Annotated in this window: 54 protein-coding genes and 2 pseudogenes; 34 read left to right on the forward strand and 22 right to left on the reverse strand. The window is 69.3% G+C overall.

Annotation, left to right across the window (positions count from 1 at the left end):
* The coding region (locus tag AD72_RS21610; protein WP_031468366.1) for a lipase family alpha/beta hydrolase at nt 1–646 on the forward strand (646 nt) is incomplete at its 5' end.
* Between the two features lie 7 nt (nt 647–653).
* On the opposite strand, the gene AD72_RS21615 is transcribed toward AD72_RS21610, so the two are convergent.
* The gene (locus AD72_RS21615) at nt 654–1,241 is read right to left on the reverse strand and encodes a TetR/AcrR family transcriptional regulator (RefSeq protein WP_037346856.1); all 588 of its coding nucleotides are present in this window, start codon (nt 1,239–1,241) and stop codon (nt 654–656) included.
* Nucleotides 1,242–1,296: 55 nt separating this feature from the next.
* Here AD72_RS21615 and AD72_RS21620 point away from each other — a divergent pair, with 55 nt between their 5' ends.
* Both AD72_RS21620 and AD72_RS21625 read left to right on the forward strand, forming a co-directional pair.
* Nucleotides 1,297–2,583 carry a glycosyltransferase gene (locus tag AD72_RS21620; RefSeq protein ID WP_037346858.1) on the forward strand — a complete coding sequence of 429 codons (1,287 nt, stop codon included), beginning with the start codon at nt 1,297–1,299 and terminating at the stop codon, nt 2,581–2,583.
* 21 nt (nt 2,584–2,604) lie between these two features.
* Nucleotides 2,605–3,564 carry an LLM class flavin-dependent oxidoreductase gene (locus AD72_RS21625; RefSeq protein ID WP_031468369.1) on the forward strand — a complete coding sequence of 320 codons (960 nt, stop codon included), beginning with the start codon at nt 2,605–2,607 and terminating at the stop codon, nt 3,562–3,564.
* A 39-nt stretch (nt 3,565–3,603) separates the two neighbouring features.
* On the opposite strand, the gene AD72_RS21630 is transcribed toward AD72_RS21625, so the two are convergent.
* The gene (locus AD72_RS21630; protein WP_037346860.1) at nt 3,604–4,311 is read right to left on the reverse strand and encodes a metallophosphoesterase; all 708 of its coding nucleotides are present in this window, start codon (nt 4,309–4,311) and stop codon (nt 3,604–3,606) included.
* Nucleotides 4,312–4,524: 213 nt separating this feature from the next.
* On the opposite strand from AD72_RS21630, the gene AD72_RS21635 reads away from it, so the two are divergent.
* From AD72_RS21635 to AD72_RS21645, 3 genes are read left to right on the forward strand one after another with little or no spacing between them, the layout of a single operon-like run.
* The gene (locus AD72_RS21635; protein WP_031468371.1) at nt 4,525–5,739 is read left to right on the forward strand and encodes a phthiocerol/phthiodiolone dimycocerosyl transferase family protein; all 1,215 of its coding nucleotides are present in this window, start codon (nt 4,525–4,527) and stop codon (nt 5,737–5,739) included.
* A gap of 3 nt (nt 5,740–5,742) precedes the next feature.
* Entirely contained in the window at nt 5,743–7,197 is a 1,455-nt protein-coding gene (locus AD72_RS21640) for an MDR family MFS transporter (protein ID WP_037346862.1), read from the forward strand.
* Nucleotides 7,182–8,078, forward strand: coding sequence for an HpcH/HpaI aldolase/citrate lyase family protein (locus tag AD72_RS21645; protein WP_031468373.1), 897 nt, complete (start codon nt 7,182–7,184; stop codon nt 8,076–8,078). The genes AD72_RS21640 and AD72_RS21645 overlap by 16 nt, the downstream gene beginning before the upstream one ends.
* Here the strand turns inward: AD72_RS21645 and AD72_RS21650 are convergent.
* From AD72_RS21650 to AD72_RS21665, 4 genes are read right to left on the reverse strand one after another with little or no spacing between them, the layout of a single operon-like run.
* Complete coding sequence (locus AD72_RS21650) at nt 8,069–10,018, reverse strand: CocE/NonD family hydrolase (protein WP_051898863.1); 1,950 nt, start codon at nt 10,016–10,018, stop codon at nt 8,069–8,071. The genes AD72_RS21645 and AD72_RS21650 overlap by 10 nt on opposite strands.
* Entirely contained in the window at nt 10,015–10,842 is an 828-nt protein-coding gene (locus AD72_RS21655; protein ID WP_031468375.1) for a cyclase family protein, read from the reverse strand. Before AD72_RS21655 ends, AD72_RS21650 begins: the two co-directional genes overlap by 4 nt.
* Complete coding sequence (locus AD72_RS21660) at nt 10,839–11,717, reverse strand: HpcH/HpaI aldolase/citrate lyase family protein (protein ID WP_051898864.1); 879 nt, start codon at nt 11,715–11,717, stop codon at nt 10,839–10,841. Before AD72_RS21660 ends, AD72_RS21655 begins: the two co-directional genes overlap by 4 nt.
* Complete coding sequence (locus tag AD72_RS21665; RefSeq protein ID WP_031468377.1) at nt 11,714–12,898, reverse strand: CaiB/BaiF CoA transferase family protein; 1,185 nt, start codon at nt 12,896–12,898, stop codon at nt 11,714–11,716. Before AD72_RS21665 ends, AD72_RS21660 begins: the two co-directional genes overlap by 4 nt.
* A 136-nt stretch (nt 12,899–13,034) precedes the next feature.
* On the opposite strand from AD72_RS21665, the gene AD72_RS21670 reads away from it, so the two are divergent.
* From AD72_RS21670 to AD72_RS21685, 4 genes are all read left to right on the forward strand, one after another.
* The gene (locus AD72_RS21670) at nt 13,035–13,757 is read left to right on the forward strand and encodes a GntR family transcriptional regulator (RefSeq protein WP_197285039.1); all 723 of its coding nucleotides are present in this window, start codon (nt 13,035–13,037) and stop codon (nt 13,755–13,757) included.
* Between the two features lie 852 nt (nt 13,758–14,609).
* Nucleotides 14,610–15,878, forward strand: coding sequence for a molybdopterin-dependent oxidoreductase (locus tag AD72_RS21675; protein WP_051898866.1), 1,269 nt, complete (start codon nt 14,610–14,612; stop codon nt 15,876–15,878).
* Between the two features lies 1 nt (nt 15,879).
* Nucleotides 15,880–16,326: a hypothetical protein gene (locus AD72_RS21680; RefSeq protein ID WP_031468380.1), complete on the forward strand. Its 447-nt coding sequence runs from the start codon at nt 15,880–15,882 to the stop codon at nt 16,324–16,326.
* Nucleotides 16,327–16,331: 5 nt separating this feature from the next.
* Complete coding sequence (locus tag AD72_RS21685) at nt 16,332–16,913, forward strand: TIGR03086 family metal-binding protein (RefSeq protein ID WP_037346875.1); 582 nt, start codon at nt 16,332–16,334, stop codon at nt 16,911–16,913.
* Nucleotides 16,914–16,918: 5 nt separating this feature from the next.
* Here the strand turns inward: AD72_RS21685 and AD72_RS21690 are convergent, their stop codons facing one another.
* Nucleotides 16,919–17,725 carry an SAM-dependent methyltransferase gene (locus AD72_RS21690; protein ID WP_082469088.1) on the reverse strand — a complete coding sequence of 269 codons (807 nt, stop codon included), beginning with the start codon at nt 17,723–17,725 and terminating at the stop codon, nt 16,919–16,921.
* Between the two features lie 195 nt (nt 17,726–17,920).
* Here AD72_RS21690 and AD72_RS21695 point away from each other — a divergent pair, with 195 nt between their 5' ends.
* From AD72_RS21695 to AD72_RS21715, 5 genes are all read left to right on the forward strand, one after another.
* Nucleotides 17,921–18,340 (forward strand): SRPBCC domain-containing protein, encoded by a 420-nt coding sequence (locus tag AD72_RS21695; protein ID WP_031468383.1) that lies wholly within the window; start codon nt 17,921–17,923, stop codon nt 18,338–18,340.
* Nucleotides 18,330–18,677 (forward strand): ArsR/SmtB family transcription factor, encoded by a 348-nt coding sequence (locus tag AD72_RS21700; RefSeq protein ID WP_031468384.1) that lies wholly within the window; start codon nt 18,330–18,332, stop codon nt 18,675–18,677. The genes AD72_RS21695 and AD72_RS21700 overlap by 11 nt, the downstream gene beginning before the upstream one ends.
* Complete coding sequence (locus AD72_RS21705) at nt 18,667–19,365, forward strand: DUF899 family protein (protein WP_031468385.1); 699 nt, start codon at nt 18,667–18,669, stop codon at nt 19,363–19,365. Before AD72_RS21700 ends, AD72_RS21705 begins: the two co-directional genes overlap by 11 nt.
* A gap of 61 nt (nt 19,366–19,426) precedes the next feature.
* Nucleotides 19,427–20,263: a class I SAM-dependent methyltransferase gene (locus AD72_RS21710; RefSeq protein ID WP_031468386.1), complete on the forward strand. Its 837-nt coding sequence runs from the start codon at nt 19,427–19,429 to the stop codon at nt 20,261–20,263.
* 139 nt (nt 20,264–20,402) lie between these two features.
* A complete protein-coding gene (locus tag AD72_RS21715) occupies nt 20,403–20,846 on the forward strand; it encodes a hypothetical protein (protein ID WP_031468387.1) in 444 nt (147 codons plus the stop codon).
* Nucleotides 20,847–20,902: 56 nt separating this feature from the next.
* On the opposite strand, the gene AD72_RS21720 is transcribed toward AD72_RS21715, so the two are convergent.
* Entirely contained in the window at nt 20,903–21,973 is a 1,071-nt protein-coding gene (locus tag AD72_RS21720; protein WP_031468388.1) for an oxygenase MpaB family protein, read from the reverse strand.
* 140 nt (nt 21,974–22,113) lie between these two features.
* Here AD72_RS21720 and AD72_RS21725 point away from each other — a divergent pair.
* Nucleotides 22,114–22,923 (forward strand): annotated as a pseudogene (locus AD72_RS21725) (DMT family transporter); the annotation flags it as partial.
* Here AD72_RS21725 and AD72_RS35870 read toward each other — a convergent pair.
* Nucleotides 22,885–23,808 carry a slipin family protein gene (locus AD72_RS35870; RefSeq protein ID WP_082469089.1) on the reverse strand — a complete coding sequence of 308 codons (924 nt, stop codon included), beginning with the start codon at nt 23,806–23,808 and terminating at the stop codon, nt 22,885–22,887. The pseudogene AD72_RS21725 and the gene AD72_RS35870 overlap by 39 nt on opposite strands.
* A gap of 157 nt (nt 23,809–23,965) precedes the next feature.
* Between AD72_RS35870 and AD72_RS21735 the strand changes: the two genes are divergently transcribed.
* Nucleotides 23,966–25,012, forward strand: coding sequence for an NAD-dependent epimerase/dehydratase family protein (locus AD72_RS21735; RefSeq protein ID WP_031468391.1), 1,047 nt, complete (start codon nt 23,966–23,968; stop codon nt 25,010–25,012).
* 36 nt (nt 25,013–25,048) lie between these two features.
* On the opposite strand, the gene AD72_RS21740 is transcribed toward AD72_RS21735, so the two are convergent.
* A complete protein-coding gene (locus AD72_RS21740; RefSeq protein WP_031468392.1) occupies nt 25,049–26,134 on the reverse strand; it encodes an FAD-dependent oxidoreductase in 1,086 nt (361 codons plus the stop codon).
* 82 nt (nt 26,135–26,216) lie between these two features.
* On the opposite strand from AD72_RS21740, the gene AD72_RS21745 reads away from it, so the two are divergent.
* Nucleotides 26,217–26,798: a TetR/AcrR family transcriptional regulator gene (locus tag AD72_RS21745; RefSeq protein WP_031468393.1), complete on the forward strand. Its 582-nt coding sequence runs from the start codon at nt 26,217–26,219 to the stop codon at nt 26,796–26,798.
* Between the two features lie 87 nt (nt 26,799–26,885).
* Here AD72_RS21745 and AD72_RS21750 read toward each other — a convergent pair whose 3' ends face one another.
* The 3 genes from AD72_RS21750 to AD72_RS21760 are packed head-to-tail and all read right to left on the reverse strand — an operon-like array spanning nt 26,886 to nt 29,935.
* A complete protein-coding gene (locus tag AD72_RS21750; protein WP_031468394.1) occupies nt 26,886–27,923 on the reverse strand; it encodes a sensor histidine kinase in 1,038 nt (345 codons plus the stop codon).
* Nucleotides 27,920–28,612, reverse strand: coding sequence for a response regulator transcription factor (locus tag AD72_RS21755; protein WP_031468395.1), 693 nt, complete (start codon nt 28,610–28,612; stop codon nt 27,920–27,922). Before AD72_RS21755 ends, AD72_RS21750 begins: the two co-directional genes overlap by 4 nt.
* Nucleotides 28,613–28,624: 12 nt before the next feature.
* Complete coding sequence (locus tag AD72_RS21760; RefSeq protein ID WP_031468396.1) at nt 28,625–29,935, reverse strand: hypothetical protein; 1,311 nt, start codon at nt 29,933–29,935, stop codon at nt 28,625–28,627.
* 143 nt (nt 29,936–30,078) lie between these two features.
* On the opposite strand from AD72_RS21760, the gene AD72_RS21765 reads away from it, so the two are divergent.
* From AD72_RS21765 to AD72_RS21810, 10 genes are all read left to right on the forward strand, one after another.
* Entirely contained in the window at nt 30,079–30,729 is a 651-nt protein-coding gene (locus AD72_RS21765; RefSeq protein ID WP_031468397.1) for a glycosyltransferase family 2 protein, read from the forward strand.
* A gap of 76 nt (nt 30,730–30,805) precedes the next feature.
* A complete protein-coding gene (locus AD72_RS21770; protein ID WP_031468398.1) occupies nt 30,806–31,462 on the forward strand; it encodes a TIGR04282 family arsenosugar biosynthesis glycosyltransferase in 657 nt (218 codons plus the stop codon).
* Nucleotides 31,459–32,061, forward strand: coding sequence for a methyltransferase domain-containing protein (locus AD72_RS21775; RefSeq protein ID WP_031468399.1), 603 nt, complete (start codon nt 31,459–31,461; stop codon nt 32,059–32,061). The genes AD72_RS21770 and AD72_RS21775 overlap by 4 nt, the downstream gene beginning before the upstream one ends.
* 96 nt (nt 32,062–32,157) lie before the next feature.
* Nucleotides 32,158–32,448, forward strand: a complete 291-nt coding sequence (locus tag AD72_RS21780) for an acyl carrier protein (protein ID WP_031468400.1) — start codon at nt 32,158–32,160, stop codon at nt 32,446–32,448.
* Nucleotides 32,435–33,112 carry an ABC transporter ATP-binding protein gene (locus AD72_RS21785; protein WP_055731208.1) on the forward strand — a complete coding sequence of 226 codons (678 nt, stop codon included), beginning with the start codon at nt 32,435–32,437 and terminating at the stop codon, nt 33,110–33,112. Before AD72_RS21780 ends, AD72_RS21785 begins: the two co-directional genes overlap by 14 nt.
* Nucleotides 33,069–33,902 carry an ABC transporter permease gene (locus AD72_RS21790; protein ID WP_156365317.1) on the forward strand — a complete coding sequence of 278 codons (834 nt, stop codon included), beginning with the start codon at nt 33,069–33,071 and terminating at the stop codon, nt 33,900–33,902. The genes AD72_RS21785 and AD72_RS21790 overlap by 44 nt, the downstream gene beginning before the upstream one ends.
* 10 nt (nt 33,903–33,912) lie before the next feature.
* Nucleotides 33,913–35,514 (forward strand): AMP-binding protein, encoded by a 1,602-nt coding sequence (locus AD72_RS21795; RefSeq protein ID WP_031468403.1) that lies wholly within the window; start codon nt 33,913–33,915, stop codon nt 35,512–35,514.
* Nucleotides 35,502–36,521 (forward strand): serine hydrolase domain-containing protein, encoded by a 1,020-nt coding sequence (locus tag AD72_RS21800; protein ID WP_031468404.1) that lies wholly within the window; start codon nt 35,502–35,504, stop codon nt 36,519–36,521. The genes AD72_RS21795 and AD72_RS21800 overlap by 13 nt, the downstream gene beginning before the upstream one ends.
* 57 nt (nt 36,522–36,578) lie before the next feature.
* A complete protein-coding gene (locus AD72_RS21805) occupies nt 36,579–37,193 on the forward strand; it encodes a TetR/AcrR family transcriptional regulator (RefSeq protein WP_031468405.1) in 615 nt (204 codons plus the stop codon).
* Between the two features lie 2 nt (nt 37,194–37,195).
* Nucleotides 37,196–37,858 carry an enoyl-CoA hydratase/isomerase family protein gene (locus AD72_RS21810; RefSeq protein WP_031468406.1) on the forward strand — a complete coding sequence of 221 codons (663 nt, stop codon included), beginning with the start codon at nt 37,196–37,198 and terminating at the stop codon, nt 37,856–37,858.
* Here the strand turns inward: AD72_RS21810 and AD72_RS21815 are convergent.
* The 4 genes from AD72_RS21815 to AD72_RS21830 form a co-directional block, all read right to left on the reverse strand.
* Nucleotides 37,855–41,595, reverse strand: a complete 3,741-nt coding sequence (locus AD72_RS21815) for an amino acid adenylation domain-containing protein (protein WP_156365318.1) — start codon at nt 41,593–41,595, stop codon at nt 37,855–37,857. The two genes, AD72_RS21810 and AD72_RS21815, sit on opposite strands and share 4 nt — an antisense overlap.
* Before the next feature lie 111 nt (nt 41,596–41,706).
* On the reverse strand, nt 41,707–42,393 hold the full coding sequence (locus AD72_RS21820; protein ID WP_051898869.1) for a VC0807 family protein: 687 nt from the start codon (nt 42,391–42,393) through the stop codon (nt 41,707–41,709).
* Between the two features lie 127 nt (nt 42,394–42,520).
* Complete coding sequence (locus AD72_RS21825) at nt 42,521–43,348, reverse strand: alpha/beta fold hydrolase (protein ID WP_037346865.1); 828 nt, start codon at nt 43,346–43,348, stop codon at nt 42,521–42,523.
* Between the two features lie 13 nt (nt 43,349–43,361).
* The gene (locus AD72_RS21830) at nt 43,362–43,997 is read right to left on the reverse strand and encodes a QsdR family transcriptional regulator (RefSeq protein WP_051898870.1); all 636 of its coding nucleotides are present in this window, start codon (nt 43,995–43,997) and stop codon (nt 43,362–43,364) included.
* A gap of 90 nt (nt 43,998–44,087) precedes the next feature.
* On the opposite strand from AD72_RS21830, the gene AD72_RS21835 reads away from it, so the two are divergent.
* Together AD72_RS21835 and AD72_RS21840 are read left to right on the forward strand one after the other, a co-directional pair.
* Complete coding sequence (locus AD72_RS21835) at nt 44,088–45,590, forward strand: carboxylesterase/lipase family protein (protein ID WP_051898871.1); 1,503 nt, start codon at nt 44,088–44,090, stop codon at nt 45,588–45,590.
* 52 nt (nt 45,591–45,642) lie between these two features.
* A complete protein-coding gene (locus AD72_RS21840; protein ID WP_197285040.1) occupies nt 45,643–46,119 on the forward strand; it encodes a DUF3995 domain-containing protein in 477 nt (158 codons plus the stop codon).
* Here AD72_RS21840 and AD72_RS21845 read toward each other — a convergent pair.
* The 3 genes from AD72_RS21845 to AD72_RS21855 all read right to left on the reverse strand — a co-directional run bounded on the left by AD72_RS21845 (nt 46,101) and on the right by AD72_RS21855 (nt 49,498).
* Nucleotides 46,101–47,045, reverse strand: coding sequence for a TauD/TfdA dioxygenase family protein (locus tag AD72_RS21845; protein ID WP_031468413.1), 945 nt, complete (start codon nt 47,043–47,045; stop codon nt 46,101–46,103). The genes AD72_RS21840 and AD72_RS21845 overlap by 19 nt on opposite strands.
* 84 nt (nt 47,046–47,129) lie before the next feature.
* The gene (locus AD72_RS21850; RefSeq protein WP_031468414.1) at nt 47,130–48,059 is read right to left on the reverse strand and encodes a dihydrodipicolinate synthase family protein; all 930 of its coding nucleotides are present in this window, start codon (nt 48,057–48,059) and stop codon (nt 47,130–47,132) included.
* Complete coding sequence (locus tag AD72_RS21855) at nt 48,056–49,498, reverse strand: MFS transporter (RefSeq protein ID WP_031468415.1); 1,443 nt, start codon at nt 49,496–49,498, stop codon at nt 48,056–48,058. The genes AD72_RS21850 and AD72_RS21855 overlap by 4 nt, the downstream gene beginning before the upstream one ends.
* Before the next feature lie 107 nt (nt 49,499–49,605).
* Between AD72_RS21855 and AD72_RS21860 the strand changes: the two genes are divergently transcribed.
* Nucleotides 49,606–50,262, forward strand: a complete 657-nt coding sequence (locus AD72_RS21860) for a FadR/GntR family transcriptional regulator (RefSeq protein ID WP_031468416.1) — start codon at nt 49,606–49,608, stop codon at nt 50,260–50,262.
* Nucleotides 50,263–50,272: 10 nt separating this feature from the next.
* On the opposite strand, the gene AD72_RS21865 is transcribed toward AD72_RS21860, so the two are convergent.
* Nucleotides 50,273–50,953, reverse strand: coding sequence for a FadR/GntR family transcriptional regulator (locus AD72_RS21865; protein ID WP_031468417.1), 681 nt, complete (start codon nt 50,951–50,953; stop codon nt 50,273–50,275).
* Complete coding sequence (locus AD72_RS21870) at nt 50,950–51,702, reverse strand: SDR family NAD(P)-dependent oxidoreductase (RefSeq protein WP_031468418.1); 753 nt, start codon at nt 51,700–51,702, stop codon at nt 50,950–50,952. Before AD72_RS21870 ends, AD72_RS21865 begins: the two co-directional genes overlap by 4 nt.
* Before the next feature lie 104 nt (nt 51,703–51,806).
* On the opposite strand from AD72_RS21870, the gene AD72_RS21875 reads away from it, so the two are divergent.
* The 3 genes and pseudogenes from AD72_RS21875 to AD72_RS37675 form a co-directional block, all read left to right on the forward strand.
* Nucleotides 51,807–53,723, forward strand: coding sequence for a glycoside hydrolase family 30 protein (locus AD72_RS21875; RefSeq protein WP_051898872.1), 1,917 nt, complete (start codon nt 51,807–51,809; stop codon nt 53,721–53,723).
* Complete coding sequence (locus AD72_RS21880) at nt 53,720–55,051, forward strand: sugar porter family MFS transporter (protein WP_037346870.1); 1,332 nt, start codon at nt 53,720–53,722, stop codon at nt 55,049–55,051. Before AD72_RS21875 ends, AD72_RS21880 begins: the two co-directional genes overlap by 4 nt.
* A gap of 311 nt (nt 55,052–55,362) precedes the next feature.
* A pseudogene (locus tag AD72_RS37675) lies at nt 55,363–55,935 on the forward strand (DUF222 domain-containing protein); the annotation flags it as partial.
* Nucleotides 55,936–55,962 lie beyond the last annotated feature (27 nt).

A 55,962-nucleotide genomic window follows, 5' to 3' on the forward strand; every position in this document is an offset into this window, starting at 1 on the left:
CGGATTCGAATCCGAACTTCCCGGCCCGCTCAGCCAGATCGGCGGAACCTCCAGGATGGAAGTGAGCGCCGCCAGGGATCTGGCGCCCTTCGTGGACAAGGTACGAGCATCGACCGGCGCCCGGAAAGTCGACCTCGTCGGCCATTCCGAAGGAACCGCCATGCCGCGCTATTACCTGAACTACCTCGGCGGCGCGGCCAAGGTGGACAAGTCCGTCAATCTGGCACCCCTGTGGCAGGGCAGCAAGTTCTATGGCGTCGACGTTCTTTATCAGCTGGCCCGAGAAGCCGGGGCGAAACCACTCGTGCGCGGCATCTTCGATCACATCTATCCTGCGGGACCTCAGCTGCTGACCGGGTCCGACTACATCAACAAGGTGAACACCGGCGAGGCATTCCCGCACGAGGTGACCTACACCAGCATCGTCACCAAGTACGACGAAGCCGTCGCGCCCTATACCAACGGTCTGGCACCGGCCCTGCCGAACACCCGCAACATCGTCGTTCAGGACCAGTGTCCCGCTGACCTTTCCGAACACGGCCTCCTCGCCACCGATCCGGTCGCCGCACAGGACATTCTGAATGCCCTCGATCCCCGGCACGCCGAGCCCGTCGACTGCCAAGCAACCCCACGCAACAGCAGCTGAGCCGGTCTCAGCCCAGCTCGGCGCAGATCGCGCGCGCCGCCCAGTTCCGGTACCGGGCCGGGGACCAGCCGCAGTGCGTGACGAAGTGTTCGAACGCGGTGTGCGACACCAGCAGCGCCAGCGCGTCGGCGGTCTGCGCACGGGCGCGGGCACCGAGCAGCGGGCGCAGTCGTTCACCGATCTGGTTGCGCTGGACGGTGCGTAGTTCGGCGACAAGGGCACACACCTGCGGATCGGTGTCGGCCGCGGCGATCAGGGCGCGATACACCCCCACGGAATCGGCGAATCGCCGCACGATCGGGCGCAGTGCCCGTTCGACGCGCGCCGGTTCGAGTGTCTCACCCTCGCCGATGCCGGTCTCCGGAACCGGCGCGAACCGGGATTCGAAAGCGGCGCGCAACAGGGCGGTTTTGGGGCCGTGTCCGTGCACGGTCTCCACGCTGGTGCCTGCTCGTTCGGCGATGGCGCGCATCGTGGTCGGCGCGTAGCCCTGCTCGGAGAACAGCTCGGCCGCCGCATCCACCACGGCCTGCCGGGTCCGCTCGGCGGCCGCCGCACGCACCGGGGAACGGTACTCGCGGGTCTGCTTCGCCACGTGTCCTCCTTTTCGCTACACTTCGACTGTATCGAATATGAGCGGGACGGGGACGATGACTGCCGTACTGATCTGCGCGGGGCCCTTTCGCGGGCACGTCATGCCGCTCCTTCCGCTGGCGGGCCGCCTGGTCGAGCTCGGGCACCGGGTCCGGTTCCTCACCGGGAGCCGATACCGGGATGCGGTGACCGGGACCGGAGCACAGTGGGAACCACTTCCGGCGCGGATCGACTTCGACGAGGACGATACCGACGGAACCTTCCCGCAGCGGCGGGAACTCGGCGAGCTCGCGCAGGGCAAGTTCGATCTCGAACATGTCTTCCTGCGCCCGATTCCCGCGCAGGCGGCACGAATCGAGGAGCTGCTCGACGCGGAACCGGTGGACACGGTCGTGGTCGAGACGATGTTCTTCGGGGCCATCCCCGTGGCACTGCGCTCCTCGGCATCACGGCGAGACCGGCCGCGGATCGTGGCCTGGGGCAGCAATCCGCTCAACCTGCCGGATACGGATCTCGCTCCCGCCGGGCTGGGCCTGCCCCCGGCGAACGGGGCACTCGGACGGCTGCGCAATCGGGCGGTGGGGTTCGCCATGCACGCGGGAATTTTCCGTTCCCTGCAAGGGATCGCCCGAGATTCAGTGCACACAGCGGGCGCCGAGCTGCCGCTGTTCTTCCTCGACTGGCTGACCCTGACCGACGATATCGTGCAACTCACCGTTCCCGGTTTCGAGTATCCGCGCGCGCAGTCCCGCCCGCGCGTGCACTATGCCGGTCCGCTCTCGGTCAGCGATACCGGGGCACACCCGCTCCCCGACTGGTGGGCGGAGCTGGATTCCCGGCTCCCCACCGTGCTGGTGACCCAGGGGTCCGCGGAACCCGACCTGGACCAGCTGGTCCGGCCCACCCTCACCGCGCTCGAAACGAAGGCGGTGAACGTGCTGGTCTCGCTCGGCGGCCGGGAAACCGGAAACGGGCTCGCCCTGCCCGCGAACGCCCGCCTCGCCGGTGCCCTGCCCTACGACGAGGTCTTCCCCGCCCTCTCGGCCTTCGTGACGAACGGGGGCTACGGCGGTGTCGGGTTCGCGATCCGGCACGGTGTTCCCGTTGTCGCGGTCGGGCGTTCGCAGGACAAGGCCGAGGTCGCCGCGCGGGTACGGTGGAGCGGGATCGGCATCGGGGTCCGCAGGCGCGGCATCTCGGCCCGCGCGATCGGGCAGGCGGTCGGCGAAGTCCTGCGGCAGCCGCGCTACCGGGCTCGGGCACGAGAATTCCGCGAACAGGCCGCGCAGTGCTCCGGACTCGATGCGGCGGTCCGCGTCGTCGCGGGATCCGGCACGGATTGAGGCCAGAGAAAGGAACGGCACATGGGAACACCGGCGACCGGGATCATGCTGCCCCGGGATCTGGACTCCGGGCGGATCCTCGAATACGGCCGTCGCGCCGAGGCACTGGGCTTCGACGAACTCTGGGTGGTCGAGGATCTCGGTTTCCGGGGCGGGATCGCCCAGGCGGGCGCACTGCTCGCCGCGACCTCCCGGATCCGGATCGGCGTGGGTGTCCTTCCCGCCGCGGCGCGTAATGCGGCCTTCGCCGCGATGGAGATCGCCACACTCGGCCAGCTGTTCCCCGGCCGGATCGAAGTGGCTATCGGGCACGGCATGCCCGCCTGGATGCGGTCGGTCGGTGAGCACACCCCGCGCCCGCTCGGGCTGCTCGAGGAAACCCTGACCGCCGTGCGTGCCCTGCTGCGCGGCGAGCGGGCCGAATCGGCGGGCCAGGTCGTGCTGGACGGGGTCGCCCTCGAATCCCGCGCGGTGCCCGAGCACATCCCGGAGCTGCTGGCCGGGGTGCGCGGGCCACGATCACTTGCCGCCTCGGGGCGGATCGCGGACGGCACCGTGCTCGCCGAACCCAGCACCCCGGAATACGTGCGGGCCGCGCGCGAACAGATCGCGGCCACCGGAGCGCATCGCATCGTTGCCTACAACATCGCGAGCGTGCACCCGGATCCGGCGGTCGCCGTGGAGCACGCCCGGCCCGGCCTGGAGTGGATCGGCGAACCGGACTGGGCACCGCACCTGAACCCGCTGCCGTTCGCCGGTGAACTGCGGGCACTGCGCGAGCGCTGCGCCACCCGCGAGGAGTTCACCGAGGCCATGCCCGGGGAGTGGGTCGCCCGGCTGGCGCTGGCCGGAACCCCCGAGACGGTACGCGCCCGGCTGGATCAGCTGTACGAGGCCGGGGCAAGCAGCGCGGTGCTCGTCCCGATCGGTCCCGATCCGCTGGCCGCGCTCGAACCACTCGCCGCAGTGCTCAAACGTTGAAGGCTCGGGCCCTGACTCCCTGTTTCGGCGAGCGGTACCTCAGAAACCGGGATGGAAGGTCGTCGTCACATCGCCCTCCTCGGTGATGTGGTGCAGCGCCATTCCCGGCGGGCAGTCGCCGCGCATCTCCGGCGGATCCGGAACCAGGGTGAGCGCGGAGACGACGCCGGGCGCGCCGCGCACCGGAACCCCGGAAAGCGAGGCGGCGAGCGGAGTGTGCACGTGTCCGCTCAGGATCGCGCGCACCCCCGGGATCCGCGCCACCAGCGCGGTGAGCGCCTCGGGATTGCGGAGCATGATCGCGTCGACATAGGCGTGCCCGATCGGGACCGGCGGCTGATGCAGCGCGAGCACCACGTGTCCTGCACCGGCTGCCGCGGCTTCGGCCGAGCGCACGGTTTCCTCGTCCAGGAAACCGTGATCCGCGCCGGGCACCGTGACATCCAGGCCGATCACCCGCACCGGGCCGACATCCAGGACCGGGCACCGCTGCTGGCCGAGCACTTCCCGCAAGGTGTCCGGGTGATCGTGATTGCCGGGAATCGCGATCCACGGCAGCCCGCCGGTCATCGCCGCGCCGAACGCACGGTATTCCTCGGCGCGGCCGTTGTCGGCGACATCCCCGGTCACGATGATCGCATCCGGTCGCCTGCTGGGCGGAAGATCGAGCACCCGCCGAAGCCGGGCGACGGTGTCGGGGTCCTCGCTGATGTGCGGATCGCTCACCTGAAGCAGTGTGGTACTCACCCCGGCGAGGCTAGTGGATCGGTTCGCCGCCACCCGTTCCGGAATACGCTCGGCCCCGCGATGCCTCCGTGGTTTCCGCCCAGCGGCACGAACCACCGTCAGTACGCGCATTCTGCCTGACGGTAAACGACCCAAAGGTGTCGTTGACCAATCCCCTCCCGCATTTCCCGGTTCCTACGCTCGATGCCGTGGATCTCCGAAAGGTGGGCGACAATGGGCTTGCGAAGGTATCTCGACCCGATCGAAGAGCAACACCTCGGCGCGGCACCCACCCATGTCGCCGAATACCGGGGCGCGGTGGAGCACCGGTACCTGCGACAGGCATTCGAGTTGCTGTGCCTTCGGCATCCGGTGCTGCGCGGCCGGGTGGAAACCGGAAGGCACGGCTCGCTGCTCTACGTCGAGCCCGGTCATCAGCCCGAGGACATCCGGACAAGGGGCGACTACGAGGTACTGCTCCGGCACGCGTTCGGCCCGTGGAATCCGGCCCATGCCATGGCAAGGCTGATTCATGTCCGGGAAAACGGCGGTGGATTCGTGGCGCTGCGTATCGATCACGCGATCGTGGACGGCCACAGCCTGCGGGCGATTTTCGATGAGCTGTGGGAAATCTACGCGGAAACCGTCCGCGGAATCGAGACCTCGATCGGGCCGGGCACCTCGCTGCCGCGTTCACCGCAGGACCTGCTCGCCGAACGATGGCGCAGCCTTCCGGACCGCTTTCCCTTGGCACAGCAGGAAGATTGGCATCGGGTCCCGCCGCACCAGGGCTACATCCGATTCGACGAGCGGGACACCGCAGCACTGCTCACCGCGGCCCGTGACCACGGGACGACGGTGCACGCGCTGATCGCCGGGTCGGTCCTCGGCACCCAATGCGCCCACGGCAGCCGGACATCGGCACCGGTTCCGATGATCTGCCTGTCACCGGTGAACCTCCGCTCCCGGGTGATCCCGGCGGTGACGGCCACCGAGACGACGGCGCTTGTCAAGATCCACAAGGCCGAGCTCGCGGTCCGTCCCGATCGGGCACCCTACGCTACGGGGCGCGAACTGAAGGCACAACTGGAATCCGCGATCGCCGGACGGGAACTCCTCTCCCCCGCCGAACTGTCGATGGTGCTCTCGGCGCTTCCGGATTCCCCGCTCGATCCCCGGTTCGCCATCGCCCAGGTCAGCAACAACGGCCACGTGCACGCCCGGCTCGAACGGTTCACCGAGCCGAGGTTCCTCGGTTTCTCCAGCGCCGTGGACCTGATCTCCGACGCGTTCCCCATCTACAGCGTGTTCACCTTCCGCGGCGAACTGAGCATCCGATACCTGTTCCCCTCGAACCGGTTCTCCGCCGAGGAGGTCGCGCAGCTCACCGAATCGCTGTCGGGTCTGCTCCGGAGCAGTTGCGGAGCCGGAACCGGGTTGCGGGGCTGACTCATGGCCTGGACGAACTTTCACCCCACCAGGCGCTCCGGCGACCGTGACCGGCTGGACGCGCGGGTCTGGCTGCTGGCCGGAATCGTCATGCTGGGCAACGGAATGACGTTGCTGAACACCACGACGGTGAACGTCGCCTTCGACACGATCAGCCGGGAGATGCGCGCGCCGATCCCGGTCGCGCAGTGGACGATCACCGCCTACCTGCTGGCACTGGCCACGGTCATTCCGGTGGCCGGCTGGGCGGTCGACAAGTTCGGTGCGAGACACCTGTGGATGTTCGCGATCACGGTTTTCCTGCTCGGCTCGGCACTGTCCGGATTGGCGTGGTCGATGCCCTCGCTGATCAGCTTCCGCGCGCTCCAGGGAGTCGGCGGTGGGCTGATCGTCCCGCTGTCCCAGACGATCCTGGCGAAGGCGGCCGGACCGGCGCGGCTGGGCCGGGTGATGGGGCTGCTCGGCATCGTCACCGTGCTCGGACCGGTGCTCGGACCGGTCATCGGCGGCGCACTGGTGCAGGACCTGAACTGGCGCTGGATCTTCTACGTCAACGTCCCGCTCGGGATCATCGCGCTGCTCACCGCGAGACTGCTACCCGAGGACCGGTCCCCGCGGAACACGCCGTTCGACGTGCCGGGGCTCATCGCCACCTCCGCCGGGCTCGCCGGACTGGTCTTCGGAGTCTCCCGGGCCGGGGCCGACCGCGGTTTCGGTGCGCCGATGACCTATCTGCCGATCCTGCTCGGCTGCCTGTGCCTGGCCTGGTTCGCCCGGCACAGCCTGCGGCGCGGTACGGGTTCGCTGATCGATGTGCGACTGTTCGGGAACCGGAATTTCGCCGCGGCCGCACTGTTCCTGAGCCTGGCCGGGTCGGTCGTGATGGGCGGGCAGCTGCTGCTTCCGCTGTACAACCAGGTGGTGCGGGGAACCGGGGCACTCGAAGCCGGGATCCTGCTTGCGCCGCAAGGCATCGGCGTCGCCGTGGCCACCGCGCTCGCCGGGCGGCTCACGGACCGGTTCGGGCCGCGCGTCGTGGTCCTTCCCGGGCTCGCCCTGCTGTTCCTCGGCACCGCCGCCTACACCCAGTTCACCGCGCACACCCCCGCGATGTGGCTCGGGATCGCGCTCGTGGTCCGCGGTATCGGTATCGGCTGCGTGATCACCCCGGCCAGTGCCGCGGCCTATGTCTCGCTGCGCGCCGAGCACGTCGCCAGGGCGGCGAGCGCGCTCACCAGCATTCAGCAGACCGGTGGCCTGATCGGTTCCGCCGCGATCGCGACCGTCCTCGCCGCCCAGCTCGACCGGTCCGGGGCGCCGACCGCGTTCGCGGACACCTTCTGGATCGCCGCGGCCGTCGCCGTCGTGATCGCGGTTCCCGCGATGCGCCTGTCGAACGCGGCAACCACTACCAGTCATCGGAAAACACGGGAGGAATCGACATGGACGACACGGTGAGTACTTTTTCCGGAGCGCGAACCCTGCTGTACGTGCCCGGCCACCGCCGGGATCAGTTCGCGAAGGCGCGGGACAGCGGGGCCGATGCGATCGTGCTGGACCTGGAGGACGCGGTGGGTCCGGACGCGAAGGCCGTGGCCCGGCGCAATGTGGCGGACTGGCTTGCCGAAGGCGGCTGCGGTGCCGTGCGGATCAACGGCCTCGGTTCCCCGTGGCACGAGGAGGACATCGCGATGCTGTCCGGTTATTCCCGGATCGTCGTCCTCCCGAAGGCCGAATCGGGATCCCGGGTGATCCAGCTGCGGCACCGATTGCCCGCCGTATCCGGAATCGTGCCCATCCTGGAGACCGCGGCGGGCATCCTCGCCGCCTGGGATGTCTGTTCGGCACGCGGGGTGGTCCGGGCGATATTCGGCAGCGCGGACCTGGCCCGGCAGCTCGGGTTCGATCACCGGAACCGGCTCGCGCTCGGCCATGCGCGCTGCCAGGTGGTGCTCGCCTCGGCGGCGAGCGGGCTGGCCCCGCCGCTCGACGGCGCCAGTACGGCGATCAGCGATATGCCCGCGCTGGCCACCGAGGCCGCGCACGCCGCGACGCTGGGATTCTCCGGGAAGTCCTGCATCCATCCCCGCCAGATTCCCGTGGTGCGGGCCGCGTTCGCCCCTTCGGCACAGGAGGTGGCATGGGCACGGAAGGTGCTCGCGGCGACCGGGAACGGATCCGCGACGGCCCTGGACGGTCAGTTCATCGGGAAGCCGGTGGTGGTGCGCGCCCGCCAGGTGCTGCAGCGGCATTTCGAGACGAGCGAATCCGGCACCGGAACGCGGGCCAACGGCACGGCGAGGACCGAGAGCATGGCGGTGCCGCTGGATCAGTCCTGATCGCCGGAAACCGCCTGCACGGGCCGCTGCAGCGGGGACTCCCAGACGTTCGCATAGGTCACGTGTTCGTTCACCGCGATCTCGCCACGGGCCACGAGCTCGGTCTGGGTGCACCGCACGTACGCGGTGACCGTGACCCGTTCCCCGGTGTCCAGGTGCGCGGTCAGGACGTGTTCCCCGGTCGCCACCGTGGCATCGGGGGCACTGCGCCGCACACTCGCCCGTGCCTCGGTCGACTGTTCCAGTTCGTGTCTGCCGTCGGTGGACCGGCCGCGGCCACGGCCGCCGATCACCACCTCGATCCCGTCGTTGACCTCGTCCCGGGTGATGCTCCACCGGTCCTCGACGCCGTCCGCGGTCCGGGGATCCCGCTCGATCAGGGCCAGCTCGGTCGGCTCCCCCTCCTGCTCTGCCGGGACCGGGATCGCGAGGTCGACCGCGGCCAGCCGCAGCAGGCCCGCTTCGGGAAGCGGGGTGAGCCGGGGAAAATCGGAATCGCTGAGCACGATGCGCAGCCGGTTCCCCCGGCGGACCCGGTAGGTCGTGGGCCGCAGGAGGCTGTGTATCTCGCGGCCACCGGGCACCTCGGCTCCACTGTGGACACTCTCGTGCCCGCTGCTGATCAGCAGGGAGCGGCCGTGCGGGTCCACCTCGGTGAGCCGCACGACCAGCCGCGGTGAGGTGTTCGCGTGTGCCAGGAGCCGGACGGTGACCTCGGGGCGGCCGCAGATCAACAGATCCTCGGTCAGCGGCGCGCCGGTGGCCATGACCGCCCGGCAGTCGTCCTCGTGCTGATCCCGGGGCAGGCCGATTCCCCCGGTCTCCCCGCCGAGACCGGAAAGCGCTCCGGTGGTGGGATCGGAGCGGTACTCGGCGATCGCCTCCGCGCTCGGGGACGCGTCCCGGCGTGGCGCGGCAAGCGTGTGGTCGCCGTCCATGCTGAGCGCGAGGCTGGATGTGGGCGGTGGCCAGGATCCGTAGTTCCGCCACTGCGGCTCGTGGCCGAGCACGTAGAGGGTGACGGGCGGATCGTCCATGATTCCGTTCTCGATGCCGCGCAACCAGTAGTCCCACCACCGCAGGGCGATCGGCAGGAAATCCACCGGCACGAACGGGGAATCCTGCGGCAGCGTGTGCACCCACGGGCCGACCAACAGCTTCTTGGGCCCGGGAAGCTGTTCGTAGAACCGCGTCACCGCGTCCGGATAGATGTCCTGCCAGCCGCCGACACACAGCGCGGCAGCGGTGACCGAGCTCGGATCGATCACCCGCTCGCTCCAGCCGGGATCACCAGGCCGATGCCGGGCCATGTCCAGCAGCAGGGGCTCCCTTTCCCGGATCCGCTGCTGCCAGCGGAGTTGTTCGGCGGGATCACCGTTGCGGTGCACCGGAGGGAGCAGCTGTTCGGCGAGCATCTGCGCTCCCCAGCGGGCGTACAGCCCCAGATCGCCCCGTTCCCCGTGATACCGCTCCGGATGCAGCGAGCACGCCAGCGGAATGATCGCACGCAGGGCTGGCGGACGACGGGAGGCGGTACGCATGGTGAGCGCCCCGCCGTAGGAGATCCCCCACATCCCGGCCACACCGGTGCACCACGGCCGTCCCGTGGCCCAGTCGAGCACCGCGAGCCCGTCGTCGCCCTCTCCGGTGTCCAGCCGGGGGCGCTGGGTTCCCCCGGACGAACCGACACCGCGGAGATTCGCCAGCACACCCGCGTAACCGTGTTCGGCGAACCAGCGAAAGGGATGGTCGTATCCCCGCCCGCCGAACATGTCCTTCCGATAGGGAATGAGGCTGACCAGTACCGGAACCTGTTCGGCCCCGGCGGGCAGGTACACATCGGCGGACAGGGTGACGGCCGGATCTGCGGTCGGAATGCGCACATCACGGTGCACCTCCACCCGATACCGGCCCTCGGCAGGGTTCTGACGTGTGGTCACTGGGACTCCTTCTCCTCGCGCTTCGGCGGCAGCACCGCGAGCGGGCGGACGGGTGATCCGGTGGCTCCGGTGATCTTCAGCGGGATCGCCACGAAAAGGAACTCGATCGGCTCCATGGCGGCGAGCTCTTCCAGGTCGAGCACCTCGAGAAGATGGATACCGTGCTCGACGAGGAGCGTGAGGTGCGCGGCCAGCACGGGGCGCGCGACACCGGGCGGAATCCGGTCGGTGGCGATGGTGTCACTGCCCACCGCGCGGACACCGAGCCCGGCGAGATACTCCGCGGCCTCCCCGGTGATCCCCGGAACCCCGGTGTCGCGGCCGAGATAGGCGCCGGGTTCACCGTAGAGCTGCGGCCATCCGGTGCGCACCAGCACGACCTCACCCGGCCCCGCCCGGGTCCCGTCCAGCGCGGCACGCAGGTCCTCCGCGGTGATGCCGTATCCGGGTTCGAGGCGCGGGATCCCGTGCAGCGCCGGGATATCGGCGAGCACGCCACGGCAGAGGAACGGCGCGACGGTCTCGACCCCGTGCACCGCGAAGCGCCCGCCGGGGCTGGCCGCGGTGGCCTCCCAGCCGCCGTGCAGCCGGTTGTCCAGGGACACGTGGCAGAGCGCGTCGATGTGGGTGCCGACGTGTCCGCCGGTCATGATCAGTTCATTGGCACCGGAGCCGCCGAACGAGTCGACATCGTCACCGTGCCGGTGCAGCAGCGCCATCCGGAAACCGGGATGGCTCGGCGAACACGGCATCCCGGTTTCCAGCGGCTGGGCCAGATCGACGATCCGCGCGGCGGCGAGCGTACCGAGACCGCCGGTGATCATCGCCCCTCCTCGGCCTCGTCCTCGCCCGGTTCGGTGTCCTCCTGGACACAGCGGTAGGCGGCGAGCGCGACGGCGCGATCGACGAATCGGCCGTCCGGCAGCCGCACCGCGCCGACCCCGTGTGCTTCGGCGTCCCGCATCGCGGCGAGGATTTCCTCCGCCCGCCGGATCTCGGCCGCGCTCGGCGCGAAGGCGGCGCGGATGACGGGCAGCTGCCGGGGATGGATCGCGGCGCGGCCCCAGAACCCGAATGCCCGCCCGCAGCGGCAGGATTCCGCGAGCCCGGCATCGTCGTCCAGCTCGGTGTACGCCGACATGACCGGTGGCGGCAGACCGGCCGCGGCCGCCGCGATCACCATCCGGCCGCGTGCCCAGGTGAGCGCCTGTTCCTCGGTCAGCCGCAGCTCGGCCATCAGATCGGCCTCACCGAGCGCGATACTGGCCACTCCCCTGGTCGCCGCGATCTCCGCGGCCCGTTCCAGTCCGGCGGCCGATTCGATGAGGCAGTGCATGTCCGGCGCGGTGTCACCGCAGAGGAATTCCTCGGCCATGGCCACATCGTCGGGACCTTCGACCTTGGGCAGCCGCACCCCTTCGACCGCGGGATGCTCGGCGAGCGCGAGCAGGTCCCGCTGCCCGAGATCGGTCCGGACCGGGTTGACCCGCACCTGGATCACCGGATCCGGCGGGCACTCGGCCAGTTCGGCCAGCGAGTCGAGCACCATCCGGCGCGCCGATTCCTTGGCACTCGGCGCGATCGCGTCCTCCAGGTCGAGGATGACCACATCGGCACCCGAGCGCAGGGCTTTGCGCAACTGATCGGGCCTGGTGGCGGGGACGTAGAGCAGGGTGAGCGGGAACGCGTACCCGGTCATGCGATCACCCCCGCCGCGCGCAGCTCCGCGATCCGGTCCCTGCCGTAGCCCAGACCGCCGAGCACCTCGGTGGTGTGCGCGCCGAGCGACTGACCCGCCCAGCGCACCTCGCCCGGTGTCTCGGACAACCGGAACAGCACGTTCTGCAGCGTCACCGAACCGAGGTCGGCGTCTGGGAGGTCCACGAACGTGCCCAGCGCCTGGTACTGCGGGTCGGCGGCGATGTCCGGTACCTCGTAGATGGGGCTGATCGCGGCCTCGGCCTTGGCGAACGCCGCCTGCACATCGGCCGCGGAGCGCGCGGCGATCCAGGCGCCGACCGCCTCGTCCAGTTGCTCCGCGTGCCGGGCTCGCCCGCTTCCGGAAGCGAACCAGTCGCACTCGACCAGATCCGCCCTGCCGACCAGGCGCAGCACCCGCTCGGCGACCGACTGCGCACTGGTGGAAACGGCGAGCCAGCGCCCGTCCGCGGTGCGGTAGATATTGCGTGGCGCGTTGCTCGCGGAACGGTTCCCCATTCGTCGCGGCACCACGCCGAAGGCCCGGTAGGCCGCCATCTGCGCGCCGAGCATGGTCAGTATCGGCTCGATGATGGCCAGATCGACGACCTGACCGCGACCGGTGCGGTCCCTCGCGGCGAGCGCGACCATGATCGCGAAGCTGGTCGCCAGCCCGGCGACCCCGTCGGCGAGGGCGAGCGGTGGCAGGGTCGGTGGCCCGTCCGGTTGCCCGGTGGTCGCGGCGAACCCGCTCATCGCCTCGGCGAGGGTGCCGAATCCGGGTTCGCCGCACCGTGGTCCGATCTGGCCGAAGCCGGTGACCCTGGCGATCACGAGTCCCGGGTTGAGCTCCCACAACCGTTCCGGGGCCAGTCCCCAGCGCTCCAGGGTGCCCGGCCGGAAGTTCTCGATCAGCACATCGGCATCGGCAAGCAGCCCGAGGGCGATCTCCTGTCCTTCCGGGTGCCCGAGGTCGATCGCCGTGGCGCGTTTACCGCGGGACAGCTGCTTCCATTCCAGCCCCGCTCCGCCCGCGAGGCAACCGTGTCCGCGCACCGGGTCGCCGAGGCGCGGGTGCTCGATCTTGATCACATCGGCGCCGAAGTCGGCCAGCATCGTGGCGGCCAGCGGACCGGCGAACAGGGTTGCGGCGTCGATCACCCGGAGGCTGCTGAGCGGCATATCTATAACTTATAACTTACTGCTTGCATGTCAAGGTCCTCGAGCGTTTGATGGAGTCGACGGTCTGATGGAGTGAGACGCCGTTATCGTGACGACACCAAGCAGCGCTCGAGCAGGGACAGGGTGAATCCAGGACGTGGCACGCAGGAAAGCGTCAGTACCGGGGGAACCGAACGGCCCGGTGGCCGCCGCGGTCGGCAGCCGCCCGCCCACCAGCCGGGCCGACTACGTGCACACCGTGCTGCACAAGGAGATCCTCGACGGCACCCTGCAACCGGGAACCCCCGTGCTGCAGGACGAGATCGCCGGACGCCTCGGGGTCTCCATCACCCCGGTCCGCGAGGCACTGCGCCGCCTGGAAAGCACCGGACTCGTCACCTATCAGGCGCATTACGGCGCCACCGTCACCGAACTCAGCCCGGACGCCCTCACCGAGCTCTACCAGCTGCGCGCCGCCATCGAAGGACTCGCCGCCAATCTGGCCGCGAACCACATCACCGGGGACGACCTCACCGAACTCCGCGCCATCCACGCGGAGATGCGGTCCGCGCAGCAGGCCCACGACACCACGGCACTGGCCGAGGGCAGCAGGCGGTTCCACGCCACCATCGCGCACATCGGCGGGCCCGCACTGCTTGCCAGGCACCTGGCCGGGCTCTGGGACAGCTACCCGGTTCCGCACACCGCATCCGTGTGGCAGTTCGAGGATGTGGCCGCCCGGTGCGTCGCCGAGCACGAGAAACTGATCGAGGCGCTGGAGAACGGGGACGGCGCGGCGGCCCAGCAGCTGATGGAGGACCACATCGCCGGTGTTCCGGAGGACCGGGAGACACACGACCTGTCCGGGCCGCCCTGCTGAGCGTGGTTCAGCCGCGCTCGGCGAACACCACCCGGCGCGTGTGGTGCAGGTGTTCGCGCACCAGGTCCTGAGCCATTCCGGTGTCCCGCGCAGCGACCGCCTCGGCGATGCAACAGCTTGACCTCCGCGGCCGGAACGCTTGAGCGACCGTCTGCGTTGCGCAGCTCACGAGCAACCTCAGCGACCAGTTCGCGCATATCCAATACCAGGTTCACCACGCCCTCCGCCGCCACGGTTCAGCCCACCGCCGCCACGGTTCAAGGGGGAAGTTCAATCGACGCCCTGGCGCGGAAATACCTCATCGAAGCCGTGACCGGGCGAGAACGGTGAATGCCCGGTATTCGGGTGGGGTGATTCCCGCCATTCACCAGAAAATCGCCCGAACGTGAACCGCGCTTTCCAGCCATCGGATCGAGGGATGCCAAACGACTGCGAGTAGCTTTACGCAGGGGCGTTTGGCACGCTGATCACGGTCGTCGTGAACTCGTCCCCAGCGACCCGCCACGCACGAAAGACCGTCGGAGACCGTCGCCCAGTTTCACCAGTCGCGAGCTGACCCGATGCCGTGGCTGCGGCATTGGGGATCGGCCACACCGCGTTTCTTCAGCACCGCCAACACGTTCATCCGTACGCCGACAACGCAAAGCCGCAGCCTACACAGCGCGGCTGACACAGACTCAAGGTTCTCGATGAACCGGTTCAGCCACTCCTGACTCGACAACGAGGTTCGAATCGCGAACCGGCCGGGCACATCTTGCGGTTTCCTTACCGTGTGCCCGCGAACACTGCCGCGCAGCCGTGGAATGCCTACAGTTCTCGGTGTCCAAGCGATTCCGGTGATACGGGGAAACGATGTCGGCGAAAACGCGGCGGTGGCTGCCATCCGGGCGCGGGCCCGCGTGGCGCAGCCCGTTGCGCGGGCCGTGGCTGACCTCGTTGTTCGGCGCGGTCCTGCTGGCGACGCTGCCGCTGGTGATCATCACCGGTCTGCTGGACTACATCGCCTATGGGCCGCGGTTCGGGCAGGCGATTCCCGGGGATGTCGGCTGGCTGCATCTGCCGTTCTTCGATTGGCCGACCCGGCCGTCCTGGCTGTTCCGGCTGACCCAGGGACTGCACGTGCTGCTCGGCCTGATCCTGATCCCGGTGGTGCTGGCGAAACTGTGGTCGGTGATCCCGAAACTGTTCCAGTGGCCACCGGCGCGCTCGCTCGTGCAGCTGCTCGAACGGTTGACGCTGCTGTTGCTCGTCGGCGGGATCCTGTTCGAGATCGCCACCGGCGTGCTCAACATTCAGTACGACTATCTCTTCGGGTTCAGTTTCTACACCGCGCACTATTACGGCGCCTGGGTGTTCATCGCGGGTTTCCTCGCGCATGTGGCGCTCAAGCTGCCGAAAATGGTGCGGGCACTGCGATCCCGCTCATTGCGCAGCGAACTGCGCACCTCCCGCACGGACACCGAGGCTGAACCACCCGACCCGGACGGACTCGTGGCACGGGCTCCGCACAAGCCGACGATGAGCAGGCGCGGCGCGCTCGGGCTGGTGTTCGGCGGTTCGGCACTGCTCGGCGTGCTGAGCGCGGGCCAAACCCTCGGCGGGGCCACCCGCTCGGCGGCAATTCTCCTGCCACGCGGGCGAAACTACGGTGCTGGGCCGAACGACTTCCAGGTGAACCGCACGGCGAACGCCGCCGGTATCACGTCCGCCGAAACCGGTGCGGACTGGCGACTGGCCCTCTCCGGCGGCGGCGCGCCGCTGCGGTTCGACCGGTCCGCGCTCCAGGCGATGCCCCAGCACACCGCCGAACTCCCGATCGCCTGCGTCGAAGGCTGGTCGACCACCCAGACCTGGAGTGGCGTACGGCTGCGCGATCTCGCCGCGCTCGCCGGGGTACCCGAACCGGCATCGGCACTCGTCAGTTCCGTGGAACGGGCCGGATTCAACCGCGTGACGCTGCAGTCCAACCAGGTGCTCGATCCCGACTCCCTGCTCGCACTACGGGTCAACGGTGCGGTACTCAGCCCCGACCACGGCTTCCCCGCGCGGATCATCGTGCCCGCGCTGCCCGGGGTGCACTGCACCAAATGGGTCCGCTCGATCGAATTCCGGAAACCGTGACATGCGGGCGAAAACGATCCGCGGCGCACACCTGCTCATCCTGCTCGCCAGCCTCGCACTGGCCGGGTACACCGCATCCTTCGTACTCGGCGACCCGCTCGCCCTGATCATGCTCGTCTGGTTCCTCGGCGCGGTCATCGGGCACGACCTGATCCTGTTCCCGATCTACGCGCTCGCCGACCGGGCCACGAGCCTGCTCGCGAACATCGCGCCGGTTTCCCCGCTGAACTATGTGCGGGTCCCGGTGCTCGGTAGCGCGCTGACCTTCGTGCTGTTCTTCCCCGGCATCATCGAACAGGGCGCGCCGACCTATCAGGCCGCCACCGGACAGACTCAGGAGCCCTATCTCGTGCGCTGGCTCATCCTGGCCGGTGTCCTGTTCGCGACGAGCGGGCTCTGCTACGCGATCCGGTTGTATCGGAGCCGGGTCGGGGGTTCAGTGGGGTGATGGAGATGAACGCGCACGAGGTCCTGGCGGATTACCGGGCCGCGCAAGACTGCTTCGAAACCGTCCTGGCCGAGGTGCCGCCGCGGGACTGGGACGCCCCCTCGGAGTGCGCGGAATGGAGCGTGCGGGACGTGGTCGGCCACACGATCTGGGGCCTGGAACTCGTCCGGCACCTGGCGACCGGGCAGGACTACCTCGATCGCACCGGCAGCCCCGGAAGCGAGCGACCGGGCGAGCTCGCCGGTGCGGATCCCCGCGACACCTGGCGAGGCGCACGTGCCGCGCTCTCGCTCACCGTGACCTCCCTGGGGAATCCCGCGCCGTCTGCCTTCGTCGCGGCGCACCCGGACGCACGGCTGCGGGAATTCCTCGGCGTCGTCACCCTGGATTTCCTCGCGCACAGCTGGGATATCGGGCACGCCATCGGAGTTCCGGTAACCCTGGACACCGGTTTGCTGCGGCGCACGGCACCGGTGGCGCGGGCGATCGTCGTCCGCGCCACCGGCATGTTCGCCCCGCGGGCCCCGTGCCCGGACGGGGCCGATGAGCAGACGCGCTGGCTGGCCTTCCTCGGCAGAAAGGCCTGACCGGATCAGGGTTTGCGGCCGACGCCCGCGTAGACCCCGGACTTCTCCGGTTCGGTGTCGGTCTCGGTTTCGTCCGGCCGCCATTGCGGAGTGAACACCAGGCCCGGTTCGATGAACTCGAAGCCGTCGAAGAACGGTTCGATCGCCGCCTTGCTGCGCAGGGTGACGGGGTTGGCGGTCTTGCGGTAGGAGTCCCCGAAGGCCTGCAGATCCGGCCGGTTGTCGGTGGTTCCGTGCGAGATGGCCAGATAACTGCCCGGGCAGAGCGCATCCCGGTACCGGCCGAGGATGGCCCGCGGATCGTCCTCGTCCGGGATGAAATGCAGGATGGTGCACATGATCAGCGCGATCGGTTCGTCGAAATCCAGCAGTCGCGTGGTGACCGGGTCCTCGAGAATCGCGGCGGGTTTCCGGAAATCGGCGGCGACGATGTCGGCGTTCGGGTTGTCCGCGAGGATCCGCTTGCTGTGCATGACCGCGACGGCCTCGTTGTCCACGTAGACGACGCGTGCCTCCGGATCGGTTTCCTGGGCGATCTCGTGCACATTGCCCACCGTGGGGATCCCGGAACCGAGATCGAGGTACTGGCGCACCCCGAGGGCGGACAGTTCCCGGACCGCGCGCCGCAGGAACCGGCGGTTCAGCGTGGCCACGTACTTCACATCGGGCAGCAGCTGCTCGGCCTGGTGCGCGAACTCCCGGTCCACCGCGAAGTTGTACGCGCCCCCGAGGTAGTAGTCGTAGACCCGCGCCGCGTTCGGCCGATCCAGATCCACATCCAGCTCGGCCCACTCGTCGTCGATGCCACCCACTGGTCTCACAGCCCTTCCATCCTCGGCCCTCACGGCAGCAGCACCCTACCGCACCGCGCGAACCGGGAAACCCTTGTCCTATCAGGGATTCCCAACTACTCCGAAGGAGTGAGGCAACTTGCAACTCATCCTTGACGCAACTGACTGGTTGCCATAGTGTAGCAACCAATCAGTTGCCATACAGTGGAGGTGGCCATGGGATTCCCCGATCGCATCGAACGGACCGTCGAGCTGGCACATCCACCGGAGGTGGTGTGGCGGGCGCTCACCACGGCCGAAGGGCTCGGTACCTGGTTCGGGGACGAGTCGGCGCGGATCGAACTGCGCCCCGGCGGCACGGCGCGGCTGACCTGGAGCCACGGCCATGCGGTGGACATGGTGGTGGAGCGGGTGGCGGAACCGCGGGTGTTCGCGTTCTCCTGGCCCGCCTCCGACGGCGAGAACCCGGTGCACACCCATGTCGAGTTCACCCTCGAACCGACGGGCTCCGGGACCCGGCTGACCATGATCGAGACGGGGTTCGCCCAGCTGCCCGGCCAGGAGGCTTATGAATCACACACCGAGGGATGGACCCGCGAACTCGGCGAACTGGTCGACTATCTGAATGCCGCATGACACCGAGGCGATCGCCGAACAGGTCTTCATCGCCCTCGCCGATCCGAGCCGGCGCGCCATCCTGACCGCGCTCGCCGCGCACGGCCCGGCCACGGCGACCGATCTCGCCGAACGGCTGCCGATCACCAGGCAGGCGATCGCCAAGCACCTGAACCTGCTGACCGAGGCCGGACTGGTCACCGCCGAGCCCGGGGAACGGCGCCGCGTGCGCTATCGGCTGTACTCGGCCCCGATGCGGGTGGCACAGCAGTTCCTCGCGGCGATGGCCCGCGACTGGGACGGCCGCCTGGACGCACTGCGCGAACACCTGAACCGAGGAGAAAGCCATGACGAATGACGCACTGCCCCCGGTGGTCGACCGGGCCACCTGGCAGGCCGAGCGGGATGCCCTGCTGGACCGGGAAAAGGCGCACACCCGCGAGGGCGATGCGATCGCGGCTGCCCGGCGGCGGCTGCCCATGGTGGAGGTGGACCCGGAGCTGTCGCTGACCGGCCCGGACGGCCCGGTGCGCCTGGTGGATGTGTTCGAGGGCCGTACCCGGCTGATCGCCTATTTCCACATGTGGCACACCGGAAAACCGGCCGCCGAACAGTGCGAGGGCTGCACCTTCTACAACAGCCAGATCCGCGAACTGTCCTATCTGCACGCCAGCGACGTCACCTATGCCACCTTCTGCCAGGGTCCGTACGCGGAAAGCGTGCGCTATCGCGATTTCCTCGGCCTGGACATGCCCTGGTACTCGGTGCTCGACAGCGCGGACGAACTGCTCGCCGGGCGCGGGCCGTTCCTGCTGGCGAGCTATCTGCGCACGGGCGAGCGGGTGTTCGAGACCTACGCGACGAGCGGGCGCGGTGTCGAGGTGATGGCGCCGAGCTACGGGCTGCTGGACCTGACCGTGTACGGCCGCCAGGAGAACTGGGAGGACTCCCCCGAAGGGTGGCCGCAACCGTTCGGCGCGGGCGGTCTGGAACGCACCGGCGGCCGCCCCACCGCGCAGTGGTCCCGCCTCGAATCCCGGCGATGACCGGAATCGCCGCCGTAGGATGAGCCGAGGATACGCGGTTCGGCGAAGGGCGGGGAATGTCATGACCGAGGTCCCGGACAGCACCGCGGTCCGCACCGCACTGTGGCGGGCGCGGCACCTCGAATCCGACGCGCCGCCCCCGGTTTTCACCGACGAGATCGGCCTGCGGCTGGCCGATCCCGAGCCGGACTGGCGCGACCGCGCGGACATGGATCCGGTCACCACGAGCGGTTTCCGGGCGGGCATGGTCTCCAGGGCCCGGTTCGTCGAGGATCTGGTCACCGAGCAGGCCGAACGGGGCGTGCCGCAGTACGTGATCCTCGGCGCCGGGCTGGACACCTTCGCGCAGCGGCGCCCGGATCTCACCGCGCGGCTGCGGGTCTTCGAGATCGACCAGCCGGAAACCCAGGACTGGAAACGGCGGCGGCTCACCGAACTGGGCCTGCCACACCCGGAGTTCGTTCCGGTCGATTTCGAAGCCGGGGAATCCTGGCGGGAACGACTGGTGACGGCGGGGTTCGACGCGGAGCGCCCCTCGGTGGTGGCCGCGACCGGGGTCGTCATGTACCTCACCGAGGACGCGATCGAGGCCACACTGCGCGAGATCGCGCGCCTCGCCCAGGGGTCCGTGCTGGCGTTGACCTTCCTGCTGCCCGTGGAGCTCGCCGCGGCATCCGAACGGGCACTCATCGAGCAGGTGGTGCGATCCGCGCGCACCTCCGGTACTCCGTTCCGCAGTTTCTTCCGGCCGACCGAAATGCTCGCCCTTGCCCGCGCCGCCGGGTTCGCCACGGCGCACCACGTGTCCTCGGCCGAACTGACCGAGCGCTACTTCGCGAACCGGGCGGACGGCCTGCGCCCGACGAGTGGCGAGGCGTTCCTGCTCGCGGAAACCTAGCGCGAACGCGGCGATGCCACCCAGAGGAAAGCGCCGTTAGCCCGAACGTGTGTCAAGACCTTACGTGAACCCTGCCTTGTTGGTAAGAATCTCACCGTCAGTTGGCCGGTGTCATTCAACGGAAAGCACGAGGGTGCACATGAACGAAGTGAAGTCGACCAAGCGTGGCCGGGCCGTCGCCGCCGTGGGAACCTCCCTGGTGGTGTCGGCGCTGTCGCTCGGTCTCGGCGCGGCCCCGGCCTCGGCGGCGGGCGCGAGCGCCAAGAGTGTCTGCTCGGGTTCGGCATCCGGCGCCCTGCTCAAGTGGGGACCGGTCTCCAAACAGTGCTCCTACACCAGCCCGGCCAGTGGCTGGAAGGGCAAGCTCAAGGTCTCCTGGAAGGTCCAGGAGAGCACCAACCAGTACGCGTGCGTGCAGGCCAGGATGGGCAAGGCCAAGAACCCGGACAAGTGGCAGTCGGTCGGCTGCGGGCAGTCCGGTTCCGGCTCGGTCAAGTGGCCGGCGAACAGCGCATCGAACCTCGAGGTCCGCGCCCAGGCGCGGCCGAACTCGCCGTTGGTCAACGTCGACTACTCGATCTGAACAGCCGAGGGAGCGCCCCGTGGCGCTCCCTCACTCAACTACCGTTCCCTCGCTCACTACGCGGTGGAGCCGAGAATGGGCTCCGATTCGCGAATCCCCTCATCGCTGCGCCGCTTTCCGGCCAGCGCCCGTTCCGCCTGACGGGCGCGCAGTTCGAGGTGCGCCGTGGCGGGTTCGGTGTAGCCGTAGCGTTCCCGCGCCTGGGCCGGGGTGAGGGTCTCCGGATTGCGGGGCGGCACACCGAGCAGCACCGGCGCGACGACCGAGACGGTGCTCGGGGACAGCACACCCAGCATCCGGAGCTCGGACTTGCGGTTGAGATGGGCGAGGGCGAAGGTGATCCTGGCCAGCGGCCGCACCAGCGCGTCCATGGCGCGGCTCTGCCGGATCCCGCCGAGTTCGCGCATCCACCGCGGCATGGTGGCCACGGTGGCCTTGCGCAGCGCGAACGCGATGCCCTTGGTGACCGGGCGGAACACGGCGGGCAGTTTCGGCAGCATGACATCGGCCTGCAGCAGGTGGTTCATGGTGTCCTTGGCGACCTGGGAACCGACCAGTTGCGGGCGCATTTCCTCGAAGTACTGGCGAACCTCGGCGCGGTTGCGGGGAATGTGCTCCCCCGCGCAGGTCTGCAGTTCGGCGGCGACGGCGCACTCCTGCCAGTAGCGCAGCTCGTCCTGCTCGGAGAGCTTGCCGGGGCCGTAACGCTCGTAGGCGTAGAGGATCGAGTGCCACGCGGTGAGGTGGATCCACAGCTGCGAGCGAGGATCGTTGGCGTCGTACTGCCCACCGGAGAGCGGTTCGATCCCCACCGCCTTGGAATGCACCTTGACCAGCACATCGGCGGCCTTGGAGGTGGCCCTGCTGTCCCCGAAGGCGACCAGGGCGAAGTAGCGCAGGGTGCGGTCGTAGCGGGTGCGCGGCCGGTCCCAGATCGCGTGAGTCTCGTCGACGGAGGCGACCAGCGCGGGATCCAGTTCCTCGACGACCACCGCGCGCTGGAAGCCCACGGTCAGCGAGGTCGGATAGCTCCACACCCGCCAGGTCACCGAATCCGGGCCGAAGAATCCGTAGTCCTCGGCGGGCTCGACGGTCTTCCGGTTCGGGACAGCGACTGACCGTGCCATGAGCATCTCCTCTTCGAGCTACCTACTGACGAGTAGGTAGCGTAGCAGGGTTTCGGCGGATCGGGCATCCCTCGCGCGGAGAAGATTCCCCGTCCGGAACACGCCAGCACCCGGCGGCCGAGATGTAGTTCGCTGCACCGATGCGGACGCGGAACATCGCCGGCCAGTTCGTCCTGCTCGCGCTGGCCTGGGGAACGAGCTTCCTGTTCATCAAGATCGGCCTGCGCGCGCTGAGCCCGGCGCAGGTGGTACTGGCCAGGCTGGTCTTCGGCGCGCTCGCGCTCGGCACGCTGCTACTGGTCACCCGCAGGCCGGTGCCCCGCGAACCACGGGTCTGGGCACATCTGACGGTGGTGGCCCTGCTGTTGTGCGTGCTGCCCTTCCTGTTGTTCTCCGTGGCCGAACAGCGGATCTCCTCCGGGCTGGCGAGTATTCTCAACGCCACCACCCCGCTGCTCGCGCTCGCCTTCGCCGCAGCGTTCGTCCGGGGTGAACGGATCACCAGGGACCGGGGCATCGGGCTCGGCCTCGGGTTCGCGGGCGTGCTCACCATCATCGGGCCGTGGCACGCCTTCGAGGGCGGTGACCTGCTCGCCGAGCTGGCCTGCCTCGGCGCGACGACCTGTTACGGCCTCGCGTTCGCCTATCTGCGCCACTTCTTTGCCGGGCGCAGTGTTGCCGGGCGCGGGATGGACGCCGCCTCGCTCGCCTTCGGTCAGGTGCTCACCGGCGCGGTGCTGATGCTGCTGGTCACCCCGTGGCTGGCGAGCACTCCGATCACCGGGCTCGATCCGGTCGTGGTGCTGAGCATGCTCGCCCTCGGCGCGTTCGGCACCGGCTTCGCCTATGTGTGGAACAACAACATCGTCGCCGCGTGGGGCGCGGCGAACGCCGCCGCGGTCACCTATCTGTCACCCGTGGTCGGCGTGCTGCTCGGCGTGCTCCTCCTCGACGAGCCGTTGAACTGGAACCAGCCGCTCGGCGCCGTCCTCGTGGTCCTCGGCATCCTCGCCGCGCACGGCCGCCTCCGCCTCCTGCGCGGGAGTGGATTCCTGCGCAGTCGCTGAACCGGTCGACTGTTCGAGGAACCGGAGCAGTTCGACCGGGAAGGGCAGCACGAGCGTGGAGTTCTTCTCCGCGGCGACCTCCACGACGGTCTCCAGCAGGCGCAGCTGTAAGGCGGACGGGGTCGAGGCCATGGCTTCGGCGGCCTGGGCCAGTTTCGCCGAGGCCTGCAGTTCGCCCTCCGCGGAGATCACCCGGGACCGGCGCTCCCGCTCCGCCTCGGCCTGCCGGGACATGGACCGTTTCATGGTCTCCGGCAGCGAGACGTCCTTGATCTCCACCCGGTCGATGTGAATACCCCAGCCCAGCGCCGGGCTGTCGATCATCATCTCGAGGCCCTGGTTGAGGTGCTCCCGGTTGGAAAGCAGATCGTCGAGCTCGCTCTTGCCGATGATGGAACGCAGCGAGGTCTGGGCCACCTGGCAGATCGCCGAACGGTAGTCCTCCACGTTCACGATGGCCTGCCAGGGATCGGTGACCTGGAAATAGATGACCGCGTCCACCCGGACGGTCACGTTGTCCCGCGTGATGCCGTCCTGCGCGGGCACCGGCATGGTCACCACCTGCATGTTCACCTTGTGCAGCCGGTCCACCCCGGGGATCAGCACGGCAAGGCCGGGACCGCGCACCCGCTGCAGGGTGCGGCCGAACCGGAACACCAGTCCGCGCTCGTACTGCTTCACCACCCGCAGGCTCGCCCCGAGCGCGCACAGGCCGAGGACGATCAGCGCACCGAGCAGACTGATGATCGTGACAATCACAGCACTCATAGCCACTCACTCCCAACAAACGAGGAATGCGCGTCTCTGACGGTACTCCTGTCGGCGCGGTTCGCACCCCGGAAACGATTCATCGTAATTCTTTCGATTCCCTGACATCCGGTTCGGATGCGCTGTGCGGGCGGGCGTATCCGGTTAGCTTCCGGATATGCGAGTGCTTGTCACGGGCGGGGCGGGATTCATCGGTTCACACATCGCGGATCTGCTCGCCGAATCCGGCCACGAGCCACTGCTGCTCGACTCCTTCGCCGAGCAGGCACACGGCGGCCGGGTGCCCGGGTACTGCGCGCGGCACGAGCTGGTGCGCGGTTCGGTCACCGATGCCGCGCTGCTGCGCGAGCTGCTTTCCGGCGTGGACGCGGTCAGCCACCAGGCCGCCGTGGTCGGGCACGGTGTCTCGGCCGCCGATGCGCCGGATTACGCGCTGCACAACGATTACGGCACCGCGGTACTGCTCGCGGCGATGTACGAGACCGGGGTGCGGAAGCTGGTGCTCGCCTCCTCCATGGTGGTCTACGGCGAGGGCCGCTATCACTGCGCACGGCACGGGATCGTCACCCCGGCCGCGCGCGCCGAGGCCGATCTAGCGGCGGGCAGCTACGATCCGCGCTGTCCGGACTGCGGGGCCGGACTGGAGTCCCGGCTGGTCCCCGAGGACGCCCCGGTGCGCCCGCGAAGTACTTACGCGGCAACGAAACTGGCGCAGGAGAACCTCGCGACGGCCTGGGCCGTGCAGACCGGCGGTAGTGTGTTCGCCCTGCGCTATCACAATGTGTACGGGGCACGAATGCCGCGGGACACCCCGTATTCCGGGGTCGCCGCGCTGTTCCGGTCCGCACTGCGCGAGGGAAAACCACCGCGGGTGTTCGAGGACGGCGGGCAGCGGCGGGATTTCGTGCACGTCACCGATATCGCGCTGGCGAACCGGCTCGCCCTGGAAACCGAGTCAGGGCACGGGGAATCGGTACCGCTGAACGTCTGCTCCGGGGATCCGCACACGATCGCCGAGATGGCAACGGAACTGGCCCGTGCCTGTGGTGGACCGGCACCCGAGATCGTCGGCGGCGCCCGGGCGGCCGATGTGCGCCATGTGGTCGCCGATCCGGAGCGCGCGCGGCGGCTGCTCGGGTTCCGCGCGCGGACCGGATTCGCCGAGGGAATCGCGGATTTCGCGCACGCCCCGTTGCGCGGCTGAGATATCTGCGTGGCTGAGGTATCTGCGTCGCCGAGCTCAGGAGGTCGGCGAGTCCAGCAGGGTGTGCAGGCCTTCGGCGACCTCTCGCGCGGTCTCGGCCGAGCGCGCCAGCATGACTTTCTCGTAGGCGCGCACCCCGTCCGGTGCCCCGTGTTCGGCGATCGCCTCGGCGAGTTCGGCCCCGTCGAGCATGGCCAGGTTCGCCCCGACCCCGAGCGGGGCCATCAGGTGCGCGGCATCGCCGAGCAGGGTGATCCCGGGAACCCCGTCCCAGTGGTGCGGCACCGGAAGTCCGTACAGCGGGCGGTGTTTGAGCTCGCCCTCGGCCTCGGTGATCAGGGCGAGCAGGCGCGGATCCCAGCCCGCGTAGTCCGCGAGCAGCCGGGCGCGCACCGCCTCCGGATCGGCGAAGTCCACGTCCGCGAACCAGTCCGGCGGCACCGATTGCGCGGCATAGCAGCGGATGCTCCCGTCCCCGTTGCGTTGCGGGAACAGTCCCTTGCCCGCGGCCTTGGCCAGCGCGGAGCCGTTGCCGACCAGTTCGGCGATCTCCGGGTGCCGGGTGTCCGCGTCCGGGAGCACGAGTTCGACGAAGGTCACGCCGAGGTATTCGGGAACGGCGTCCGAGAGGGCCGGGCGCACCTTGGACCAGGCCCCGTCCGCCCCGACCACCACGTCGAAGTCCCGGCTGCCGTTCGCGAAGCGCATCCGGGCCCCGCCGTCCGCGATCGGGGTGACCTCGAGCAGGCGCTGCCCCCATTCGACGGTGCCCTCCTCGAGTGAGTCGAGCAGCATCCGGCGCAGTTCGCCGCGGTCGATCTCGGGTGCGAAGGTGTCCCCCTCCTCGGGGACCAGGTGGGTCAGCAGGTTCGCCGCCGTGTCGTAGCGCCGCCACTCCTGCCCCTCCGGACGGGAGATCGCGAGGAACTTCTCGAGCAGCCCCGCCGAGCGCAGCGCGAGCTGGCCGTCGTCGGCGTGCAGGTCGAGCGTGCCGCCCTGGTCCCGGGTTTCGAGGGAATCCTCGCGTTCGAAGACGGTCACGGAGAAGCCGTGCCGCTGCAGGACTCGTGCGCAGGTGAGCCCGCCGGGGCCGGCTCCGGCGATAGCGATTCGGGTGTTCATACCCCCCAGAAAAGCACACTCACTTCAAAAGTGCAATCACTACACTTTTGTAGTGAGACAACCGACGCGCTATGCTGGTCTCGTGACCGAGGAACCACAGGGACACGAACCACAGGGACGTCGCGAGCGCAAGAAGGCCCGCACCCGTCAGGCGCTGGCCGATGCCGCGCTCGAACTCTTCCTCGAACGCGGCTTCGAGGCGGTGAGCGTGAAGGAGATCGCCGATACCGCGGACGTCTCGGTGACCACCCTGTTCAAGCACTTCCCGAGCAAGGAAGCGCTGGTGTTCGACCAGGAACAGGATGTGGAGGCCACCCTGGTCGCCGCGGTGCGCGAGCGCCCGGAGGGCATGTCGATCCCCGAAGCGCTGCACACCTTCGTGCGCCGGGCCACCGAACCCGAGCTCGTCCGGGAACGGGAACGGTTCATGCGACTGGTCGAGGACACCCCGGTGCTGCGGGAGTACTCCAATCGGATGTGGATGCGGCACAAGACCGCGCTGGCCCGCGCGATCGCCGCGGAGAGCGGGGCACCCGAGGACGATCTCCGCTGCGCCGCGCTCGCCCACTTCGCGTTGTCCACCGGCGAACTGATCCGGGACAGCCCCGACCAGCAACGCGCCGCGGACGCCGCGTTCATCCTCCTCGCCGAGGGCTGGGGTTAGCGACCATTTTCAAGCGGCGTGCGCCGCTCAAACCACCCACGCCATGGGCAACGTGGCGGGTTCTCAGGCAAACCGACCGGAGAATTCTCAGCGAGAAAGCGGCAACCGTACCTCGAAGCGACAGCCGGGTCCGTGATTGCGCACCCCGATGTGCCCGTGGTGCGCTTCGACGAGGCCCTTCGCGATCGCGAGCCCGAGCCCTCCCCCGCTGTCCGCGCCCGGGGTTCGTGCGGTGCTGCCCCGGAAGGCGACGTCGAACACCCGCCCGATCTCCTCATCGGGAATGCCGCCGCAGCCGTCGTCCACGGTGAGCACCGCGTCCGCGCGCTCCACGCCGAGTTCCACGGCCACGGTGCCGTCCGGCGGGGTGTGCCGGATCGCGTTGGACACCAGGTTGCGCACGATCCTGGCCAGTTCCGGATCGCTGCCCAGCACCACCGGCGTGGCCCGCGCCTCGGCCCGCACCCGGACCTGTTTGCCCTGCGCGATCGGGGTCTGCGCGGAGAGGGCGTCGCTGACCACATCGTGCAGCGGGACCTCGGCCATGCTCAGCCGCAGCGCGCCCGCGGTGATCCTGGACAGCTCGAACAGGTCGTCGACCATGCCGGAGAGCCGCTGCGCCTCGGTGCTGATCCGCTCGGCGTAGTCGGTGACCTCTCCCGGTTCGGCGACCATCCCGTCGGCGAGTGCTTCGGCCATCGCGCGGATCCCGGCGAGCGGGCTGCGCAGGTCGTGACTGATCCAGGCGACGAGCTCGCGCCGGGCCGATTCCGCGGCGCGTTCCTTGTCCCGCAGTTCCCGTTCCCACACACTGCGCCTGCCGATGACCCGGGCGAGCACGATCGCGACCGGCACGGTGACCAGCGCGACCATCAGGCACACCAGCAGCATCGTGGTGATCGTCGGGGTGAACATGAAGCCGCTGATCCCGAGCACGCCGACCAGGGTCGCCAGCACCGGGATGAGCACCAGCACGGTGAGCGCGGTGCCCATGGACCGGTTGCGCAGCAGGAAAAGCAGCACCGCGCCGAGCGCGATCACCGGCAGCGCGAAGGCGAGCGCGAACGGAAGGATGTGCAGCAGGTGCCCGAGAATATCGGCCATCGGCTCCTTGGGCTCGATCACGATGCCACCTCATCGGGGTCGTAGCGGTAGCCCACACCCCAGACCGTGGCGATGCGCACCGGGCGAGCCGGATCGGGTTCGATCTTCTCCCGCAGCCTGCGCACGTGCACGGTGACGGTGGACTGGTCACCGAAGTCCCAGCCCCACACCTGCTCGAGCAGATCAGCGCGGGAGTACACGGTTCCCTTGTGTGCCAGGAAAAACGCGAGCAGGTCGAATTCCCGGACGGTGAGCGCGAGCTGGGTCTCGCCGAGTACCGCGCGCCGGGAACCCAGTTCGAGCCGCAGCGGTCCGTCGCGCAGCACCTGGTCGGCTTCCCGGACCGGGGCCTGCGCCCGGCGCAGCACCGAGGCCACCCGCAGGGCGAGCTCGCGCGGGCTGAACGGTTTGGTCACGTAATCGTCCGCACCGAGGCTCAGCCCGGCGATCCGGTCCTCCTCCTCGCCGAGCGCGGTCAGCAGGACGACCGGCAGCTGTCCGCGCGCCCGGATCCGTTTGCAGACCTCGAGACCGCTCGTTCCGGGCAGCATCACATCGAGCACGACCAGATCGGGCGCGCCCTGCGCGAGCATGCCGAGCGCGGTCTCCCCGTCCCCGGCGACCTGGACGGAGAACCCGGCCGCCGCGAGATAGCGGCGCACCACATCGCGCACCGTCGCATCATCATCGACCACGAGCACGGTCCGCATGCGTTCTCCTCGTCACCAGTTCGTCAACAGCAGATGGTTCACCAGCAGCGCCGTGCCCGCCTGCGCGAGCAGCCACCACCGCCTGCCGCGCGCGGGCAGCAGTGCCGTCGCCGCGAGCAACCACACGTCGAACGGTAACCAGATCCGCTCCACCTCGGCCTTCGACATGCCCGAGAAGTCGGCGAGCAGCACCGCGAGCAGTGCGGCACCGGCCAGCAGCACCACCGGGCTCCTGCGGTGCGCGAACGCCCGGCGCAGCGCGGGCAGCACGGCGGGACCGACGGCGAGCACGAGCGAGGCGAGATTCGCCCACACCCAGTACCAGTAGGGCCGCACCGCCCCCACGTCATCGTGGTAGTACCGGTGGTGCAGTTGCGCGTATCCGTCGAACCACCAGAACCCGGCCAGGGTGAACGCCGCGACGACCGCGAGCACCCCGAGCAGCGCGAGCACCGCGACCGACCAGGAACGGGTGTAGCTCAGCACGGCCACCGCGAGCAGGCCGATCAGCACCAGCCCGTAGGACAGGTACAGCGTGCAGCCCAGCAGCAGCCCGGCTGCCAGTGCCACCGGAACGCGTACCGGAACCCGGCAGCGGGTAGCGAGCGCCAGCAGCGCGATCGCGCTTGCCGACACCCCGGTGAACACCGCGTCGGCACTGGCCCCGATCCACACCGCCCCTGGGAACAGCACCAGGAAGGGCAGCACCGAACGCGCGGCATCGGGGCGTCCGAGCAGCGCGAGCGTCGCGGGAACGGCGACCGCGGCCAGACAGCCGAACAGCACACAGGCCACCGCGGCCGGCCCACCCCCGGGGAGCCCGATCCGTTCCAGCCACACGAAAAACAGCGTCGCCCCCGGCGGGTGGCCGGAAACGTGGGTCGTCCAGGAACCGGGAACCCCGACCGGAATCCGCGCGCTGAACGTGGCCAGCATCCGCGGGATATCGGTGATGCCGGGGACATCGTGCAGATACTCGGGCCATTGCACGAGCCGGCCCGCGAGGCCGGTGCGCCAGCCGTCGATCATGGCGAGCGAGAACGTCCAGCCGAGCGCGCACAGATAGCCGAGCGGCAACAGGTACCGCAGGCGCACGCGCGCGGCCAGCGCGGGCCCGTAGCAGACCACGAGGACCGCGAGCAGGATCGCGGGCGCGGTGCCCCATCCCGCGTGCGGTTGCCAGATCGCGAAGATCGGCGGGGCCGGTTCGAAGAGCACCACACCCGATCCCGGGCGGTTCAGATACGCACCGAGCGCGGCCGCAGCGGCGACAAGGGCGAGCTGTACCGCCACGGCGACCAGATCGGCCCGTATCCCACGCACTGCCGCACGCTAACGGGTGCACGGCAACGGAATCCAGCTTCAGCCGCGGTTCGTCATCACTCGGTAAGAATTGCCGAGACGTCAGAATTCGGTAAGCACCGGGCGCCTTCCGGTTGCCCGGAAACCGACCTAGCGTTCCCCGCATGCGAACCGTCGACGTGATACTCCCCTGCCTGGACGAGGAGAAAGCGCTGGCCGGGGTGCTCGGCGCGCTCCCCGACGGCTACCGGGCGATCGTGGCGGACAACGGCTCCACCGACGGTTCCCCGCTGGTGGCCACGCGGTACGGGGCGCGGGTGGTGTACGAGCAGCGGCGCGGCTACGGGGCCGCGGTGCACGCCGGACTGCTCGCGGCGAGCGCGGAGATCGTCTGCGTGCTCGACGCGGACGGTTCCCTGGATCCTGGCGAGCTCCCGGAACTCGTGGCGCTGGTGGATTCCGGTGCCACCCTCGCGGTGGGGCGGCGGCGCCCGCGCGGCCGCGGGGCCTGGCCCTGGCATGCGCGGCTGGCGAACGCAGTGCTCGCCGCGCTGCTGCGGGCCAGGGGCGCTCCGGTGCACGACATCGCGCCGATGCGCGCCGCCCGGCGGTCCGCGCTGCTCGAGCTCGGGGTGGCCGACCGCGGCTTCGGCTATCCACTGGAACTGTTGCTGCGCGCGGCGAAGGCGAACTGGACCATCACCGAACGGGATGTGGTGTACCGGCCGCGCGCCGCGGGCACCACCTCGAAGGTCACCGGAACGGTGCGCGGCACGCTGCGCGCGATCCGGGACATGGCGCGGGTGATCGCATGAGCGAGGCTCGCGAGCGAATCATGGACATCATGCGCCGAACGGAATCGAGCGCTGTCTCGCGAGGCGAGGCGATCGCATGAGCGAGGTATGCGTGCTGGTGCTCGCGAAGGCACCCGTTCCCGGGCGCGTCAAGACCCGGCTCTGTCCACAAGCGACTCCCGAGCAGGCTGCCGCGATCGCGGCGGCCGCACTGCTGGACACCCTGGATGCGGTGCGCGCATCCGGGGCGCGCGGGCTGCTCGCACTCTCGGGCGCACCGGGGGAGGCCGTGCGTGCCGGGGAACTGGCCGAGGCATTGCGCACGGTCACGGTGTTCGGGCAGCGCGGAACCGGGCTCGCCGAACGGATCGCGCACGCGCACGCGGATGCCGCCGAGCTCGTTCCCGGGGCTCCGGTGCTGCAGATCGGCATGGACACCCCGCAGGTCTCCCCCGCACTGCTCGCCGTGTCGGGCGCGCGGCTGTACCGGGAACCGGCGGTGCTCGGCCCGGCGGACGACGGCGGCTGGTGGGCGCTCGGACTGCGGGATCCCTTACACGCCAAGGCGATCACCGGGGTTCCGATGTCCACTCCGGACACTTGCACGGAAACCCGGGCCGCGCTACGCGAATCCGGTGTGACACCGGGAGAACTGCCCGCGCTCTCCGATGTGGACACCATGGCCGAGGCGCGCGCGGTCGCCGCGCTGATCCCGCGCAGCCGGTTCGCGGCCGTTCTGCGGGCGCTCCGGTGACCGCCTTCGATCTGAGCCTGACCGGAAGCGTTCCCTGGCTCGAACTGGCCAGCGGGGAACGGATCGAGCTTCCGGTGCACCGCTGGCGGCGCGCCCCGGACAACGAGGACACCGTGCTGCTCGGCCGCTGCACCGGTCCCACCATCGATCTCGGCTGCGGCCCCGGCCGGTTCGTGGCGGCGCTGACCGAACGCGGGATCCCGGCGCTCGGCGTGGACAGTTCCCCGATCGCGATCGGACTGGCCCGGGCCCGCGGTGCTCCGGTGCTGCACCGGGATGTGTTCGCCGCGCTGCCGCGCACCGGGAGCTGGCGGCATGTGCTGCTCGCGGACGGCAACATCGGCATCGGCGGGGACCCGGAACGGCTGCTGCGCCGGGCGGCCCGGCTGCTCGAACGGGGTGGCAGCATCCTGCTCGAACTCGGCCCGCCAGGCCACGGGCTGCGCCGCGAACGCGCCCGGATCGCCAGCAGGGACTGGTTCCACTGGGCGTTCCTCGGTGCGGACGCGGTCGGCCCGCTCGCGGACCGCGCCGGGCTGCACCGGATCTGGTCCGCGCGCACCGGTCAGCGCTGGTTCACCGAGCTCCGCAAGCCCTGAACCGCGGTCTCAGGGATGCCTCGTCCCTGGGGCCTACCCCAGGATCAGCCCACAGGCCGACGCGCTCGTAACCACCCGATTGGGTAAGTTCACGTTGTGTTCACTACGTCAACCGAGACCCTGGCCCGCGTCCACGCCGAGATCATCGCCGTGGCGAGAGAGATCCTGCGTGAGCCGGAACTGGCCATCGCACCGGAGGACGACCTGCGCGAGCAGCTCGGCCTGGACAGCGCCGATCTCGCCGAACTGCTGGTCATGCTGGAGGAACGCCTCGGTGTTCCGCTGCCCGAACGGGCACTGATCCCCAGCGCGGACTGGGACCCCCTCGCCACGGTGGATACGCTCACCCGCACCGTGGCCCGGGAGTGCGATCGTGCTCGACATTGACCGCGTGGCCAAAACCCTCGGCGACCGCACGGTTCTGCAGGAGGTCTGCCTGAGCGTGCGAGCCGGTGAACGGGTCGCGGTATTGGGCCCGAACGGGGCGGGCAAGAGCACCCTGCTCAAGCTCGTCACCGGCGTGTGGCGCCCGGACCACGGTTCGGTGCGCATCGGGGACGCGGCGCCGCGCGATCGGATCGGCCGGCTGCGGCTCGGCGCGGTCTTCCAGGAACCGGGCCTCGATCCGTTCATGACCGCGCGGGAAACCCTGCGGATGCACGGAGTTCTGTACGGCCTTTCCGGGCGCCCGCTCGCGCGGCGATGCGCGGGCGCGCTCGAGGAGGTGGAGCTGACCGAACTCGGCGGGCGGGAGAACCGGCACCTTTCCGGTGGCCAGCGGCGCAGGCTCGAACTGGCCCGCTGCCTGGTGCATCAGGCCTCGGTGATCGTGCTCGACGAGCCGACAGCCGGGCTCGATCCGCTCGCCAGGGAATCCCTGTGGGCCACGATCGACCGGCTGCGCGCCGAACGCGGGATCGCGGTGCTGTTCACCACCCACCATTTCGAGGAGATCGACGGCTGCGACCGGGTTTTCCGGTTGCGCGCAGGGCGATTGGAGGACTGTGGTGCACCCGACCGCGCGGCTTTCGTCTCCGCGTTCGCCCATTGACGGGCTTGCCTATCCGGCACGGGTGACCCTGGTCGCCGCGCGCCGCGAACTGGGCAGGCTGATGCGGGCCAGGGTGCGGCTGCTGGCCGGAATGGTGCAGCCGATGATCATCCTGTTCGCGCTCGGCGCCGGGCTCAACGCCGCGGTGCGCAGCACGCCCGAGGGCACGCCCTACCGGCTCTACGTCACCGCGGGGGCCGCGGTGACCGCGCTCACCACGACCTGTATGAACTCCGCACTGTCCATTGTGGGCGATCGGCAGTCGGGCTTTCTTCGCTCGATGCTCGTCTCGCCTGCCTCGGCCTTCGCGCTGTTGTTCGGCAGAACGCTCGGGGTGAGCCTGATCGGCACCGCCCAGGTGCTGGTGGTCGCGCTGCTCGCGGTCCCCCTAGGGGTCAGCGTCAGCGCCGGCGGGCTCGCCCTGACAGCACTCGCCGGTGCGGTGTGCGCGTTCGCGATCTCCGGGATCGGTTCGCTCATCGCGGCCGCGCTGGACCGCCAGGACAGCGTGAACGCGGTGAACCAGCTGGTGTTGCTTCCGCTGATCTTCCTCTCCGGCGGGATGTACGCGCTCGATTCCGCACCGCTGGCCCTGCGGGTGGCCGGGTTCGCCGATCCACTGCGCTACGCGGTCGATGTGCTGCGCTACTGCTTCGTCGGCATCGCGCCACCGAAGTGGCTGCCCGGCGAGATCGGTTTCACCCTCGCCGCCGACTGCCTGGTGATGGCCGCGGCCGGGATCGCCGCGCTGCTCGCCGCCTCCGTACTGCTACGCAATGAACGTCATTAGGAGCTCACCCATGACACCAGAGGATTTCCACGACCGGATCGAGAAACGCGCGTTGGACAGCGCGGCACCGGTCACGTTCTCCGGGAACACCGGTTCCTGGAGCGAGCTGTTCCATGCCGCGCACGAGATCGCCGACTGGCTGAGCGCGGCCGGGGTACGCCGCGGGGATGTGGTCGCGATCGTCGCCGATGCCGATTCCGGTACCGCGGCGAGCATCCTGGCCACCTGGAAGCTGGGCGCCACGGTGAGCGTGCTCGCCGGACCCTCCAGCACCAAACGGGCCGGGCTCGGCTACCCGGAATGGCTGCGCCTGCGCCTCGGACAACTGCGGGCCAGGGCACTGGTGACCACCATCGGCGAACTGGACACCGGTTGGCGAGCAACCGAATCCGGACCGCTCGGGATGCGCGCACTGCGCAATCCCGTTGACACGGAACAGTTCCCGGATCCGCCGGTGATCCTGCAGCTGACCAGCGGCTCGACCGGGACGCCGAAGATGGTCCCGGTCAGCGCGGAGTCCGCGATCGCGAACGTCGAGGCCACCGCGCGGCATCTCGGCCTCACCGGCGAGGACTCGGTGGTGAGCTGGCTTCCGCTCAACCACGACATGGGGCTGATCGGCACCTTCGTGCTTCCCGCGCTGCACGGGCTCCCGCTTCGGCTGTCCACTCCGGACTCGTTCGTGCGCAGCCCGATGAGCTGGCTCACCGACCTCGCGCAGACCCGTGCCACGCTGACCTTCGCGCCGCACTTCGCCTACGCGCTGCTGGCCCGCTACGGCCGGATCCGCACCCCGGAGGAGGACATCGATCTGTCCGCGCTCCGGCACTGCCTCAACGGAAGCGAGCCGATCAATGCCGCGGAGTTCGCGGCCTTCGGGGAGTTCGCCGCCCGCTTCGGAATGCCGGAAACCGCGCTGCGGCCCGGATACGGCATGGCCGAGCTCGGCCTGGTGTTCAGCACCGTGGTTCCCGGTGAACCCATGCGTTCGGTGACCGCCGATCCGAACAGCCTCGTCTCCGGTGGCATTCCGCGCGAGGATCCGGAAGGCAGCACCGTCACCGGCTGCGGCAAGCCGCTTCCCGGCTATTCCGCGGACATCCGCGATGAGCACGGGGAATCGCTGCCGCCCGGATCGGTCGGTGAGATCTGCGTGCACGGGCCGAGCCTGTTCCCCGGATACCTCGGCAGGCAGGACCACGACTACTTCTGGGCGGACGGTCACTACCGCACCGGGGATCTCGGTTTCCTGCGCGACGGTGAGGTCTTCGTCTGCGGGCGGATCTCCGATGTGATCATCGTGCGCGGGGAGAACTTCGTTCCCCAGGACATCGAGCACGAGGTCGCCGGTCTGGACGAGGTGCGCTCCGGGAACGTGGCCGCGTTCGGGGTGACCGATTCCGGCGCGGAGTCCGTGGTGGTCGTCGCGGAGACGAACAAGCCGAGCGAGGAACTGCGCGGCCGGATCGCCCGCCGGGTGCGCGAGGCGATCGCGGTGCGCCCTGCCGATGTGGTGTTGCTCGGCACCGGCCAGCTGCCCAAGACCACGAGCGGGAAACTGCAACGCCAGCAGTGCAAGCGCAGCTATCTGGAAGGGGCGTGGTCGAAGTGACCCTGCTCGGCACGAACTTCGCGCGCACCGAAAAGCAGGTCTCCCGGCGTATCGACGGCGAGGAATGGCTCGGCATGCAGTGCTTCGTGGCGCTGCGCGGGCAGACCGTGCTCGAACTCGCCGCCGGGGAGAGCGCCCCGGGGATCGCGATGACCACCGATGATCCGCTGCGCTGGACCTGCTCCTCCAAGGTGGTCACGGCCAGCCTGTTCGCGCGGCTGGCCGACGCGGGCCTGATCGATCTGCACGCCCCGATCCCGGGCTATGCCGAGCGGGTTACCGCCGCGCGGCTGCTCAACCACAGCGTCGGCCTCGGCGAACGGGCCGAGGAACCGTTCCTCGCGCCCTACGAACGGGTCGCCGAACGGGCCAGGAACGAACCGCACCATCCGGGATTCCCGGTCGGGCAGCAGCGCAGGTACAGCTCCTTCGCGAACTTCGCGGTGCTCGCCACGCTCGCCGAACGGGCCACCGGCCGTGCGTTCACCGAACTCGTGAACCGGGAGGTGTTCGCCCGCTGCGGAGCGCTCGATTCCGGCTTCACCGGCGAACCCGCGCCGACCTGGATCGGGGATTCCGGCTCGGTGCGGCCCGCGCTCGGCGAGCTGATCCCGGCCGAGAGCCTCGGCGCGGTGTTCCCCGGGGTCGGCTGCTCCGGCCCCGCACGGGAGCTGGCCGCCGTGGTGCGCGGAATGTCCCCGCACGCCGAGGACCGTCCGCGCAGCGCGCCCGAGTTCGTCACCGCGACCGCACCCTTCGTGCCCTGCCAGCGTTCCGGGGACACCGCCGAATGGGGACTCGGTTTCGTCGTCGGCTGGTCGCGGTTCGGCCGCTGCGCCTCCCCGGACAGTTTCGGGCACGCCGGATGCCGCAGTTCCCTGGTCATGCACGATCCGCGGCACGACCTGAGCATCGCGGTCATCGGCAACACCATCTCCGAATCGCTGGTACGCAGCGAGCGGGTGAAGCCGTTCATCCCGGCGATCTACGACGACCTCGGGCTCTGACCTCCCGTTGCCGAGTAGGGTCTTGTTCTAGAGCAGCTGCTCTGTTATTAATGGGGCATGCCACGGCCACGCACGCACGATCTCGATCAGGTGCTCGATGCCGCCGAGCACCTGATCGCGACGCGCGGCGCGGACGAGCTGACGGTGCGCGGGCTCGCCACGGAGTCCGGGGTGTCCAACGGGGCGATCTACCACGCCTTCGGTTCGCTGCCCGCGCTGCTGGCCAGGGTGTGGCTGCGCGCGGCAACGGATTTCCTCGACCGGCAGGAAACGCTCGCCGCCGGGGCGGATGATCCGGAAGAGGCGGTCTGCGCGGCCGCGCGGGCGCCCGCGGTGTTCGCCGGAGACCGTCCGGACGCGGCCCGCATGCTGCTGACCGTCCGCAAGGAAAGCCTGCTCGGCCCGCGGGTACCCGAGGAGCTCGCCGAAACACTGCACGCGCTCGACAACCGGCTGCTCGCGCTGCTCGTCCGGCTGGCCAGGGCGCTGTGGGGACGCGGGGACGGCGCGGCGGTCGAGGTGATCACCACCTGCGTCGTCGACCTGCCGACGGCCCTGTTCCGCAGGGAGCTCGCCTGGCCGGGCAGCGCCGTCGGCACCGATACCCAACGACGACTCGCCGCCGCCGTGCGTGCGGTGCTCGCCATCCCACCCCCGGACCGAAGGAGCTGACCATGCCCGAACTGCGCAAGGACGACGAGGTGTTCGTACTCGACCTCGGCGATACGGAGAACCGGTTCTCCCCGGACTGGCTCACCGCGGTCGGCGAGCAGCTGGACACCGCGGCCGCGACCGCGGGGGCGCTCGTCACCAGCGGTTCGGGGAAGTTCTACACCAACGGGCTCGACCTCGAATGGCTGCTCGCCAATGCCGATCAGTACGCGGACTACGTCGCCCGGGTGCACGAACTGCTGGCCAGGCTGCTCACCTTCCCGGTGCCGACCGTGGCCGCGATCAACGGCCACGCCTTCGGTGCGGGCGCCATGTTCGCGCTGGCCAACGACTACCGCGTGATGCGCGCCGACCGCGGCTATTTCTGCTTCCCCGAGGCCGATATCAACATCCCGTTCACCCCGGGGATGGCCGCGCTCATCCAGGCCAAACTGACCCCGGCCGCGGCGATGGCCGCCATGACCACGGCCCGGCGCTTCGGCGGCCCGCAGGCGCGCGAACTCGGGCTCGTGGACGAGGTCGCCGAACAGGAACAGGTGCTCGAGCGGGCGGTCGAGCTGGCCCGCCCGCTCGCCGGCAAGGACCGGGGCACTCTCGGGGCGATCAAGTCCACCATGTTCGCCACCGCGGCGAGCACCCTGCGGGAGCCGATGCCCGCGGCCTAAGGGTTTCCCGGACGGCGACCACTGACCACCGCGTCCCAGTAGGTGCCGAGCGCGGTTTCGGTCCGCCGGATCGCCTCGGCCATCCCCTCCGGATCCTCGCCGTCCTCCAGTGCCGCGCGGATCACCGTGGTGCAGGACCGGATCAGCTCGGCGGGGATCTCCGCGTATCCGCCGAGATAGTCCAGCACTTCGGCGGGTGCCGCGGCGGTCTGCCGCAGCCGGGTGGCCAGTTTTCCGCAGACCGCGCACCACAGCAGCAGATCGGCGCGCAGTGCGGCGGCCGCGGCCCCGATCCCGGTTTCGGCACCGAGCCAGCCGAGGAATTCGGTGAACGCCGATCCCCCGGCGTCCGAGGCACCGGAAACCGCGCGTGCGGCAGCATCCAGTGGCCGCGTGGCCGCCGCGATCGCCGCATGCGTTGCGTGGAACGGGTTTTCCCCGTTGCGCGGGCACCGCTCGGCCAGGGCGGCGAAGGTTTCGAGCTCCACCGGCTGCGCGCGTCGTTCGGAAGCGATGAACCGTGCGATGCAACCCTGGTCGAAACGGTCCTCGAGCACGGCCCGGTAGGCGGGGTTCGCCCGCACATGGTCCGCGATCGCAGGTTGCAGGCTGCGTTCGATGCGATGCGTCCGGTCCTGTTCGACCGGCGGGTCCGCCTCAGGTTCCGTGGCCCCCGCCGGTGGGGTGAGGAAACCGCTTTCGAGGAAGTCGCGCAGGTAGAGGTCGATCAGCCCGGCGTCCACCGCGGGCAGTTCGATCCCGGCGTCCCTGGTGGCCAGTTCGGTGTTGGTCCTGCTGAATTCCGGGAAGGTCTCCGCGAAATACATCTCCTTGACGGTGATCGAGGTGTCGTTGGCGCCCTCGTTGAACATCGGCATGAACGGTGTCATCGGATGCTGCGGCTGCGCCCCGGTCAGCTCGGTCACCCGCCGGACCCATTCGGTGTACGGCACCGTGCGGACCGGATATCCCATGGCGCGCAACCGTTCCACGAGCAGGCTCAGCCGCGCGTCCCGTGGATTGGTGAGGTTGTAGACCCTGCCGTCCGGGCGCTGCGTGCCGAGAATGTGCACGATCGCCTCGGCGGTGTAGTCCACGGGCACGAAATCCAGCGGCAGCTCCACATCCGGGGCCAGCCCGGTCTCCGCGATCGTGCGGAACCACGCGCACATCAGGGTGTCGGTGTTCCACACCCCGGTGTCCCGGGTTCCGGTGATCTCGTACGGCCGGTAGATGGCCACCGGAAGACCGCGCTCCCCCGCCGCGGCCGCCATGCGTTCGGCCACCCACTTGCTTTCCGGATAACCGAGGGAGATCCGCTCCGCGTGCTCCAGTTCCGCGTCCTCCCGGACATAGCGCACATCCGCGGTGCCGAAGCCGACGATGGTGGTGATGCTGGACAGATAGTGCAGCGGTTTGCGCCTGCCCTCGGTCGCGAACCGCAGCAGGGTGCGCATGCCCTCCACGTTCGTCCGGCGCAGCATCGAGTACGGGTAGGCGAAATTGATCAGTGATCCGGAGTGCACGATCACCTCGACCGATTCGGCGAGCTCGGCAAAACGTGCCACGGTAAGGCCGAGTTCCGGTTCGGCCATGTCCCCCACCACCGGGACGACGTGCTCGCGGACCCGATCGAAATCGAGCCGGTACCGGCGCATCCGCCCGGCGAGCCTGCGCAGCGCGTGTTCCTCGTCCTCGGCGCGGATCAGGCAGTACACTGTGGACACTCCGGCCGCGACCAGCCGGTCGAGCAGGAACACCCCCTGGAAACCGGTGGCCCCGGTGAGCAGCACCCGATCCGGGCGGCAGGGATCCTCCGGCAGCGGCGCGTCGAATCGCAGTCCCGCGGGCAGTTCGGACTCCCGCGGGAAGTCCACCGCGCCGGTGCTGCCGTCCTGTTCCCGCGTGTTCGTGAGCTGTGCGCTGAACTGTTCCAGGCTGGGATTGCCGATCAGCGCCTTGATCAGCGAACTGCCTCGCTCCGCCGGGATACCGAGCCGGTTCCCGATCGCCGCGGCCACCTGCGCGGCCTGCAGCGAGCCACCGCCCAGCCGGAAGAAATCGTCCGTGCGGCCCACCTCGCGCACCCCGAGCACCTCCCGCCACACCGCGGCGACCGCGCGCTCGAGCGGATCACTCGGTTCCTCGCCAAGGCCCGCGGTTTCCGGATCACCCTGCTCGGTGAGCCGCTCGCGGTCGATCTTCCCGCTCGGTGTCGTCGGCATCTCCGCGACCACGGTGATCTCCCGCGGCACCATGAACACCGGAAGCCGATCGCGCAGATAACCGCGCAAGGTCACCGGCAGCCCGGCGGAATCCGTGCCCTCCCCGGCGACCACCCAGCCGCGCAGCCGTTCCCCGCTCTCCACGGTCACCACGGCCTCGGCCACATCGGGATGCGCGGCGAGCACGAGCTCGATTTCGCGCAGCTCCACCCGGAATCCGCTGAGTTTGAGCTGCCGGTCCCGCCTGCCGAGGAATTCCAGAACCCCGTCCGCACGCCAGCGCGCCATGTCCCCGGTGCGGTACAGCATGGCCCCTTCGCGTTCGGCGAACGGATCGGGCACGAATCGCTCCCCGGTCAGCTCGGGCCGGTTGAGATAGCCGAGCGCCACCCCGTCCCCGCCGACCCAGAGTTCCCCTTCGGCGCCGATATCCGCCGGTTCCCCGTCGTCGCCGAGCACATAGGCGGTGGAGTTCGGCAGCGGTCTGCCGATGGGCACCGATTCGGCATCCGCCTCGAGTTCGGTCACCACGTGCGCGGTGCACAGCACCGAATTCTCCGTCGGGCCGTACCCGTCCACCAGCATCCCGGGCGCCCCGTTGCGCAGAATCGCCCGCACAGCACCGGGATTCAGCGCATCACCACCGGCGACCAGACAGCGCAGCGAACCGAACATCGCCGGATCCTGCGCCACGTGCTGATGGAGAAGGGCCGCGCCGAGCCACATCACCGAGGCCTGCTCCGCGCGCAGATACCGGTGCAGCGCGACGCTGGAGAGCACCGTCTCCAGGCTCGGTACCAACAGCTTCGCCCCGTTGAGCAGTGCACCGAACAGTTCCCATACGGCGAGGTCGAAGGTCAGGTTCACCGTCCCGCACACCACATCCGCGGATTCGATGGCCGCCGGGCTCGATACGCACACGAGCCTGGTGATGCCCCGATGCGGTACGAGCACCCCTTTCGGTTTTCCCGTCGAGCCCGAGGTGTACAACACATAGGCCGGGTCCTGGGCGCGCACCCCGGCCGGTTCCGGCGGCCGCCGATCCCCCGGCGCGGTGTCGACGTGCAGCACATCGACCTTGTCCGGCAACAGATCGCGGAACCGATCATCGGTGACCACACAGGAAACCTCCGCATCGGCCAGGATCTCCGCCAACCGGGTGCGCGGGAAATTCGTGTCCAGCGGCAGGAAAGCGGCACCCGCCCGCAGGGCACCGAGAATCGCCACATAGCCGGAAACCGAACGTTCCAGGGCAACCCCCACGACATCCCCGGCGGCCACACCCCGCGCCGCGAGCGCCCCGGCCAATCGCTCGACCCGTTGCCACAACCGCGCATAGCTGACCGGCGCACCCGTTTCCGGGGCCAGCGCGATCGCATCCGGGCTCCGGTGCGCCTGCCGCTCCAGCAATTCCGTCACCAGCGCATCGCGCGGATACTCCACCCGAGTACGGTTCCATTCACCGATACGCCGCAACAGCTCGGTTTTCCGCTGCCGTACCGTCGTCGTCATCGTGCACCCCTTCTCTTCGGAGTACACAGACGCTAAAGATCCGCAAAACCCTGCGCAATCAACGGTTCCGTGGCGCGGAACGTGGAATCTTCCTGCGTGGTAATCGATCGGCTAGCCGATCGATTCCGTCCGGGACGGCGACTCGAGACCGGCACGCCGGCCGTAGGCCTTGCTGAGGTAGACGACGAGACAGAGCAGCCCGACGAGCAGGAGCATGCTGAGCAGCGGAACGAGATCGATCGGCAAGGTGTAAGCCATGATCACCCGTGCGGCCGCGTCGAGCAGGAAAGCGATACCCCAAGCGGTGGTGATCAATCGCATGGCCTTGCGGAACAGCGGGCTCTCGGTCCAGTTCCGGCGCCACTGCTCGGCATCCCCGGGTGGCATCAGCTTGATGGTCGCGGCGTAGAGCAACGGCTGGCGCCTGAGCAAGGTGGACAGCGTCCAGAGCCCCAGCAGCGCGGTGATGTAGCTTTCCCTGGCCAGGATCAGCCGTGGGTCAGCGGTCAGAAGTCCGATGACTGTGGCTACCCCGATGATGCTCAAGGTGAACAGGGTGAGCATCTCGAGCCGCCGCCGTCGCACGGCCGTGTAGAGCAACCGGATCGCGGGCAGGGCACCGCTGAGTATGAGCGCCAGCCACTGGTTCACCCCCGCCAGTCGCATCCCGTAGAACAAACCGAGCGGGACGGCAACGTCGAGCAGGATCATGGCGAGCACGCGGGTGCGCGCCTGCGCGCGTTCCCGGCCGGTCGGCCGATCGGATCGGTCCGGCCGCTCATCTCCCGCTTCGACCATCCCCGGCGGCCTCCGTTCACCCGACGATGCCGGGAGCCTAATGGGAAACGGCATCGTACGGGCGGAGTTCAGCGAAGTCACCGAACGCCCGAACACAGCGTGTCCGTGTCTTCACTCCGGGCGGAACTCAGGCATGCAGGGCGATGAACGACAACAGGAATTCCGCGGTACGCGGTGGATCCTCGAGGATGGGCGAATGGCCGAGGCCGGGCAACAGTTCGACACGCGCGCCGGGCACGGCACGGTAATCGGCCGCGGAAGCGGGACGCCACCTCCGATCCTGCTCGCCGAAGAGCACCAGCAGCGGCTTGCCGAGCGGGGCGAGACGATCCGGGAGTGGGCGCTGCCGCAGGTACTCGTTTCCGGCCCGCATCGTCGCGGTGAAGGAATGCAGGGTCATCGCGCGTACATCCGCGATGAGTTGCCGCGGGATCCGGAAACCCGCGCGACTGAAGGCCGGGCGCATGAGCCGCCGGATCTGCTCATCGCTGAGCTCCGGCCACTGCTCGGGATCGAAGGCGAAGTCCTGGGCGATGAAGGCATCCAGGCTGGGACCGGTGTCGATCAGCGCGAGGGCGCCCACCAGTTCCGGACGTTGCTCGGAAAGGGCCGTGGCGACCAGGCCGCCACTGGAGTGCGCGAGGAGGACAGCGCGCGGAACGCCGAGCCGATCGAGCACCTGACCGACCCGGCGGCCCTGCTCGGCGGTCTGGTAGACGTCCCCTGCCGGTTTGCCGGACCTGCCGTGACCGAGCAGATCGATCCGGATCACGCGATGGGAGGCGGCCAGTATCGCGGCCATCGGGTCCCACGAGCGAAGGGACGCGCCGGATCCGTGCAACAGCACGACCGCGGGACCGTCCGCCGCGCCGTCCACCACGACGTGGATGACCCCATCGTCGAGCCGGACGAACCGGCCGCCGGTGTTCGCGTCATCGAGAATGTCCCGGGTCATCGCAGCGTCTCCCTCAGTTGCCGGCCGCACCGGGCAGCAGGGCGTCGACGACCCTGGCGCAGCGGTCGAGATCGGGGGCTTCGCCGGTGATGAGCCCGAGATAGGTGTACGACTCCAGCACGCGGACCAGCACGTAGGGCAGATCCTCCGCCGGGATCGGTGAGCGCAGCCGGTCCGCAGCGGCCTCCTCGTGGACGATCTCGGCGACCGAGCGGATCAGCCGGGCCTCGAAATCGGAGGCTTTGGTGGTCAGCAACCGCAGGGCGAGCTCCCCTTCGCGTTCGATGAAGCGCTGCATTCCCTCGTTGCTGTTGACGGCGCGCACGAGGTCGTTCAGCACGGCCGCCGCCGGGGACTGCCCGGGAACCGCGGACGGCCCCGGATGGCAATGGGTTTTCCGCAGATCCGTGATGGTGGGTTCGATCAGTGACCAGAGAAGCTCGGTGAGCAGCTCATCGCGGGAGCCGACCCAGCGATACAGGGTAGCCCGGTCCACGCCGAGTTCGCGGGCCAGGCCCTGCATGTCCACGCGGTCACCGGCGAGGAAGGTTCGGCGGGCCAGGCGGAAGGCATCCAGGGCGGTCGGACGCACGGTGCCGTCGAGCTGGCGCCGCAGCGGTGTCTCGGCGCGACGAGCCTGTCCTGCCATCTGCTCATCCTCTCCACGGTCGTCTTGACACACAGGGCCGAGCGACATCAGTATGCTACACATCAGCGAAACGTTGCAATGGAGCTACGGATGAGTTCAATGGTGCACGACTCGGTGCTGCGGGTCCGAAACGGGATCATTCGTGGCACGGCCGAGTCCGGCGTCCACGCGTTTCGCGGGATCCCTTACGCGGCACCGCCGTTCGGCACGAACCGGATGCGGCCGCCGCGGCAGGTCCCCGCCTGGGAGGGTGAGCGGGACGCGCGGGAGTACGGGCCGACGGCGCCGAAGGGGGACTATCCGCCGCAGTTCGCCCCGCTGTTCCCGGAAGTGACGGTCGCGGGAGAGGACTGCCTGAACCTGAACGTGTGGACCCCGGACCCCGGAGCGAACGGGCTGCCAGTACTCGTGTGGCTGCACGGCGGATCGTTCACGAACGGGTCCTCCTCGGTCGGTGAGTACGAGGGCAGCGCATTCGCCAGGGACGGCGTGGTGTGCGTGACCGTCAACTACCGGCTCGGCGCCGAGGGATTCCTGTTCCTCGGCGATGACACCGCCAATCTCGGCCTGCTCGATCAACTGGCGGCACTGCGCTGGGTGCAGGACAACATCGCGGTATTCGGGGGTGATCCGGCGCGCGTCACTCTCGCGGGCGAGTCGGCCGGAGCGATGAGCGTGGCAACGCTGCTGTCCATGCCGCAGGCCGAGGGCCTGTTCACGCGGGCCATCGCGCAGAGCGGGGCCACCGCGCACACGCTCACCGGAACGGAGGCCCGCACCGTGGGCGGTTACCTCGCCGATGCGCTCGGTGTCGCACCGGACCGGGAGGCGATCAAAGCCGTCCCGACAGCCGAGCTCGTGCGGGCCGCATCCGGGCTCGTGGCCGAGGCCCAGACGGCTCCCGACCCCGCCAGATGGGGCCGGATCGCGCTGAACCTGCTCCCGTTCGCGCCCGCGCTCGACGGCTCGGTACTGCGCACCATGCCGATCGAGGCGATCACGGCGGGCCAGGGCGCCGAGGTTCCGCTGCTGATCGGGTCGAACCGGGACGAGGCACGGCTTTTCCTGGTGCCGTCCAAGGCCATCACCGCCATCGACGAGCAGGCATTGGAGACGATGGCGGGTGCCTACGGCCTCACCGGGGACGAACTGGCCGTCTACCGGTCCGGGCGCCCCGGGGACAGCGCGGGCGACATTCTGGCCGCCGTGATCACCGACTGGTACTACCGCATACCGGCGATCCGGGTGAGCGAGGCACGGATCGCCGCGGGGGCGGCCGAGACCTGGATGTACCGCTTCGACCGTCCCGAGCCGGTGACCAATCACGGACTCGGCGCTTGCCACGGTGCCGAAATCCCCTTCGTGTTCGACACCATCGCCCGTCCCGAGCTGCGCCCGCGACTCGGCGAGGCGCCATCGCAGGCCGTCGCGGACCGGACCCACCGGGCCTGGGTCGAGTTCGTCACGCACGGGGATCCGGGCTGGGCACCCTATGACACCGCCAGCCGCACCACCGGTCTGCTCACCGAGGAACTTGTCCCCGTCGAGGACCCGGCGGCCGCGGAAAGGGCGCTGTGGGAAGGCATCCGCTGACCCGGCTGGTGTGCGGCGGAACCCGTCGGGTGATCCCCGCGTTGACCGCACTGTGACTGGCGAAACGGAGTACGCTGCCAGGCCGCGCTGGGGATATCCGGCCGCCCTGTGGTGCCTGCTTTTCGCGGCACTGCACCTGTTCTGGGCGCTGGGCGGCGCACTCGGTCTCGCTTCCTCAGCGGGTGCCGAACTCGCGAGCAGGCGCCCGGCCTGGTTCGTGCTCGGCGGCTTGTGGGGTGTGGCCGCGGTGTTGCTGATCGGAGCCTGGTTCTGCGCCGGTATGGTCCGGTGGCGGCTGTCGGGCATTCCCCAGCGCTTCGTGGCGGTACTGGGCTGGCTCGGTGGCGCCGTCTTGCTGGCACGTGGTGTTCTGGTGGAACTACTGCTGGCGACCGACGCCGCCGGGCTCTCCACCGAGGTGGGCGCCGAGCAGACCCGGTGGAGTCTGGTCCTGTGGAATCCGTGGTTCATGCTCGGCGGTGTCCTGGTCCTGCTCGCGGCCCACGGACTTCACCGCGGCCGGGGCTGATCGGGAATGCTCGCGTAGTGCGAGGCGTCGCCCTGCAGCACCGAACTGCGCCGTCCGGCCACGCTCACCGGGACATCCCCGGCAAGCGTGATCCGGTGCAGCCGCCGCGGCTGATCGTCGTAGTCGGCGATCGCGTAGTGCTGGGTGGCGCGGTTGTCCCAGATCGCGACATCCCCGCGCTGCCACTGCCACCGCGTGGTGTTCTCCAGCTGGGTCACCCTGCGCTGCAACAGCTCGAACAGTTCGGCGGATTCGGTACTCGTGAGCCCGGTGAACCGGCGCAGGAAATGCCCGAGCAGCAGGGCGCGCTCGCCGGTCTCCGGGTGCACCCGGACGGCGGGATGCTCGGTCTCGTACACCTGCGCGACGAATTCCTCACGATGCGCGCGTTCCTTCACATCCACGCCGCCGCCGTGCCCGATGGCGGCCGCGTAGTCGTAGACATTGCTGTGCACCGCCCACAGTTCGTCCACCAGCGCCCGCAACGGCCCGGGCAGATTCTCGTACGCGGCAACGGTGTTGGCCCAGGTGGTGCTGCCGCCGTAGGACGGGAGCTCGATCGCGCGCAGGATACTGATCGCGGGCACCCGGTCCACGAAGGTCACATCGGTGTGCCAGCTGTTCGCTTTCGAATAGTCCGCGTCGATCGGGAGAATATTGGCGTTCTCGGCATTGCGCACGGTCGGATGCGCCAGTGTCGGCGTACCGAGCAGCCGGGCGAAGGCCAGCTGCCCGTGCTCGTCGAGATGCCCTTGCTCGCGGAAGAAGATCACCTTGTGCCGCAACAGGGCCGCCCGGATCTCGGCGACCGTCTCCGCGTCCAGATCACCCCCGAGCCGTACCCCGTCGATGCGCGCGCCGATCCGCGCACCGAGCTGGACCACTTCCGCTCCCGTGCTGTTCCGCACTCCCGCTCGAATCGTCATGCGCGAAGGATGCGCCCACGCCAGGGCAGTGGACACCCGTTCCTTCATCGTGGCCGTCCTTGACGCGGACTCCGAACGGCTCGGTCACCGATCGAGCAGGCCCGCCCGCTGCAGATGCGCGCGCACGAAAGCACGTTCGGTCTCGTTGAGCGGAATCTGCGGGGGCGCCGTGGTCGGATGGGCGAGGATGCCGCGCAGTTCGAGCGCCGCCTTGAAGGCACCGAGCGCCGAGGAACCGCGCCCCATCCGCTCGGCCGCGCCCGCGTTGACGATGTCGAACAGCCGCACGAGGCGTTCCTGTTCCCGGGCCGCCTCGGCGTACCGCCCGGCAACGGCGTGTTCGTAGAGCCGCACATAACCGTGCGGATCCACGTTGCCGAGCCCGGGAACCAGTCCGGCCGCGCCGATGCCCAGCGCGTAGTCGGCGGTCAGTTCGGAACCGGTGAACACCGCGAACTCGGTGAGTTCCCTTGCCCGCAGTTCGAGCAGCAGCCCGCGCAGCGCCCCGTCCTCGCCGCTGGAATCCTTGAGCCCGGCGAGCACCCCGTCCGCGGCGAGCCGGGTCACCAGGCCCGCGGACAGCTTGCTGTGCACCGAAACGGGCAGATCATAGGCATAGACGGGCAATCCGGCCCGCTCGGCGATAGTGCGGAAATGCCGCTCGATCTCGTGCTCGTCGGTACGCGCGTAGAACGGGGCGGTGGCCACGATCGCGTCGGCGCCCGCCTCGCGTGCGGCGCGGGCGTGTTCGAGCACCCGCAGCGGGCTCATATCGATGGCCCCCGCCAGCACCGGAACTCGCCCGGCCACCTGGGCGACGACCAGATCGAGCACCTCGCGCCGATGCTCGTCGGGCAGATAAGCCACCTCGCTGGTGGAGCCGAGCACGAACAGCCCGTGCACCCCGGCATCGAGCAGATGCGTGACGAGGGCGGCAAGGGATTCCTTGTCCACCAGCCATTCCGGGGTCAGCGGGGTGCACACGGGCGGGATGACACCGTGCAGACGGGTCACAGTGGAGCTCCTTCTCGTTGGGGTTTCCGATAGTTCCGGCCATCCAGTGCGTCCGCCGACCAGGCCGCTGCCGGGCGGAGCAGGCGCTGCAGCCGGTTCGGCGCGTCGATCCCGATGAGCACCAGCACGATCAGGGTCAGCCCGAAGGACAGCACCGCGAGCGCGGTACCGAGGGAGAGCTGACCGCCGAGGCTCGCGCCCAGTGCCGGGGCGACCGCGCCGCCGAGCGCTCCCACGTTGTAGGTGAACCCGAGGCCTGCGGCGCGCTGACCGGTCTCGAAGTAGCCGCCGATCCATTTCGGCAGCAGCCCGGAAATGCCCTGGCCGAACACCTGCTGCACGAACAGCAGGGCGCCGAGCAACAGCAGGCTGTGCCCACCGACCGCGAACACCGGGAAGATCACCAGCTGGGAGAGCAACAGACTGCCCGCATAGGCCCGGCGGGTGCCGAACCGGTCCCCGATGAACCCGGCCACCCAGCAGCCGACCGCAGCCCCGAACCCGGCGAAGAAAACCACGTTCGCCGTCTCGGCAGGGCTGTAGCCCAGATCGGTCTTGAGGTAGGTGGGCAACAGCGACTGGATCGGCCAGGAGTAGAGGAAGGCGGCGAACACGATCACCATCACCGCGATCGTCGCGGGCCAGCGCGGTCCGGAGAACTGCACCAGATAAGCGAGGAACACCACCGCGGTCAGCACGCCGAGCACCGCGATGAGCGGAACACTGGACACCGCCTGGGTGAAGATGAGCACCAGGCACACCAGCGCGAGCACCGCGCCGAGCAGATTGAGCGGCGCGCGCTTCCCGGTGAACAGCACCCCGATCATGGTCGGCGTGCTGGCCCCGCGCGACCAGTCCGGTGACTCGGGAAGGCTGCGGCGCAACCAGATCGCGAGCGCGATCGGGGCGAGCCCGATGAAGAACAGCGCGCGCCAGCCGAACGCGGGCACCACGAGCGCGTAGACCTGGGCGGCGATGATCGTGCCGAAGGAATAGCCGGAGATCAGGAACCCGCTCGCCTTGTTGCGCAACCGCTGCGGCCAGGACTCGATCACATAGGTCGAACTGGCCCCGTACTCCCCGGCCATACCGAGCCCGATCACCAGCCGCGCGGCGAACAGCACCCCGTAGCTCGGCGCGAGCCCGCAGGCCAGGGTGCCGAGCGAGAACAGCACGATGCTGACCACCATCGCGGTCCGCCTGCCGAACCGGTCGCCGAGCGCACCGAGGGCCATCCCGCCGATCCAGCGGGAGATGAACGCGGCCGAGACCAGGCTCGCCGCCTCCACCGTGGTCAGCCCGAAACTGTGGCTGACCTCGGTCAGCACCAGGGTGATCAGCACGAAGTCGAAACCGTCGAGCAGATAGCCGAGCCAGGCGGCGACGAACGCCTTCCACTGCCCGCGGTCGATCTGGCGGTACCACCCTCGTTCGCGCACGGCACCTCCACGCCTCGCTGCGGTTCACTTCCGGAGATGTTGGACGTTGGACGTCCTATGTTCTGGGTACGATAGGTCCGGCCGCGCACTTTGTAAAGGAGCCGTTCTTGACCGCACTCGACCCGCTGCCGCGCCGCATCCTCGGTCTCATCCAGGAGCGTGGCCTGCGCACCGGTGATCCGATGCCGACCGAGCTCGAACTGATCGACCAGCTCGCGGTGTCCCGCAACACGGTCCGCGAGGCGATCCGGTCACTGCGCGCGCTCGGCATCGTGGAGATCCGGCACGGGCACGGCACCTTCGTTGGCGAGGCCTCGCTGCACACCCTCTCCCCCTCGCTGACCTTCCGCGCGCTGGCCGGGGACATCGAGGGACTGCGCAATCTGGTCGAGGTGCGCGCCCTGATCGAGATCGGCACCATCCGCAGGCTGGCGGGCGAACTCGAGGCGGCCACCCTGGACCGGCTCGACGAGCTGTGCACCCGGATGGAGCAGGTGGAACTGCACGCCGAGGCGGACCGGGAATTCCACCACACGCTCTACGCCGGGTTGGACAATCCGCTGATCGGCCAGCTGGTGGACCTGTTCTGGACCGCCTATCTGGACGCGCGCGCCGGGATGCGGGTCCCGGAGTCGAACGCGACCGACTGCGTCGCGGACAACCACCGCGCCATCCTCGCCGCGTTGCGCACCGGGGATCCCGAGGCGGCGAGCCAGGCGATGGCCGCGCACTTCGCCGATCTGCAGGACCGGCTCACGGCCTAGAGTTCCCGGCTCAGAACCCCCGAAGATCCGCCTCCGCCTGTTCGAGCAGCGCCTCGACCGCGCGCACCGCGTCCTCGGGAGCCTTGGCGCGCACCGCGTCCAGGATCGCGCGGTGCGCGGGCTCGGGATCGGCCCAGTGCTCCCGCGCGTGCACGATCCGGTCCCGGACCCCGAGCCCGGCCACGATCACCACATCCATTCTGGAGAGCAGTTCGTTGTGCGCGGCATCGAGCAGGGCGCGGTGGAATTCCAGATCCGCGGCGATCATCGCGTCCGCGTCCGTGTGCGCGGCGACCATGGCCGCCATCGCGGATTCGAGCGCGGCCAGGTCCTCCTCGGTGCGCCGCACGGCAGCGAGCCGGGCGCCAGCGGGTTCCACGATGGCGCGCACCTCGGCGAGATTGCCAAGGAAATCCCGGTCCGGGCGGGCACCGCCGTGCCAGCGCAGCAGGTCGGCATCGAGCAGGTGCCACTGCGCGCGCGGGCGGACCACGGTGCCCCGTTTCTGCCGTGATTCCACCATTCCCTTGGCCCCGAGCACCTTCAGCGCCTCACGCACCACGGTCTTGCTCACCCCGAGTTCGCGCTCCAGGTCCTCGGCGAACAGTGTCGAACCCGGCGGGTGATCCCCGCGCACGATCCCGGTACCGATCGCCTCGACGATCTGGCCGTGCAGTCCGCGCGCGGTCACGCGGACTCCTTGGCCACACTCCACCCGCCGTCCACGACGAGTTCGGTTCCGGTGATGAACGAGGCCTCGGGCGCGGCGAGGAACGCGACCGCCGCCGCGACCTCCTCGGCCCGCCCCAACCGGCCCGCCGGGGTGGCCGCGACGGTGCTCGCCCGGCCGTGCTCATCCACCCGGTCCCAGGCCCCGGTCAGCACCGGACCGGGGAGCACGGTGTTCACCCGGATCCGCGGCGCGTACTCCACGGCAAGCTGACGGGCCAGTGAACACAGCGCCCCCTTGCTCGCCGCGTAGGCGGGATGCGCGGGCAGTCCGGTGTGCGCGTGCACCGAGGAGGTGAACACGATCGCCCCGGAGTTCTCCCAGAGCAGCCCGTGACAGGCACGCACCCCGTGGTACGCGCCGCCGAGGTTGACCGCGATCTGGCGTTCCCACTCCTGCGGGCTCATCTCCTGTGCGGGCCGCCGGATCACGGTGAACGCGTTGCAGTGCAACACATCCAGGCGTCCGTATTCGGTACGCAGCTGTTCGGCGAGCGCGGACCAGTCGCCCTCATCGGCCACATCCGCGCGCCGGTGCCCGACCCGGTACCCCTCGGCGCGCAACTGCGCGGCGAGCTCGGATCCGTCGGCGATATCGGCGAGCAGCACCGCGGCCCCTTCCTCGGCGAGCCTGCGCACCGTGGCCGCGCCGATCCCGGACGCGCCCCCGGTGACCAGGGCGACCCTGCCGGTGAACCGCTCGCTTCCCATCGCGCCTCCTTACCGAGAATTCGACATTAATTATGCATAAATCTTGACGGAGCACACACCGAGGCCGCAAGATCCTTGCCGGCTCCCGATTCCCGGAGGTGCACATGCGCACAGCGGCCGCCTTCTGTCTCGCGGTACTCCTCACCCTCACCATGACCGGAGCGAGTCCCGCCGCACAGACCAGGATCAGCGTGGACGGATCTGCCGCGGGCAGAACCTTCGACGGGCTCGGCGCACTCTCCGCCGGTGCTTCCTCGCGACTGCTGATCGACTACCCCGAACCACAGCGCTCCCAGATCCTCGACTATCTGTTCAAACCCGGCTACGGGGCGAACATCCAGCTGCTCAAGATCGAGATCGGCGGGGACACCAACTCCACCGACGGCAGCGAACCGAGCCACGAACGCGCGCCCGGTGCGGTGGACTGCGGGCGCGGCTACGAATGGTGGCTCGCCGAGCAGGCGGTCAAGCGCAATCCCGGCATCAAGCTGGGCGCGCTCACCTGGGGCACCCCCGGCTGGGTCGGCAAGGGCAAGCAGACGGTGTGGACGAACGAGTTCATCGACTACCAGCTCTCCTGGATGCGCTGCGCGAAACAGCACCACCTGAACATCGACTATCTGGGCGGCTGGAACGAGAAGGGCAACGATCCCGGCTGGTACACCCGGTTCCGCGCAGCGCTGGACGAGCACGGCTATCGCAGGGTGAAACTCGTCGCCGACGACAGCTTCAACTGGGATGTGCTCAAGGACATGGGCAAGGACAAGGCATTCGCGCGCGCCGTGGACGTCGTCGGCCAGCACTATCCCTGCGGTTATCTCACCGAGCACACCGACTGCACCAGCCCGAAGGAGGCCAAGACCGCGGGCAAACCGCTATGGGCGAGCGAACAGGGATCCCAGCGCTACGACCTCGGTGCCACCGCACTCGCCCGGTCGATCAACCGCGGCTACACCGATGGACGGATGACCGGGAACATCAACTGGGCACTGGAATGGTCGGCCTACAAGGGACTGCCGTTCGACGGCGATGGGCTGCTCGAGGCGAACGAGCCGTGGTCCGGGCACTACGCGCTCGGCGCCAGCGTCTGGGTGCTCGCGCAGACCACCCAGTTCACCGCGCCCGGCTGGCGTTATCTGGACAGCGGGAGCACCCGCATCCCGGGCGGCAGCGTGGTCAGCCTGCGCGAGCCGAAGGGAGCGGACTGGAGCAGTATCGCCGAGACGCTGAACGCCAAGACCCCGCAGCGGCTGGCTTTCCAGGTCTCCAACGGGCTCAGCGACGCCCCGGTGCACGTGCGTGCGACGAAACCGGACTCGGACGATCCGCGCGACTGGTTCACCGATGCGGGCACGATCAGCCCGCAGAACGGGAAGTTCGCCTTCACCGCAGAGCCCGGCATGGTGTACTCGTTCTCCACGAAGGGCGGGCAAGGCAAGGGATCCGCGAGCGCACCGGCCGCGCATCCCTGGCAGCTGCCGTATTCCGAGGACTTCGAGCACGGCCCGACTCCGCGTTATCTCTCCGATCTCGGTGGAAGCTTCGCCAACGCGCCGTGCACCGGCCGGTCCGGGCACTGCCTGCGCCAGGAAGTGGACCGGCAGCCGGTGCAGTGGAACAAACTGCACAACGCCCCGAAAACGGTGATCGGCGATCCGGACTGGACCGACTACACCGTGGGCGTGGACGCGCGGCTGGCCGCCAAGGGCACCGTGGATCTCGGCGCCCGCGTGGTGAACGGAACCAGTGGCTACCACCTGCTGCTCAACAGTGACGGCGGCTGGCAGCTGGTGAAACGCACCGCCGACGGCACCCAGAAGTCGTTGAAGGAAGACAGGATCGGCTCCGGGAACGGCTGGCATCGCCTGGAACTGCGCCCCCGCGGGGCACGGGTCACCGCAACCGTGGACGGTAAGCAGCTGGCCACGGTCGCCGATCCGGACTACACGATCGGGCAGGTCTCGCTCGGCGTGGACGGCTGGCAGCACGCGGAGTTCGACAATCTCCGGGTGACTCGATGAACCGCTTCGTGCTGGCCGTTTCCGCGATCTCTGCGCTCGGCGGGATGCTGTTCGGCTACGACATCGGGGTGATCTCCGGAGCGCTGCTGTTCCTGGCGCACGATTTCGGGCTCGGCCCGTTCCTGCAGGGCGTGGTGACCAGCGCGCTGCTGGTGGGTGCCGCGGTCGGCGCGCTGGCCGGTGGCCGGCTCGCCGATCGGTTCGGCAGGCGCGCGGTGCTCATCACCGCCGCCGGGGTGTTCGTGCTCGGTGCGCTCGGTTCGGCGTTCGCCCCGGAAACCTGGACCCTGGTGATCGCGCGGTTCGTGCTCGGCCTCGCGGTCGGCTCGGCCTCGCTGGTGGTTCCGCTCTACATCGCCGAGATGACCCCGGCGGCCAACCGGGGCGCGCTCGTCTCGCTCAACCAGCTGATGATCACCATCGGCATCCTGGTGTCCTATCTGATCAATTCCGCGCTCGCCCCGGCGCAGGCCTGGCGCTGGATGCTCGGACTGGCAGCGATCCCGGCGATCGCGCTCGGCATCGGCATGCTGCTGCTCCCGGACACCCCGCGCTGGTTCCTGAGCAAGAACCGCCCGACAGACGCGGAATCCGTGCTGCGCAAGGGAAGGGCACCGGCCGAGGTGGGGCCCGAGCTGGCCGAGATCGGCCGGGTGCTGGAGACCGAGCGCGGCGCCGTGCGGGGACTGTCCGCGCTGCGCGGGCCGCGGGTACGTCCGCTGCTGATCGTCGGCGTCGGGCTCGCGATCATCCAGCAGATCACCGGGATCAACACGATCATCTACTTCGCGCCGTCCATCCTGCGCGCCACCGGATTCGGCACCTCCGGGGCGATCCTATCCACGGTCGGGGTGGGTGTGGTCAACGTCCTGCTCACCGTGGTCGCCATCGGCCTGATCGACCGCATCGGGCGCAGGCCGCTCGCGCTCATCGGGCTCGCCGGGATGGCCCTGTCCGCCGCCCTGCTCGGCGCGGTCTACCTGTTGCCGAGCCTGACCGGATTCGGTGGCTACGCCGCCTTCGTGTGCATCGCCGCCTACGTGGCCTGCTACGCCGTCAGCCTCGGTCCCGTGGTGTGGCTGATGATCTCCGAGATCTATCCGCTGCGGATCCGCGGCTCCGCGATGAGCGTTTCCACCATCGCGCTGTGGCTGACCAATGTGCTCGTGGCGCTCACTTTTCTTTCGCTGTTCTCCGCGATCGGGGCCAGCGCCACCTTCTGGATCTACGCCGGTATCTGCCTCGCCTCCTGGCTGTTCACCTACCGGCTCGTCCCGGAGACCAAACAGCGCACCCTGGAACAGATCGAGGCGGAGCTGGCTTCGTGACCGGTTATAGCTTGCTGACGCGTTGTCGACGCGAGTGATGGGTGGTTGGCCGTCGATGGCGGCGTGGTTAGTGAAGAACGAGGCGGCGCGGCGGGGCTCGGGGCTGTTTCGGCCGTGGACACGCCAGCCGCCTCCATCGCGGAGCCGGCCGACTGGCATTACGGTGGACCACGGGGATCTCCGGAAACCAGGTACGAACCTCAACCACTCACACCTCACCCGGGAAGCTTCCCCGCTATCAAGCCGCCACACCGTCGACAACGCAGTCTGCGCGACAATTCCTCGGTCGAATCCGGTACAACAACCCCATCGTGGGTCTCGCCGAAACACGTCGGATCGCCGAACGAGCGCGGGCCTTGTTCGGCGCGCTCGGCATCAGTGGTGAACCACTCTCGCCGGATCTGCCGAATACCGCGGAAACCTATTTGCGCGGGGAAATCGGTAGCGAGCACGTGGACCGGATACGTAAATTCGCCGCCGAACTGCCCGCGGATGTGTTGACCGCTGAATCCTGGCCGATCGCGGAGAACTGCCTGGCGCAGATCGCCGCTGAGACCGGGCCGCGTGGGTTGAGCCGCCCGATCCGGGGGCTGCATGCGCGGCTCGATCCGGATGGGCAAGCGCCGAACGAGCATGCGCCCACGCGACCGCGCCGGGAAATCCGGCTACAGCAACGCACCGGCGACTGGCTCATCGAAGGCCACCTGGACCAGGAAACCGGGCTGAAGCTGCGCGGTGTTCTCGACGCACTCGGCAAGAACCGCAGCCCGGAAACCGTTGACGGCGCCACGGTGTTTCGACGGCCGAGTGAACGGGATGCCGAAACGTTCGCCGAGATCGTCCAGCTCGCGGCGAATCCGGAGAGTTTTCCCGAAAACGGCGGCGAACCGTTCACCATCATGGTCACCATG

This window comes from Sciscionella sediminilitoris, assembly GCF_000737195.2.
Classification (GTDB): domain Bacteria; phylum Actinomycetota; class Actinomycetes; order Mycobacteriales; family Pseudonocardiaceae; genus Sciscionella; species Sciscionella sediminilitoris.

What these genes read in the sequence shown, in the direction of transcription:
- AD72_RS21620 (WP_037346858.1), top strand. Translation starts at nt 1,297, where the DNA reads ATGACTGCCGTACTGATCTGCGCGGGGCCCTTTCGCGGGCACGTCATG.
- AD72_RS21625 (WP_031468369.1), top strand. Translation starts at nt 2,605, where the DNA reads ATGGGAACACCGGCGACCGGGATCATGCTGCCCCGGGATCTGGACTCC.
- AD72_RS21635 (WP_031468371.1), top strand. Translation starts at nt 4,525, where the DNA reads ATGGGCTTGCGAAGGTATCTCGACCCGATCGAAGAGCAACACCTCGGC.
- AD72_RS21640 (WP_037346862.1), top strand. Translation starts at nt 5,743, where the DNA reads ATGGCCTGGACGAACTTTCACCCCACCAGGCGCTCCGGCGACCGTGAC.
- AD72_RS21645 (WP_031468373.1), top strand. Translation starts at nt 7,182, where the DNA reads ATGGACGACACGGTGAGTACTTTTTCCGGAGCGCGAACCCTGCTGTAC.
- AD72_RS21655 (WP_031468375.1), bottom strand. Translation starts at nt 10,842, where the DNA reads ATGATCACCGGCGGTCTCGGTACGCTCGCCGCCGCGCGGATCGTCGAT.
- AD72_RS21660 (WP_051898864.1), bottom strand. Translation starts at nt 11,717, where the DNA reads ATGACCGGGTACGCGTTCCCGCTCACCCTGCTCTACGTCCCCGCCACC.
- AD72_RS21665 (WP_031468377.1), bottom strand. Translation starts at nt 12,898, where the DNA reads ATGCCGCTCAGCAGCCTCCGGGTGATCGACGCCGCAACCCTGTTCGCC.
- AD72_RS21675 (WP_051898866.1), top strand. Translation starts at nt 14,610, where the DNA reads ATGTCGGCGAAAACGCGGCGGTGGCTGCCATCCGGGCGCGGGCCCGCG.
- AD72_RS21680 (WP_031468380.1), top strand. Translation starts at nt 15,880, where the DNA reads ATGCGGGCGAAAACGATCCGCGGCGCACACCTGCTCATCCTGCTCGCC.
- AD72_RS21685 (WP_037346875.1), top strand. Translation starts at nt 16,332, where the DNA reads ATGAACGCGCACGAGGTCCTGGCGGATTACCGGGCCGCGCAAGACTGC.
- AD72_RS21695 (WP_031468383.1), top strand. Translation starts at nt 17,921, where the DNA reads ATGGGATTCCCCGATCGCATCGAACGGACCGTCGAGCTGGCACATCCA.
- AD72_RS21700 (WP_031468384.1), top strand. Translation starts at nt 18,330, where the DNA reads ATGCCGCATGACACCGAGGCGATCGCCGAACAGGTCTTCATCGCCCTC.
- AD72_RS21705 (WP_031468385.1), top strand. Translation starts at nt 18,667, where the DNA reads ATGACGAATGACGCACTGCCCCCGGTGGTCGACCGGGCCACCTGGCAG.
- AD72_RS21710 (WP_031468386.1), top strand. Translation starts at nt 19,427, where the DNA reads ATGACCGAGGTCCCGGACAGCACCGCGGTCCGCACCGCACTGTGGCGG.
- AD72_RS21715 (WP_031468387.1), top strand. Translation starts at nt 20,403, where the DNA reads ATGAACGAAGTGAAGTCGACCAAGCGTGGCCGGGCCGTCGCCGCCGTG.
- AD72_RS21720 (WP_031468388.1), bottom strand. Translation starts at nt 21,973, where the DNA reads ATGGCACGGTCAGTCGCTGTCCCGAACCGGAAGACCGTCGAGCCCGCC.
- AD72_RS35870 (WP_082469089.1), bottom strand. Translation starts at nt 23,808, where the DNA reads ATGAGTGCTGTGATTGTCACGATCATCAGTCTGCTCGGTGCGCTGATC.
- AD72_RS21735 (WP_031468391.1), top strand. Translation starts at nt 23,966, where the DNA reads ATGCGAGTGCTTGTCACGGGCGGGGCGGGATTCATCGGTTCACACATC.
- AD72_RS21740 (WP_031468392.1), bottom strand. Translation starts at nt 26,134, where the DNA reads ATGAACACCCGAATCGCTATCGCCGGAGCCGGCCCCGGCGGGCTCACC.
- AD72_RS21755 (WP_031468395.1), bottom strand. Translation starts at nt 28,612, where the DNA reads ATGCGGACCGTGCTCGTGGTCGATGATGATGCGACGGTGCGCGATGTG.
- AD72_RS21765 (WP_031468397.1), top strand. Translation starts at nt 30,079, where the DNA reads ATGCGAACCGTCGACGTGATACTCCCCTGCCTGGACGAGGAGAAAGCG.
- AD72_RS21770 (WP_031468398.1), top strand. Translation starts at nt 30,806, where the DNA reads ATGAGCGAGGTATGCGTGCTGGTGCTCGCGAAGGCACCCGTTCCCGGG.
- AD72_RS21795 (WP_031468403.1), top strand. Translation starts at nt 33,913, where the DNA reads ATGACACCAGAGGATTTCCACGACCGGATCGAGAAACGCGCGTTGGAC.
- AD72_RS21805 (WP_031468405.1), top strand. Translation starts at nt 36,579, where the DNA reads ATGCCACGGCCACGCACGCACGATCTCGATCAGGTGCTCGATGCCGCC.
- AD72_RS21810 (WP_031468406.1), top strand. Translation starts at nt 37,196, where the DNA reads ATGCCCGAACTGCGCAAGGACGACGAGGTGTTCGTACTCGACCTCGGC.
- AD72_RS21815 (WP_156365318.1), bottom strand. Translation starts at nt 41,595, where the DNA reads ATGACGACGACGGTACGGCAGCGGAAAACCGAGCTGTTGCGGCGTATC.
- AD72_RS21820 (WP_051898869.1), bottom strand. Translation starts at nt 42,393, where the DNA reads ATGGTCGAAGCGGGAGATGAGCGGCCGGACCGATCCGATCGGCCGACC.
- AD72_RS21825 (WP_037346865.1), bottom strand. Translation starts at nt 43,348, where the DNA reads ATGACCCGGGACATTCTCGATGACGCGAACACCGGCGGCCGGTTCGTC.
- AD72_RS21830 (WP_051898870.1), bottom strand. Translation starts at nt 43,997, where the DNA reads ATGGCAGGACAGGCTCGTCGCGCCGAGACACCGCTGCGGCGCCAGCTC.
- AD72_RS21835 (WP_051898871.1), top strand. Translation starts at nt 44,088, where the DNA reads ATGAGTTCAATGGTGCACGACTCGGTGCTGCGGGTCCGAAACGGGATC.
- AD72_RS21845 (WP_031468413.1), bottom strand. Translation starts at nt 47,045, where the DNA reads ATGACGATTCGAGCGGGAGTGCGGAACAGCACGGGAGCGGAAGTGGTC.
- AD72_RS21870 (WP_031468418.1), bottom strand. Translation starts at nt 51,702, where the DNA reads ATGGGAAGCGAGCGGTTCACCGGCAGGGTCGCCCTGGTCACCGGGGGC.
- AD72_RS21875 (WP_051898872.1), top strand. Translation starts at nt 51,807, where the DNA reads ATGCGCACAGCGGCCGCCTTCTGTCTCGCGGTACTCCTCACCCTCACC.
- AD72_RS21880 (WP_037346870.1), top strand. Translation starts at nt 53,720, where the DNA reads ATGAACCGCTTCGTGCTGGCCGTTTCCGCGATCTCTGCGCTCGGCGGG.